This window comes from Aurantibacter crassamenti (genome assembly GCF_016811105.1).
Classification (GTDB): Bacteria; Bacteroidota; Bacteroidia; order Flavobacteriales; family Flavobacteriaceae; genus Aurantibacter_A; species Aurantibacter_A crassamenti.
This window is the reverse complement of the sequence record NZ_JAFBGM010000002.1, coordinates 1-57,671: the sequence shown is the minus strand read 5'-3', so window position 1 is coordinate 57,671 and position 57,671 is coordinate 1. Positions and strand designations below refer to the sequence as shown.

61 protein-coding genes (1 of these 61 running past the window's edge) are annotated in these 57,671 nt (G+C 33.6%); 27 read left to right on the top strand and 34 right to left on the bottom strand.

Features of this window, described 5'->3' with window-relative positions; genetic code table 11:
- The 7 genes from JQC67_RS12825 to JQC67_RS12795 all read right to left on the bottom strand — a co-directional run.
- A protein-coding gene (locus JQC67_RS12825) for a glycosyltransferase (RefSeq protein WP_203253324.1) crosses the window boundary here: on the bottom strand, positions 1-724 show its 5' portion. Its footprint begins 380 nt before the window's first position; 724 of the gene's 1,104 nt are visible here — the first part of the coding sequence; it begins with the start codon at positions 722-724; the stop codon falls past the left edge of the window.
- Positions 724-1,314 carry a lysophospholipid acyltransferase family protein gene (locus JQC67_RS12820; RefSeq protein ID WP_203253323.1) on the bottom strand — a complete coding sequence of 197 codons (591 nt, stop codon included), beginning with the start codon at positions 1,312-1,314 and terminating at the stop codon, positions 724-726. The genes JQC67_RS12825 and JQC67_RS12820 overlap by 1 nt, the downstream gene beginning before the upstream one ends.
- A gap of 23 nt (positions 1,315-1,337) precedes the next feature.
- On the bottom strand, positions 1,338-1,883 hold the full coding sequence (locus JQC67_RS12815) for a carotenoid biosynthesis protein (RefSeq protein ID WP_203253322.1): 546 nt from the start codon (positions 1,881-1,883) through the stop codon (positions 1,338-1,340).
- 111 nt (positions 1,884-1,994) lie between these two features.
- Positions 1,995-3,455 carry a 1-hydroxycarotenoid 3,4-desaturase CrtD gene (crtD, locus tag JQC67_RS12810; RefSeq protein ID WP_203253321.1) on the bottom strand — a complete coding sequence of 487 codons (1,461 nt, stop codon included), beginning with the start codon at positions 3,453-3,455 and terminating at the stop codon, positions 1,995-1,997.
- Positions 3,452-4,150 carry a lycopene cyclase domain-containing protein gene (locus JQC67_RS12805; RefSeq protein ID WP_203253320.1) on the bottom strand — a complete coding sequence of 233 codons (699 nt, stop codon included), beginning with the start codon at positions 4,148-4,150 and terminating at the stop codon, positions 3,452-3,454. Before JQC67_RS12805 ends, crtD begins: the two co-directional genes overlap by 4 nt.
- Positions 4,151-4,171: 21 nt before the next feature.
- On the bottom strand, positions 4,172-5,008 hold the full coding sequence (locus JQC67_RS12800) for a phytoene/squalene synthase family protein (RefSeq protein ID WP_203253319.1): 837 nt from the start codon (positions 5,006-5,008) through the stop codon (positions 4,172-4,174).
- Positions 5,009-6,475, bottom strand: a complete 1,467-nt coding sequence (locus tag JQC67_RS12795; protein WP_203253318.1) for a phytoene desaturase family protein — start codon at positions 6,473-6,475, stop codon at positions 5,009-5,011.
- 496 nt (positions 6,476-6,971) lie between these two features.
- Here JQC67_RS12795 and JQC67_RS12790 point away from each other — a divergent pair, with 496 nt between their 5' ends.
- The 5 genes from JQC67_RS12790 (at position 6,972) to JQC67_RS12770 (ending at position 10,327) form a co-directional block, all read left to right on the top strand.
- The gene (locus JQC67_RS12790; RefSeq protein WP_203253317.1) at positions 6,972-7,379 is read left to right on the top strand and encodes a nuclear transport factor 2 family protein; all 408 of its coding nucleotides are present in this window, start codon (positions 6,972-6,974) and stop codon (positions 7,377-7,379) included.
- A 14-nt stretch (positions 7,380-7,393) separates the two neighbouring features.
- Complete coding sequence (locus JQC67_RS12785) at positions 7,394-7,963, top strand: nuclear transport factor 2-like protein (protein ID WP_203253316.1); 570 nt, start codon at positions 7,394-7,396, stop codon at positions 7,961-7,963.
- A gap of 91 nt (positions 7,964-8,054) precedes the next feature.
- Positions 8,055-9,038, top strand: coding sequence for an aldo/keto reductase (locus tag JQC67_RS12780; RefSeq protein WP_203253315.1), 984 nt, complete (start codon positions 8,055-8,057; stop codon positions 9,036-9,038).
- A gap of 78 nt (positions 9,039-9,116) precedes the next feature.
- Positions 9,117-9,686 (top strand): Crp/Fnr family transcriptional regulator, encoded by a 570-nt coding sequence (locus JQC67_RS12775; RefSeq protein ID WP_203253314.1) that lies wholly within the window; start codon positions 9,117-9,119, stop codon positions 9,684-9,686.
- Positions 9,687-9,757: 71 nt separating this feature from the next.
- A complete protein-coding gene (locus tag JQC67_RS12770) occupies positions 9,758-10,327 on the top strand; it encodes a hypothetical protein (RefSeq protein WP_203253313.1) in 570 nt (189 codons plus the stop codon).
- Here JQC67_RS12770 and JQC67_RS12765 read toward each other — a convergent pair.
- Together JQC67_RS12765 and JQC67_RS12760 are read right to left on the bottom strand one after the other, a co-directional pair.
- Positions 10,324-11,022, bottom strand: coding sequence for a LytR/AlgR family response regulator transcription factor (locus JQC67_RS12765; RefSeq protein ID WP_203253312.1), 699 nt, complete (start codon positions 11,020-11,022; stop codon positions 10,324-10,326). The genes JQC67_RS12770 and JQC67_RS12765 overlap by 4 nt on opposite strands.
- Positions 11,023-11,027: 5 nt before the next feature.
- Positions 11,028-12,707 carry a histidine kinase gene (locus tag JQC67_RS12760; RefSeq protein ID WP_203253311.1) on the bottom strand — a complete coding sequence of 560 codons (1,680 nt, stop codon included), beginning with the start codon at positions 12,705-12,707 and terminating at the stop codon, positions 11,028-11,030.
- Between the two features lie 141 nt (positions 12,708-12,848).
- On the opposite strand from JQC67_RS12760, the gene JQC67_RS12755 reads away from it, so the two are divergent.
- From JQC67_RS12755 to JQC67_RS12710, 10 genes are all read left to right on the top strand, one after another.
- Entirely contained in the window at positions 12,849-15,758 is a 2,910-nt protein-coding gene (locus tag JQC67_RS12755; RefSeq protein WP_203253310.1) for a serine hydrolase, read from the top strand.
- A gap of 9 nt (positions 15,759-15,767) precedes the next feature.
- Positions 15,768-16,478 carry an alpha/beta hydrolase gene (locus tag JQC67_RS12750; protein WP_203253309.1) on the top strand — a complete coding sequence of 237 codons (711 nt, stop codon included), beginning with the start codon at positions 15,768-15,770 and terminating at the stop codon, positions 16,476-16,478.
- A gap of 402 nt (positions 16,479-16,880) precedes the next feature.
- On the top strand, positions 16,881-18,323 hold the full coding sequence (locus tag JQC67_RS12745; protein ID WP_203253308.1) for a sialate O-acetylesterase: 1,443 nt from the start codon (positions 16,881-16,883) through the stop codon (positions 18,321-18,323).
- A 177-nt stretch (positions 18,324-18,500) separates the two neighbouring features.
- Positions 18,501-19,040: an RNA polymerase sigma factor gene (locus JQC67_RS12740; protein ID WP_238934745.1), complete on the top strand. Its 540-nt coding sequence runs from the start codon at positions 18,501-18,503 to the stop codon at positions 19,038-19,040.
- Positions 19,040-19,582, top strand: a complete 543-nt coding sequence (locus JQC67_RS12735) for a hypothetical protein (RefSeq protein ID WP_203253307.1) — start codon at positions 19,040-19,042, stop codon at positions 19,580-19,582. The genes JQC67_RS12740 and JQC67_RS12735 overlap by 1 nt, the downstream gene beginning before the upstream one ends.
- On the top strand, positions 19,566-20,657 hold the full coding sequence (locus JQC67_RS12730) for a DUF4097 family beta strand repeat-containing protein (RefSeq protein WP_203253306.1): 1,092 nt from the start codon (positions 19,566-19,568) through the stop codon (positions 20,655-20,657). Before JQC67_RS12735 ends, JQC67_RS12730 begins: the two co-directional genes overlap by 17 nt.
- Before the next feature lie 122 nt (positions 20,658-20,779).
- Entirely contained in the window at positions 20,780-21,451 is a 672-nt protein-coding gene (locus JQC67_RS12725; RefSeq protein WP_203253305.1) for a hypothetical protein, read from the top strand.
- A gap of 140 nt (positions 21,452-21,591) precedes the next feature.
- Entirely contained in the window at positions 21,592-22,263 is a 672-nt protein-coding gene (locus JQC67_RS12720) for a hypothetical protein (RefSeq protein ID WP_203253304.1), read from the top strand.
- Positions 22,263-22,418, top strand: coding sequence for a hypothetical protein (locus JQC67_RS12715; protein WP_203253303.1), 156 nt, complete (start codon positions 22,263-22,265; stop codon positions 22,416-22,418). Before JQC67_RS12720 ends, JQC67_RS12715 begins: the two co-directional genes overlap by 1 nt.
- Before the next feature lie 34 nt (positions 22,419-22,452).
- A complete protein-coding gene (locus JQC67_RS12710; RefSeq protein WP_203253302.1) occupies positions 22,453-23,175 on the top strand; it encodes a head GIN domain-containing protein in 723 nt (240 codons plus the stop codon).
- Positions 23,176-23,202: 27 nt separating this feature from the next.
- Here the strand turns inward: JQC67_RS12710 and JQC67_RS12705 are convergent, their stop codons facing one another.
- The 10 genes from JQC67_RS12705 to hisG all read right to left on the bottom strand — a co-directional run bounded on the left by JQC67_RS12705 (position 23,203) and on the right by hisG (position 32,859).
- Complete coding sequence (locus tag JQC67_RS12705; RefSeq protein ID WP_203253301.1) at positions 23,203-25,140, bottom strand: heparinase II/III domain-containing protein; 1,938 nt, start codon at positions 25,138-25,140, stop codon at positions 23,203-23,205.
- Positions 25,141-25,245: 105 nt separating this feature from the next.
- On the bottom strand, positions 25,246-25,845 hold the full coding sequence (hisIE, locus tag JQC67_RS12700; protein WP_203253300.1) for a bifunctional phosphoribosyl-AMP cyclohydrolase/phosphoribosyl-ATP diphosphatase HisIE: 600 nt from the start codon (positions 25,843-25,845) through the stop codon (positions 25,246-25,248).
- Between the two features lie 16 nt (positions 25,846-25,861).
- A complete protein-coding gene (hisF, locus tag JQC67_RS12695) occupies positions 25,862-26,617 on the bottom strand; it encodes an imidazole glycerol phosphate synthase subunit HisF (RefSeq protein WP_203253299.1) in 756 nt (251 codons plus the stop codon).
- Positions 26,618-26,621: 4 nt separating this feature from the next.
- Positions 26,622-27,137 (bottom strand): DinB family protein, encoded by a 516-nt coding sequence (locus JQC67_RS12690; protein WP_203253298.1) that lies wholly within the window; start codon positions 27,135-27,137, stop codon positions 26,622-26,624.
- Positions 27,134-27,868, bottom strand: coding sequence for a 1-(5-phosphoribosyl)-5-[(5-phosphoribosylamino)methylideneamino]imidazole-4-carboxamide isomerase (gene hisA / locus JQC67_RS12685; protein ID WP_203253297.1), 735 nt, complete (start codon positions 27,866-27,868; stop codon positions 27,134-27,136). The genes JQC67_RS12690 and hisA overlap by 4 nt, the downstream gene beginning before the upstream one ends.
- A 10-nt stretch (positions 27,869-27,878) precedes the next feature.
- A complete protein-coding gene (gene hisH, locus JQC67_RS12680) occupies positions 27,879-28,460 on the bottom strand; it encodes an imidazole glycerol phosphate synthase subunit HisH (RefSeq protein ID WP_203253296.1) in 582 nt (193 codons plus the stop codon).
- A gap of 1 nt (position 28,461) precedes the next feature.
- Positions 28,462-29,625 carry a bifunctional histidinol-phosphatase/imidazoleglycerol-phosphate dehydratase HisB gene (gene hisB, locus JQC67_RS12675; protein WP_203253295.1) on the bottom strand — a complete coding sequence of 388 codons (1,164 nt, stop codon included), beginning with the start codon at positions 29,623-29,625 and terminating at the stop codon, positions 28,462-28,464.
- Positions 29,612-30,667 (bottom strand): histidinol-phosphate transaminase, encoded by a 1,056-nt coding sequence (hisC, locus tag JQC67_RS12670; RefSeq protein ID WP_203253294.1) that lies wholly within the window; start codon positions 30,665-30,667, stop codon positions 29,612-29,614. Before hisC ends, hisB begins: the two co-directional genes overlap by 14 nt.
- Positions 30,664-31,950, bottom strand: a complete 1,287-nt coding sequence (gene hisD, locus JQC67_RS12665) for a histidinol dehydrogenase (protein WP_203253293.1) — start codon at positions 31,948-31,950, stop codon at positions 30,664-30,666. Before hisD ends, hisC begins: the two co-directional genes overlap by 4 nt.
- A gap of 51 nt (positions 31,951-32,001) precedes the next feature.
- Positions 32,002-32,859, bottom strand: a complete 858-nt coding sequence (gene hisG / locus JQC67_RS12660; RefSeq protein ID WP_203253292.1) for an ATP phosphoribosyltransferase — start codon at positions 32,857-32,859, stop codon at positions 32,002-32,004.
- Positions 32,860-32,970: 111 nt separating this feature from the next.
- Between hisG and JQC67_RS12655 the strand changes: the two genes are divergently transcribed.
- Entirely contained in the window at positions 32,971-33,123 is a 153-nt protein-coding gene (locus tag JQC67_RS12655; RefSeq protein WP_203253291.1) for a hypothetical protein, read from the top strand.
- Here JQC67_RS12655 and JQC67_RS12650 read toward each other — a convergent pair.
- The 10 genes from JQC67_RS12650 to JQC67_RS12605 form a co-directional block, all read right to left on the bottom strand.
- Positions 33,109-33,924, bottom strand: coding sequence for a prohibitin family protein (locus JQC67_RS12650; RefSeq protein ID WP_203253290.1), 816 nt, complete (start codon positions 33,922-33,924; stop codon positions 33,109-33,111). The two genes, JQC67_RS12655 and JQC67_RS12650, sit on opposite strands and share 15 nt — an antisense overlap.
- Positions 33,925-33,935: 11 nt before the next feature.
- On the bottom strand, positions 33,936-35,954 hold the full coding sequence (locus tag JQC67_RS12645) for a VWA domain-containing protein (protein ID WP_203253289.1): 2,019 nt from the start codon (positions 35,952-35,954) through the stop codon (positions 33,936-33,938).
- 68 nt (positions 35,955-36,022) lie between these two features.
- The gene (gene fabG, locus JQC67_RS12640) at positions 36,023-36,769 is read right to left on the bottom strand and encodes a 3-oxoacyl-[acyl-carrier-protein] reductase (protein WP_203253288.1); all 747 of its coding nucleotides are present in this window, start codon (positions 36,767-36,769) and stop codon (positions 36,023-36,025) included.
- A gap of 127 nt (positions 36,770-36,896) precedes the next feature.
- The gene (gene sucD / locus JQC67_RS12635; RefSeq protein WP_203253287.1) at positions 36,897-37,769 is read right to left on the bottom strand and encodes a succinate--CoA ligase subunit alpha; all 873 of its coding nucleotides are present in this window, start codon (positions 37,767-37,769) and stop codon (positions 36,897-36,899) included.
- Positions 37,770-37,839: 70 nt separating this feature from the next.
- Positions 37,840-38,775, bottom strand: coding sequence for a UDP-3-O-(3-hydroxymyristoyl)glucosamine N-acyltransferase (locus JQC67_RS12630; protein ID WP_203253286.1), 936 nt, complete (start codon positions 38,773-38,775; stop codon positions 37,840-37,842).
- Positions 38,776-38,810: 35 nt separating this feature from the next.
- Positions 38,811-39,377, bottom strand: coding sequence for an elongation factor P (gene efp / locus JQC67_RS12625; protein ID WP_203253285.1), 567 nt, complete (start codon positions 39,375-39,377; stop codon positions 38,811-38,813).
- Positions 39,378-39,383: 6 nt separating this feature from the next.
- A complete protein-coding gene (gene lpxA, locus JQC67_RS12620; protein ID WP_203253284.1) occupies positions 39,384-40,169 on the bottom strand; it encodes an acyl-ACP--UDP-N-acetylglucosamine O-acyltransferase in 786 nt (261 codons plus the stop codon).
- 7 nt (positions 40,170-40,176) lie between these two features.
- A complete protein-coding gene (locus JQC67_RS12615; RefSeq protein ID WP_203253283.1) occupies positions 40,177-41,577 on the bottom strand; it encodes a bifunctional UDP-3-O-[3-hydroxymyristoyl] N-acetylglucosamine deacetylase/3-hydroxyacyl-ACP dehydratase in 1,401 nt (466 codons plus the stop codon).
- 2 nt (positions 41,578-41,579) lie between these two features.
- Positions 41,580-42,596 carry a UDP-3-O-(3-hydroxymyristoyl)glucosamine N-acyltransferase gene (lpxD, locus tag JQC67_RS12610; protein WP_203253282.1) on the bottom strand — a complete coding sequence of 339 codons (1,017 nt, stop codon included), beginning with the start codon at positions 42,594-42,596 and terminating at the stop codon, positions 41,580-41,582.
- A 141-nt stretch (positions 42,597-42,737) separates the two neighbouring features.
- Positions 42,738-43,997, bottom strand: a complete 1,260-nt coding sequence (locus tag JQC67_RS12605; protein ID WP_203253281.1) for an HD domain-containing protein — start codon at positions 43,995-43,997, stop codon at positions 42,738-42,740.
- Positions 43,998-44,033: 36 nt separating this feature from the next.
- On the opposite strand from JQC67_RS12605, the gene porX reads away from it, so the two are divergent.
- The gene (gene porX, locus JQC67_RS12600) at positions 44,034-45,578 is read left to right on the top strand and encodes a T9SS response regulator signal transducer PorX (protein ID WP_203253280.1); all 1,545 of its coding nucleotides are present in this window, start codon (positions 44,034-44,036) and stop codon (positions 45,576-45,578) included.
- 272 nt (positions 45,579-45,850) lie between these two features.
- Here porX and JQC67_RS19235 read toward each other — a convergent pair whose 3' ends face one another.
- A complete protein-coding gene (locus JQC67_RS19235; RefSeq protein WP_394369470.1) occupies positions 45,851-46,141 on the bottom strand; it encodes a CPBP family glutamic-type intramembrane protease in 291 nt (96 codons plus the stop codon).
- Positions 46,142-47,093: 952 nt separating this feature from the next.
- Here JQC67_RS19235 and tsaE point away from each other — a divergent pair.
- The 5 genes from tsaE (at position 47,094) to JQC67_RS12570 (ending at position 50,273) form a co-directional block, all read left to right on the top strand.
- Entirely contained in the window at positions 47,094-47,504 is a 411-nt protein-coding gene (gene tsaE, locus JQC67_RS12590) for a tRNA (adenosine(37)-N6)-threonylcarbamoyltransferase complex ATPase subunit type 1 TsaE (protein WP_203253278.1), read from the top strand.
- 245 nt (positions 47,505-47,749) lie between these two features.
- Complete coding sequence (locus JQC67_RS12585) at positions 47,750-47,896, top strand: hypothetical protein (protein WP_203253277.1); 147 nt, start codon at positions 47,750-47,752, stop codon at positions 47,894-47,896.
- A 112-nt stretch (positions 47,897-48,008) separates the two neighbouring features.
- Complete coding sequence (locus JQC67_RS12580) at positions 48,009-48,629, top strand: hypothetical protein (protein ID WP_203253276.1); 621 nt, start codon at positions 48,009-48,011, stop codon at positions 48,627-48,629.
- 65 nt (positions 48,630-48,694) lie between these two features.
- Positions 48,695-49,894, top strand: coding sequence for an alanine dehydrogenase (locus tag JQC67_RS12575; protein WP_203253275.1), 1,200 nt, complete (start codon positions 48,695-48,697; stop codon positions 49,892-49,894).
- A gap of 1 nt (position 49,895) precedes the next feature.
- The gene (locus JQC67_RS12570; RefSeq protein WP_203253274.1) at positions 49,896-50,273 is read left to right on the top strand and encodes a DUF4258 domain-containing protein; all 378 of its coding nucleotides are present in this window, start codon (positions 49,896-49,898) and stop codon (positions 50,271-50,273) included.
- A gap of 29 nt (positions 50,274-50,302) precedes the next feature.
- Here JQC67_RS12570 and JQC67_RS12565 read toward each other — a convergent pair whose 3' ends face one another.
- Positions 50,303-51,469, bottom strand: coding sequence for a proline dehydrogenase family protein (locus JQC67_RS12565; protein WP_203253273.1), 1,167 nt, complete (start codon positions 51,467-51,469; stop codon positions 50,303-50,305).
- A 125-nt stretch (positions 51,470-51,594) separates the two neighbouring features.
- On the opposite strand from JQC67_RS12565, the gene aroB reads away from it, so the two are divergent.
- Together aroB and JQC67_RS12555 are read left to right on the top strand one after the other, a co-directional pair.
- Positions 51,595-52,659 (top strand): 3-dehydroquinate synthase, encoded by a 1,065-nt coding sequence (gene aroB / locus JQC67_RS12560; RefSeq protein ID WP_203253272.1) that lies wholly within the window; start codon positions 51,595-51,597, stop codon positions 52,657-52,659.
- 166 nt (positions 52,660-52,825) lie between these two features.
- On the top strand, positions 52,826-53,161 hold the full coding sequence (locus JQC67_RS12555; protein WP_203253271.1) for a hypothetical protein: 336 nt from the start codon (positions 52,826-52,828) through the stop codon (positions 53,159-53,161).
- Positions 53,162-53,165: 4 nt separating this feature from the next.
- Here the strand turns inward: JQC67_RS12555 and JQC67_RS12550 are convergent, their stop codons facing one another.
- The 3 genes from JQC67_RS12550 to JQC67_RS12540 form a co-directional block, all read right to left on the bottom strand.
- Positions 53,166-53,681 carry a DinB family protein gene (locus tag JQC67_RS12550; RefSeq protein ID WP_203253270.1) on the bottom strand — a complete coding sequence of 172 codons (516 nt, stop codon included), beginning with the start codon at positions 53,679-53,681 and terminating at the stop codon, positions 53,166-53,168.
- Positions 53,682-53,693: 12 nt separating this feature from the next.
- On the bottom strand, positions 53,694-54,173 hold the full coding sequence (locus JQC67_RS12545) for an Lrp/AsnC family transcriptional regulator (protein ID WP_203253269.1): 480 nt from the start codon (positions 54,171-54,173) through the stop codon (positions 53,694-53,696).
- Between the two features lie 100 nt (positions 54,174-54,273).
- Entirely contained in the window at positions 54,274-55,398 is a 1,125-nt protein-coding gene (locus tag JQC67_RS12540; RefSeq protein WP_238934743.1) for a M14 family metallopeptidase, read from the bottom strand.
- A gap of 142 nt (positions 55,399-55,540) precedes the next feature.
- Here JQC67_RS12540 and JQC67_RS12535 point away from each other — a divergent pair, with 142 nt between their 5' ends.
- The 3 genes from JQC67_RS12535 to JQC67_RS12525 all read left to right on the top strand — a co-directional run bounded on the left by JQC67_RS12535 (position 55,541) and on the right by JQC67_RS12525 (position 57,433).
- Positions 55,541-55,918, top strand: coding sequence for a DNA topoisomerase IV (locus JQC67_RS12535; RefSeq protein ID WP_203253268.1), 378 nt, complete (start codon positions 55,541-55,543; stop codon positions 55,916-55,918).
- A 3-nt stretch (positions 55,919-55,921) separates the two neighbouring features.
- Positions 55,922-56,740, top strand: coding sequence for a TerC family protein (locus JQC67_RS12530; protein ID WP_203253267.1), 819 nt, complete (start codon positions 55,922-55,924; stop codon positions 56,738-56,740).
- 72 nt (positions 56,741-56,812) lie between these two features.
- Complete coding sequence (locus JQC67_RS12525) at positions 56,813-57,433, top strand: hypothetical protein (RefSeq protein WP_203253266.1); 621 nt, start codon at positions 56,813-56,815, stop codon at positions 57,431-57,433.
- Positions 57,434-57,671: the final 238 nt, after the last annotated feature.

The following is a 57,671-nucleotide window of genomic DNA, read 5'->3' as shown; positions in this document are numbered from 1 at the left end:
CCGCCAAATTATTCTTTTTAAACCATCTCATAATTGCAATGTCTTCTACCTGATGCGACTTACATTTTTCATGTGGCCATATTGCCTTATACGTAACGGAATTAAACATCATGAATTGTCCATTCGCAGCCGAAAAGGCTTCCATTTTAGACTTTCGAATTAACGAAAGTGGTAATAGACTCAATAAAATCCAGTTCATTAACGGAACTGATATTTTTTCTCCAAAAGATAGCATTACTTGCTTTGGAAATATAGATAACAAGTGCAATTCGTGTTTTTGAAAATGGCTAATGCTACGTTCTAAAAGATCACTTTTTACGCTAACGTCTGCATCTAAATAAAGTAAAATATCACCCGTAGCGACTTGTGATAGCTGGTGACAAGCATAATTCTTTCCTAACCAACCTTTTGGAAGTTGCTGTCCATGTATTAGTTTAATAGAAGGGTTACGTGTTGCCCATTGTTTTACTATACTTACTGTATTATCTTCTGAATGGTCATTGCAAACGATGATTTCAAGAACGCCATAATTTAGTGTTGACAATTGCTCTAATAAGGTGCCAATGTTTTCTTCCTCATTACGTGCGGGTATTAAAATGGAAATACTTGGGGTCGATGCTATTGAAACTACTTTTGGCAAATAAGAAAACGATATATAATTAACAATCGCTACTAGCAATCTAACACCAAGTAAACCAATCAGAAAATAGCAGAAATAAATCATTAGGCTCCTTGTTTTGTAAAACACGCTTTTGCAAAACGATTAAATGCTATTTCTACAGCTTCAGCATCGGTTTCAGCAGTGATGTGCTGTGTTTCATAATAGGCATAAATAACTGGTCTAATATTGGTACCATACTTTATCAGGTTGATATTAAAAACCAATTGAAACTCCCTTTTTTTGTTTTCTAAAATATTAGAAAGCAATCCTTTTTCAAACGTAAACTCTCGCGTATATAAACTTTGAATTTTTCCTTGTGGAAAAAACAGAAAGAGATTTTCTGGATCCTCTAATACTTCAACAGCATATTCGAGACTCTCTAAACTAGAACGCTTGCCTTTACTTATAGAACATGCTCCGATTTTAGTTAGCCAAATGTTTTTACGTAGTTCTTTCTCAAGCATCATAAAATGAAGTCTTCGCTTAAAAACTTTAAGGTTTAGTAAAATTTGAATAAAACCATCGTAAAATGAGAAATGATTACTGATTATGAGAATAGGAAGTCCTTTTTCTTCATAGTGTCCAGAATACTTAATTCCTCCAAAAAATATTGAAATTAAAACCTTCGTGTAAAAAGAAGAAAATTTCACCATGAATTTAGTATGCCTGGCTCGTATCATTTCTTAATATAAACTGTGAATACTATAATAATAAAAAATCCGAGTTGGCTATAAAACAACCAGCGTGCAGGTTTGTTTTGTGTATTTACTTTAAACTTCTGAATAGCCCAATTGAATAGTAAAGCTAAAAGAAACCATACGATATAATTATTTATTGGCGGCGTGTTTTTTGAAAACAACCACATATCCATTAAGGGAGCTGCTTTTTCAAGAACCACATCATAAAGTAACATCAACGTGGCCGCGCCTATGGTTATTAAAATATTTTTGGATGTGTATTTAGAAATAATACTATTAGAAGCATACACTAAGAAAACCCAATTGAGACCAATGACAATAGGTACATCGGCAATTTTAGCACCAAGGCCTTCACCATATTCATAAACTCCAAATATCTTACCAGTTGCTACTCCAACTATTTCAGTTAGAATACTTAAAACAAATATGCCAGTTAAAACGGCAACTGTAGTTGTATTCCATTCTTTATGATGTGAAAAGATTGCGATAGCAACTAAAACTAAAGTATATGGGGTAATAAGCATAAATAAATGGTGCGTGTGCGGGGAGAAATATAATGCCAAACCTACACAGTAAAAAACTATGAATGTTATTGGCAGACCCTCGTTCACTATATATTTAAATATCTGACTCATTTATACCGCAGGTATTTCTTTTGCAACAATTTTAGCACTCGCTAAACAGAGTGGTATTCCACCACCGGGGTGAACACTTCCACCAACAAAATACAAGTTTTGAACACTTTTAAGAAAATTTGGATGTCTTAAAAATGCTGTAAACATAGCGTTAGAAGAATTACCATATAGCGCTCCACCTTTACTAAACGTCTGTTGTTCAATAGTTATTGGCGAAGCAATTTTCTCATGCTCTATATAGTCTTCAATTGTTGTATTAAGTGATTTGTTGATTTTATTTATAATATGCTGTTTCGTTGTGCGAATTAACTCGTCCCAATCTGCCGTACAATTTGAAGGTGCATTTACCATCACAAACCAGTTTTCACAATTTTTTGGGGCATCACTTTGTACCATTTTTGAACTGACAAAAATATAAACAGTAGGGTCTGAATCTATCGTTTTTTCTTGAAATAAATTGGTAAACTCTTTTTTATAGTCTGCACTAAAAAGAATGTTATGTAAATCTAATTCTGGAAACTCCTTGTTTATCCCCCAATAAAATACCAATGCCGAGGAAGAAGGTTCTAAACTATCTATTCGCTTTTTTTGAGGGTGATCCATCAAATTGTTCACCACATAATTGATATCTGAATCTGATACGATTCGATCAAAAGTCATTGCTGTATCACCAACAGTTATTCCAACAGCTTTTTTATTTTTTATATCGATGGATGTTACTAATGCATTGAAATTAAATTGTACCCCATGTTTTATTGCAAGTTCATAAATGTGCTGTACAATTGAATACATGCCGTTATCTGGAAAATAGGCACCCAGATTATTTTCGAGATGTGCGATGACGTTTAATGTTGCTGGTGCTTTATATGGATTAGAACCATTGTAGGTTGCATATCTATCAAATAATTGAACAAGCAACGGACTTTTAAAACTACTACTATTATCACCATGCATGGTTTTGTAAAAGCGAATTTTGTGTACTTGAAGTAGCGATTTCAAAACCGATAATTTCAATAAGTTCTTGGCCTTATGCAAAGAATTAAAAAGAAAGATATCTGCTGTGATTTTATAAATCAATGAAGCTTTCTTAAAATATTTAGATATATTTGAAGGATCTTCACCTAGTTTTTCAACACACTCATCAGTGAATTTTTGTTGATCAGACCATGCTACAAGTTGTTCACCACTATTGTAAAAGTACTTGCACAACACCTCAAGTTTTTTGTAAGCAAAAGTTGCAGGTACTGTCTCACCTGCTGCACTGTATAATTCTTCTACTAATTCGGGTAATGTAAATAAAGACGGACCAGTATCAAACCGATACCCTCCCATTTTAATTTCGTCAATTTTTCCACCGGGAGAAGCATTTTTTTCAAAAACAGTTACATCATGTCCTTTTGAAGCTAAACGGCAAGCGACAGCCATACCCCCAATTCCAGAACCGATTACTGCAATTTTCATCCGTTTTTATTTTTTTTAGATCTCATTTCTAAAACATGAGTAAGCGCTAATGGTGATAATAGCAACGAAAAATTATAAAACATATCTTCTATGGGAATTGAAAAAATACGAATTCCTAAAATCGCTTGTGGGTTGTAATCAAAAACAGCTTGTTCAATTCCTGTACCTGTTAAGATACCGTTTACAATAAAAAAAGGAATCAATAATATCGGATAAATTGCTAAATAATATTGTACTACTTCTTTAGCAAAATAATAACTTAATAGAAGTACTACTGGTAAAAAAAGAAAATTAATGAAGGTATAATTAAGGTCTCTATTTAATAATGAAATTAATAGCGAACCGAATACCATCAAATATGTTACAATTTTAGTCCATTGCGCATTTAATTTAAATTTTGGGAAATGAAATTGTACTGCGTAAAATGAGAACGCACAAGCATACGGAATGGCAATAAAAAAAAGATATTCTTCTAATGGAAGTTTATTTATATAAATACCTGAATTATACATGGGGTTAAAAAACCAATACCCTAAATCGGTGAAGATGATATCCCAGGCAACAAAAACTACCATTGTTATAAAAATTGCCGGAAGTAAATATTTCCAACGCGTATAAAGTCTAAGGTTTTTTTCAAAACTCATTGCTAGAGGCCCAGCGAGTGAAACAAGTAGTATGATTAAATAAAGCGACATAGTATGAGATTTTCGTATGCGCTATGCCAGTGCAAATTTTTTGGTTGTGTAAATAGAAATTAAAGCCCACACTTTTATTCTATTTGGTATGCGTATTCGTTCATTCAATAATTTCTCAACTGGTGTACATTTTATCTTTGTCGTCAATTTACTATAATACAAATAGGCAGCGTACACTCCGTTTCTTGAATTATCAGGCAGTAATTTTATTCCCTCTAATGCTAGTCTAAAATCTTCGTCAATATCTTTAATAATCTTTTTCTTAACGTCTTCATTTAGTTCGTTGTCTCTTAATATCGGAAAATAAACTCGGTGCAATTGATTGATGTCGTTATTAATATCACGCAAGAAATTTACCTTCTGAAAAGCAGAACCTAAACGCATGGCAGCAGGTTTTAAAGCTTCATAACGTTCATCATCACCATTTACAAAAACCTTAAGACACATTAGACCCACAACATCTGCTGATCCATAGATATAATCTTTAATTTCTTGGTCATTGAATTCTTTTTTTGATAGGTCACTTCGCATACTTTTTAAGAACGCTTGAATTAGCTCATCATCAATATTGTATTTACGAACAGTTAATTGGAATGAATTAAGTATGGGATTAAGACTAATACCTCTATTAATTGCTCGGTAGTAATCTTCTTCAAAATCTGAAAACAAAGTAGCCTTATCGTAATCGTGAAAAGTATCAACAATTTCATCTGCAAAACGAACAAAACCATAAATGCTATAGATGCTTTCTTGGATTGATTTGTCAAACAATTTTATTCCTGCAGAAAATGATGTACTATAATTTTGCGTAACAATTTTACTACACTTAAATGATACCTTATCAAATAACTCCTTCATCTACTTATTTTTAAATTTCTTAAGTGTAAGATCTGCCGCAATCTTCCCTGATATAATAGTAGTAGGCACTCCGGGTCCGGGTACAGTAAGCTGTCCGGTATACACTAAGTTTCGTACTATTTTATTTTCCATTTTCGGTTTTAAAAACGCAGTTTGCATTAACGTATTCGCTAATCCGTAGGCGTTACCTTTATAAGCGTTATAATCTGTAACAAAGTCACTTACACCAAACGATTTTTTGAAAAGTATAGTATCAATCAAACTTTGATCGGTGATTTTTTCAATGCGTTTGATTATCTGATTAAAATATTTTTCACGAATTGAATTAGAATCTTCTAACCCCGGAGCCAATGGAATTAAAAAAATACCAGCTTCTTTTCCGTCGGGAGCCATTGTATTATCAGTGATACTAGGAAAACTAGTGTAGAACAAAGGGTCTTTAGGCCAAGAGGGGTCACCGTAAATAGTGTCAATATGTTTATCGAAATCGGTATCAAAAAATAAAGTATGGTGATTTAGGTTTTTCAACTTTTTATTGAATCCAACAAAAAACAATAACGCAGATGGCGCAAATGTTTTTTTCTCCCAATACTTTTCGTTGTAATTTTTATAGGGTGCATCTAATAATGTTTCTGTATGATGATAATCAGCCCCAGAAACAATTGCGTCAAATGCCAAGAACTCCTTATTAACAATTAACCCCGTTGCTTTATTTTTATCAACCTCTATTTTTTGTACGGATGCATTTGTTTTTATTTGCACTCCTAATTCAATCGCCAATTTACCAATACCCTCAATAACTTTGTAGAATCCGCCTTTTGGATGCCAAGTTCCCAAAATCATATCAGCGTAATTCATAAAGCAATAGAATGTGGGAATGTTTTGTGGTTTAGCCCCTAAAAAAATAACCGGAAATTCTAGTATCTTAATTAAGCGTTCACTGGTAACATTCTTGCGTATGGTTTTACTAATTGAAGTAACGAATTGATTTAATCGACTGGCCGTTGCAAAAGTTACGAGTTCTAATGGAGATTTTCCCGGACGATAAATAACTTCATCCATAGCAGCATTATAATTAAACTCTGCCATTGAAAGAAACTTTTTTAAAAACTTGCTACTACCCGGTTCTTCTTTTTCGAAAGCCTTATAAAGCATTTCAAGGTTTACAGATATATCTATAGCATCGTCTTTTTCAAAATAGACTTTGTACCCTGGGTCTAGCCTTGAAAGTTCGTAGTAATCAGATCTCTTGCGATTAAAATCTGTGAAGAAGCGGTCAAAAACATCGGGCATCCAATAAAATGTGGGACCCATGTCAAAACAAAATCCGTCTTTTTTAAATTGGCTAGCTCTACCACCAATGGCTTCATTTTTTTCGAATATTGTGACATCATTACCTGCTTGTGCTAAATAACAAGCAGCTGATAAACTCGAAAATCCTGAACCGATAATAGCAATTTTTTTCATGCAATTTTACGATGATGCAATATAAATATAATCACTACTTAAAAGGATTACTACAGTTTATTCTCTGGGGATAGAGGTATTGGTCTGAAGTGCTGGTTAAGCATTAAAACTATATAAAAAGCTATATGATTCTTACTTCTTGTTACAATGTATTTTGACAACTTAATGTCTTTTGCAAAAGTAATAATCTTTTTCAAACTCGCCTATTTAAAAAAAATGCTAAGAATACTATTTTACCAATCATGCTTATGCGAATTTAGTAGTCGTTATTTGTATAAAAACTTTATGATTATTTGAATTTATTACTACAATTCTGGTACAAGGTTTATTTCTGAAATAACAGCACTAATTGTGATGAAATAAATGATACAGCTATAATTAATTTTACGTAACTGCTATTCGATAGGTTTGTGTATTTTTAGAACGCTAAAACCAAAAATCAAACAAGAGCGATATATTCAATTTTGCTTAAAACCTAAAAACTAAATAAAACATCATGGACAACAACCAAAACATTCAAGTTATTGAGAATCTGTATAAGGGTTTTGAAACAGGAGATATACCAGCAGTTCTCGGGTTAATGCATTCGAATATTGAATGGAACGAAGCAGAAAGTAATTCGCTTGCAGATGGTAATCCGTATGTTGGGCCTGATGCTATTTTAAATGGAGTTTTTGCGCGTCTTGGTGCTAACCATGAGTACTTTAATTTAAAGGATATTGAAATCCACAATATGAGTGAGAATAAAGTTTTGGCGACACTTCGTTATGATGCTAAAGTAAATGCAACAGGTAAAGCCTATAATGCGCAAGCAGCACATTTATGGATGTTAAATAGCGAAGGAAAAATTACTGGGTTTCAGCAATTTGTAGATACAAAGAAATTGGCAGACGCTGAGCAGTAATTACATATTGACCTATGAAAAATATTGTATTCATTTTTTTGTTAATGTATCTCTTTACGGGATGCGAAAACAAAAAAATCACCCATCAAGAAACCGTCACTTCATATTATAAAGCTTTTGATTCGGGAGATTATAATAAAATAAAAGCACTTATAGATGATAGCCTTACCGTTGTTGGGGGTGATTTTATAATGCCTTTTACACCCGATAGTTTTTATGAACAGTTTAAATGGGATTCCATTTTTAAACCATCCTATGAAATACTTGAATTAGAAGAAAAAAATAATCAGATTATTGCCACAGTTGCATCTCGTTCATTGCGTTATGCTTTTTTAAAAAACAATCCCCTTACCTGTCGTTTCGCAATCTCTTTTACTTCTGGTAAAATCTCAAAAATTGAAGACTTTGAGTATATCGATGCTAATTGGAATGTTTGGCAAAAAGAACGAGATTCTTTAGTGCAATGGACAAAAATTAATCACCCTGAACTTGATGGTTTTATAAACGATTTATCAATGAAAGGTGCATTAAATTATATGCAGGCCATTGAACTTTATGAAAAGAATAAACATGCAGAAAATTAACTACATAATAAATAAAATAGTAAAGCTAGTCCTTATACACGCTTAATAAAAAGGATGTATTTTTTAGTACTAAAATCGTATAATAGTTAAAATGAAAAAACGAAACTTAGGTAAAAATGGATTTGAAGTAAGTGAAGTTGGCTTGGGTTGTTGGCAAATTGGTGGCAATTGGGGTGATGGAATAGAGAAAACAAAAGCTTTTGAAATTCTTACTGAAGCTGTTTCTAATGGGGTGACTTTTTTTGATACTGCTGATGTATATGGTGATGGTAAAAGTGAAATGCTTATTGGAGAATTTTTTAAAAGTTCGAATGCAAACATTAAAATTGCGACTAAATTTGGCCGTAGCTCCAATGTTTTTCCTGATAATTATAACGAACAAGCCTTACGCGATAGTGTAGAATCTTCAAGAAAACGCTTAAACGTAGATTGTATTGACCTCTTGCAATTACACTGTATTCCAACTGAAGAATTAAAAAAAGGTGAAATTTTTAATTGGTTACGTAATTTAAAAAATGAAGGGAAAATAGTTCATTTTGGTGCAAGCGTAGAAAGTGTGGAACAAGGCTTACTATGTCTTGAACAAGAAGGATTACAGTCACTACAAGTAATATATAATATTTTTAGACAAAAATTAACCAAAGAATTGTTGCCTCAAGCCTATGCAAAAGGTGTCGGAATAATTGTGCGTTTACCCCTAGCCAGTGGTTTGCTTTCCGGTAAGTTTACACGCAAAACAACGTTTTCTGAAAATGATCACCGGAATTTTAATAGCGATGGTCAAGCCTTTAATGTTGGTGAAACCTTTGCGGGACTTCCGTTTGATACTGGTGTTCAATTGTCAGATGAATTGAAAGAGTTATGTCCAGCAGATATGAATTTGGTTGAATTGTCACTTCGCTGGATTTTAGATCATAAAGAGGTATCCAGTATTATACCGGGTGCCAGCTCCCCTACCCATGTTTATGCAAATGCAGCAACTAGTAATTTAACTGCATTGCCTGAAAAACTAATGCGAGATTTGGAAGAATTTTATACAAATAAAGTTCATAAGCATATTAGAGGCGTTTATTGAATTCTAGAAATGTTAAAACGCATTCCTTATATTTTGTAGAAATTATAATTGTCACTTTTGTGTTAATAGAGTTGAATAATGCACGATAAAATAAAGCCTATAATTGATTCAGTTACGCCTATGTCAAGTAGGGCTATTGAAAAAGTTCAAGATTTAGTTCAATTTCTTACGCTTGAAAAAGGGGATTTCATCACTGAAGTTGGTCAAAGAGATAATTTCGAATATTTTGTACTTGATGGTATTTGCAAAAGTTTCCTTTTTAATCCGGAAGGTGAAGAAATTACCTTGTCATTTTTTATGTCAAATTCAATAATATCTCCTTTTACGACACGAAATAAAGATGGACAATCCATTCTAAATATTAAATTCTTAACCAAAATGGAAGTGGCAACCCTACATGCTGAAAAATTTGAACAATTGATGATTGATGACCATGAAATTAGACATTTCGGTAATACAGTTTTACGAAATGAATTGATGGCAAAGGTTGATAAAGAAATTGGTCTAGCATCCCTTCCTGCGAAAAGTAGATTACAAATTCTAAGAACAAAATATCCAAATATTGAGAATTGTATTGCTCACGCCGATATTGCTTCTTACCTCGGAATTACTACTATTTCATTAAGTAGATTACGAACACAATCGTAATGCTTATCATTTGTTAATGGATTTCTGTTTTGGGATAAAGACCTTTGTCTTTTAACCAAATACGAATTACAATGAAGTTATTACACCAGGTATTATCTAGAACAGCTACAGTTAAAAACATATGGTTTTTGTTCTTATCAAGTCATCTCATTTTAGTATTGATGATGACCTATACTTTTCCAAAAATAAACAAGGAAATTGGCACAAAAGCCTTTGATTTACAAACTTTTGGTTATTCATTTTCAGACGCTACCTTAATGGTTAATGCCATGAATGACAAAACTATAAACCTCTATCTATTTCCACAATTATCCGTGCTAGATGTACTGTACCCCTTTTTGTTGGCCTTGTTCTTAAGTAGTCTTTTATTTCGTTTGTTCCGCCTTACCAAAACAAATCATAATAGAATTAATTCAATCCTGTTAATTCTTCCCTTTTTTGCAATGCTATTTGACTATTTAGAAAATATTTGCATCATATTAATGATTACAAAAAGCTTTGAGTTTTCAAATTATTTTGTTGCAGTATCAAGTACATTTACAATTATAAAAAGTGTATTAACCACCTTTACATGGCTATGTATTTTGTTTTATGTTTTTAAGTGGGTTTTGTTAAAGAAAAGAATTGTTGTTGGTAGTTAAAGCCATCTTTCTTTAAGGATTTTGTATTTTGTTCTCCCGATGGGAATTAGCTCCCCATTTTTTAGCTCAGCCCAATATTTACTACCAGATTTTACGATGATTTCTTTTACTTCAGATATTTTTACTAGGTAAGACTTATGGATACGTATGAATGTACGCGACAGCAACTGCTCTAGTTTTTCAAGTGATTTGTCATGAAGTTCTTTTGTTCCATTTTTAAGAAAGAGTTCTGTGTAGGTGCCAGCTCCTTTGATATAGAGTAATTCTTCAATAGGTACTAGTTGTACCCTACCTCTTTTTTTGATGGCCAAAAGTTTGAGCTCATGACCTTCTGAAGTTTCCTTAGTTGTTGCTCGGTTAAAAGCCTGTTCCAATCGTTCTTGATTAAAGGGCTTTGGCACAAAATCTAAAACGCCATATTCAAAAGCAGTAATTGCTTGGTCTTTATTGGCAGAGATTATTATGGTATGAAACGATTTAGAAACCGATGTGGTCAGTAAGTCAAAACCGTTTTCACCATTAAGATTTAAATCTAGAAGTACAAAATCGAGGACATTATTTTCAATATAATGCAACGCCTCTTGAAATGAGCTGCTTAGTGTAATTGACTGTAAAGCGCTACCAAAAATAGTACGTGTCATACGTTCTATCCTTTTGGCTATTCTAGCTTCATCTTCAACAATTAATATGTTCATTTTACTTAAGAATATATTTTAATGACATTTTTCCAACCGTTTCTTGTTGGCTCGGAACTAAAATCCCATTTAGTTTGATAACTTTCTGTAAGTCGTGCCTTTATGTACTTCAATCCAGTGCCTTCTTCAATTCTATTTGTTGTATCCTTCACAGTAGTAGCAATCGTTAAAAACGTATAATAATTATAATCACTTTTCGACTCAAATAGCAGTTTAAACTTGATGCTATTATCTGCTAACGGAAGGCTGTGCGTAATTCCGTTTTCCAACAGGGTATGTAAAACTGCGGGTGGTATTTTTTGTTCAAAGTCTATCCCCTCCTCTATCCATGAATAATTTATTTCTTTACGGTATTTCATAATCTCAAGATGAGTTCGACAAAGTTCAATTTCCTGTGAAATAGGCACCAAGGTTTTATTTTCCATCTGATTGATTAAATCAAATTCCTTTGCTAGAGCTTCAATAAATAAAACGCCTTTTTTTGGTGCTTCTTCTATCCAATCTATTAATGAGGTTAAGGTGTTCATGAGAAAATGCGGCTGAATATTCTTTTTCAATAATTCCAAACGTAGGCGTGAAGATTGAACGAGTGAATTTTCATATGCCAATCGTTGTTCTTTTATATTGATGGAAAGCAGATACAACATCCCCAAAAGAATAAGACCTAGACCTACATAAAGACTAATGCTAAAACTAGTTGCAAAATAAACTCCAAGAGACAAAAGCAAGGTTAACAGTACAAGACGTGCACCTTTAATTTTTTTATAACCACCATAGAGTACTATTCCAAAGGAAAAAAACCACATACTCACCACCATGTTGAACGCTTTAAAATCAAAAGCATGGTGGTTAAGAAAGAAAATAGATAACAGTATTACTCCATATATAAAAAGTGCTATTTTTTGCCTAGGATATGGAAACTGCATAGAAAAATAGAACGGTATCAAAAATGAAATTCCCAATAAAAAAGTGCTGATAATTTGTAATCTAATTACGTGTAAACTGTAATGCATAGGTATATATCCTTTGCTATAAACCGTTAATGTTAGCGCAAACACAAGAAAGCAACATATACTAAAAACAAGAGTTGAATATGCTTTTTTGTTGCTAAGGAATAGAAAAAAGAAGTAAAGAGAGGTAATTAAAAATGCACCTGCAAAAATGTGCATATATGCGTTTTTAACTGAACCTCTGGTCAGTAAATCATCATAATAGTCAATCTCTAAATCATCAATTCTTGTATGGTCCGGAAAATAGTGAAGACTCGCTCGTAGTGCTAAAACATGATTACCGGAATTTGAAAGATGATTAGGAATGCTAAACGTAGTCCAAAGTTCTCCTTCAGAAGGCATTTCACCTTCTTGTCCCGGATTTCCGTTTTTTCCAATCATTATACCATCCCAAAAAATCTCGTATTCGCCATAGGCTTCCAATTGTATACCATATTGGCGTAGTGATTCTGGCGCTTTTAGAATATCAATAGAGTAACGATACCACAGTATTTGATTGTCTTGTATTTTAGGTGCTTTTCGTATCCAATGAGCATCGTTCAAAGCTTTGGCCGACCAGTCTGCCTGATCACCAATTTTGTATTTCACGGAATGAATCTTAAAAACAGGGTCTTGAGCATATACAGGCTCAAGCATCAGCATCAAAAGAAAGAAAAGTAAAAATCTTAAGTTCATTAACAATGATTTATCTATACAAGCTAAGGAATATTAATGGCTTTTTAGTGCAGTTTATTATGGTATAGAGCAGTTGGCAAGGTTTTGATGGCATGCAAGCAAGAAAAAAACATATTTTGTAAGATATATAAGTAAGCGCACATGAAAAACAAAACGGGACTACTACTCTTAATTCTTCTCATACAAACAAGCACTAGCCTTGCCCAACAAAACAATAGTCCAGCACCAGAGGCTACAGTTGCAGAAATAAATGAAACAATTAGTGGGTCTGAGGCTCCATTTTGGAAAATCGCATACCTTAAGGAACCTTTTATCGATACTGCTCCAAAAGATAGAAAAGACGGTATTCCTTTAGGCAAATTAGGAGTGGATGGAGGTAATAAAGCAATGGTTCTTAAACTAGCCCAAGAAATTGCCGATAGTTTACATGGTAATTTTGATAGTTTTCTAATTGCCCACAAGGGCAAGCTTCTTTTTGAATCTTATTATTTACGTGGTCGTGTTAATCTGCCACATCCGCAAGCATCGGCTACCAAGGCCTATACAAGTCTGGCGCTAGGTCGTGCTATTCAGCTAGGTTATTTGACTATGGCTGATTTAGATAAACCTTTGGTTAGTTTTTTCAAAGGTTTAGACACAAAAAAGTTTGTTGCCGGTGTTGAGACAATAACGTTGCATAAGGCACTTACGATGCGTGGAGGGCTTAGCATAAGTGAAAAACAAAAAGAAGCATTCAAGAAAAACCCCTCTAAGTTAAAAGGCCAAGGACAAATTCAAGCCCTTCTAGAACATAGTGCGCCCATTACGCCGGAGTCTCAGCATTTTTTATATGGCAATTACAATCCTGCCTTGGTGATGCAAGTACTTAATACCGTTGTACCTGGCAAAGTGGAAGATTTTATTAAAAATGAAGTATTGAATAAATTAGGTATAGTGCACAGTGGTTGGGGTACGGAAGACCTTAGCGGACTACCCTATGCGGGGAGTAGATCAAGCATAACTTCGCGTGATATGGTTAAGTTGGGCATCTTAACAGCTAATAAAGGCAAATGGAATGGTGAACAGTTGATTCCCGAAGCATTTATTGCCAAAGCAATCAGCAGGATTCTCACTACTGGTGATGATGATGTCTTTGGAGGAGGAAAAGATGTCTCTAATCAGGGGTACGGTTATTTCTGGTGGAATGCAGATTTACAACATGGCAATAAAAGTTATTACAGCACCTCTGCACAAGGCGGTGGTGGTCAATTTATTGTTCTAATTGAAGAACTTGATTTGATGGTTGTGGTTACTGCTCATAATCAAGATAACAAAACCCTGCAAATAATCGCAGAGCGAGTTCTACCTGCTTTTATTCAGAATTCAAACCCAACTATGGGTGAAAATACTGTTGGTCAAGAAGAAATTCCTTTCCTTCAAGGACCTTATCTTGGTCAAAAACCCCCAGGTTTAACATCTGAACTTTTCGCTCCAGGTATTGTTTCAGTTAATGGAAGGTACGAAGGTGCTGTTTCCTTTTCTCCAGATTTAAAAGAAATCTATTTTGGAGCTAATAATGAAAACGAAGAAACAGCTATCTATTTTTCAAAACTTGAAGACAATAAATGGACTCCCATTAAAAGAGCAAACTTTACCAAAGGAAGGAAAAAAGAAGAGTTACACCCATTCGTAAGCCCTAATGGCAAAAGGATTTATTTTACCGCTGTGGATTCTATTTTTAAGGATGAAAAAATTTGGTACGTAAACCGTTTTGAAGATTCTTGGAGCGATGCGCTTCTACTCGATTCTCCTGTAAATGACGATTTGGTATTTTTCCCAAAACAAGCTAAAAATGGAGACTTGTATTATTTCAACTTATCAGCAAGAAAACCATATTATGCGCCCAACAAAAACTGTGAATTTCCCGTGATACAAGAACTAGACCTCGAATTTGGTCATCATGTATGCATTTCGCCATCTCAAGATTATGTATTAGTAACTGCTCGAAACAAAGAAGATGAAAGTAGAAAAGACAATGATGTTTATGTCTGTTTCAAGAATCAAGACGGTACATGGGGCAAGCCCATTAACTTGGGAAAAGCAGTAAATTCTGATTTTAGCGAAAAAAACCCCACCATCACTCCAGATGGTAAATATCTATTCTTTGGAAGAGCTGAGAGAAAAGGAAAAGTTGGTCTCGCCAATATTTATTGGGTCAGCACAGAGGTCATTGATAAGGTAAGGCCAATTGCTCTTCAAGAAAATGATTCATTAGAATTTCCATTGCTTACTGGGCCCTATATGGGACAAAAGCCACCTGGTAAAATGGCCGAACCTTTCGCACCCGGAATTGTTACTACAGAGCATCGCGAACTGAGTGGATTCTTTTCGCCAGATTTAAAAGAGTTTTACTTTAATAGGAATGGCGGTAGCTATGAAAAGCACGCATTGGTTGTTTTTAAAAATACAGATAATCGATGGAAAGAATCATATGTGATGCCCAGAACAGGCAGACCAGTGTTTGCTCCTGATGGTAAAACCATACATTTGGGAAAGAAATATATGGAACGCACTGAAACGGGCTGGTCAGAAGTAAAAAGCCTCGGTTCTTATTTCGAGGACTTTCGTATTATGCGGCTTACATCATCCACAAAAGGAACCTATGTTTTTGATGAGGTAGGCTCTGACGATGGAGATGGTGTTATTCGTTATTCTCGCTTCATTAATGGGAAGCACGAGACACCAATACCGTTTCCCAAAGAGATTAACAATGGCAAATTTAATGCCCACCCCTTCATTGCCCCTGATGAGTCTTATATTATATGGGATGGCGAAAGGGAGAACGGTTTCGGTGATTCTGACCTCTATATTAGCTTCCGACAGAAAGATGATTCATGGGGCGAGGCTATTAATTTAGGAGATAAGATAAATACAGAAGCTTGGGAGTCTACCGCGTTCGTAACACCTGATGGAAAATATCTTTTCTTCAACAGAAATGTAGGCTCACCCGACTACGAGAATGTAGATATCTTCTGGGTAGATGCACAGTTTATTGAAAACCTGAGACCATAAAAAGAGAGTATGAAATCAAGCACAATAATAATGCTGACAATCTTTCTAATTGTGAATACTGTCTTTGCTCAAGAAGATTCGGCAAAGAATGGTACAAAAACAGAACAAAGATTGTCTTTAGAACTTCCTAGTATACAGGTAATCCCTATAAAGGACACGCAGACTGACAGGCAATATGAACTTTATGTTAAGCTACCAGAGGGGTATTCAGAAAACAATGCCATTCAACACCCTGTGATTTACTTTACTGATGCGATGTGGCATGTGGAATTATTATCTGGTTCAACAGAATACATGTTAGAAGATGTTATTCTAGTTGGAATTTCATGGCAAAAAGATTTGATGGATACGAAACCTTATAAAAGCAGATTTAGGGATTACTCGATAAAAAAATCAAACAGCGCTGAAAAACAAGCCAAGTATCAATTTGGAGAAGCGAGAAATCATCTAAATTTTATTCGTAATGATGTGATTCAATATGTAGAAAGCAATTATCGAACAGATCCTGATAACCGTACATATTTTGGGTATTCACTTGGTGGTTTATTTGGCTCATATATAGTATTGACTCAACCAAATTCATTTAAAAATTACATTCTTGGAAGCCCATCACTTCGGACCAATATCCCATATCTTTCAAAGCTTTCTGATTCACTATCAAAGTCGAACAGTCTGAATGTTAACATTTTTATTTCAATGGTACCCTTGAAAATGAGTTGAGCGAACTCGTTAAAGAATTTGTAACTCTTCTGAAAAATAGAAACGATAAGAGTCTATCCATAGCGCATATTGTAATCGAAGGTAGTCATCAAACCGCATTTCCGATGACTGGCGTACGTAGTATAAAATGGTTGTCAGACGTATTGTCGCCTAAGAATTTGTAGGGCCTAATATGGGGCAAAAACCACTGGGCTCAACACCTGAAGTATTTGCTCCTAGTATAAATAATACCATATAATCAAACCTTTAGTTTTTATAGAATTAACAAAAATTATGTTTTTGATTAATGGTCTATATATTAAAGAAGTAATGTCTTACTAAAAGGGATTGTGTATTTTTATAAGGTCTTTGGCCTAATCGCTTCAGGATAGATTTAATAATATCAATCGAGAAATAAATACCATGATGAGAAGAATTACTATAGTTGCCTTTTTAGCTGTTTTTAACCTGTTAACACTACAATCAATTAATGCAGCTATTAAATTGCCTGCTATTGTGTCTTCAAATATGGTTTTACAGCGCAATACTACAATTGAATTATGGGGCTGGGCTGAACCTAAAGAAAAAGTTACCATTAATGCTTCATGGTTAAATGAGCCGATTATTATTCATGCTGACAAAGGTGGAAATTGGCGCGTTGAAGTGAAAACGACAAATAGTAAAGCGGCGCAAACAATAACTATAAATGAAATTACATTAGAAAATGTGCTGTTCGGAGAGGTCTGGTTATGTTCAGGTCAATCGAATATGCAACAGCCTATAAAGGGTTATAATGGGCAACCCACATTTGGTACCAATTTAGCAACAGCAAATTCTAATAATTCAAATTTAAGACTCTTTTCTGTTGATAGAGTTGGTTCAAAGACTCCGTTAGATGATATTGAAAAATTTACTGGCTGGCAGCAAGCATCGCCTAAAAGTGTTTTAGATTTTAGTGCAATAGCCTATTTCTTTGGCCAGCAACTTCAAGAAATATTAGATTGCCCCGTAGGCATGATTCACACTTCATGGGGAGGTAGTTCTGTGCAGGCTTGGCTCAGTAAAGAGGCAATTAGTGAACATCAAAATATTAATCTAAATGATGTAGATATTACAAAGAATACAAATCATATTCCGACTGCATTGTATAACGCAATGATTAGCCCATTGGTTTCTTATAAAATTAAAGGTGCATTATGGTATCAAGGAGAGTCTAACCGGAAAGAACCTGAAGTTTACAAAAAGCTTTTTCCAGCTATGGTAAAAGATTGGCGAGCAAAATGGGGTATTGGTGATTTTCCATTTTATTATGCGCAAATAGCTCCTTATTTATACGGTGATAATGATGTATTTCAAACGGTTGATAATAGTTCATTTATACGTGAAACACAATTGCAATGTTTAGATTTAATTCCGAATTCAGGTATTGCAATTACTATGGATATTGGTGATGATCTTTGTATTCATCCGCCTAAAAAAAAGGAAGTAGCTGATAGATTATTGTTTAATGCACTTCATCAAACATATGGCTATGAGACAATTGATTATGCGGCTCCTATTTTTGAATCACTAGAAGTAAAGGAAAATGGAATAGTTCTAAAGTTTGAAAATGCTGAAACAGGCTTGTACGCGTATGATGATTTGGCAGGATTTGAAATTGCAGGAGATGATAAAGTCTTTTATCCGGCCAAAGCCGAAATAGTAGAACGAAAAAACGTTTTTGTTATCAGTGATAAAGTAAAAAACCCTGTAGCTGTTAGATACGCCTGGCGCAATTGGGTTGTTGGTACTTTATTTGATACTAATCTTTTACCTGCATCATCTTTCAGAACTGATACATGGGATGATGCTACTCAAGCAGATTGATAAAATCAGCTTACTTTAGTATAACAAAGCTATACGAGTAACCAACGCAACATTTCATCGTATTTCATTACTCTAGGTCAAATTCACATTTTTTTCATCTTCATGCAACTATCTTAAGTTTGCATTGTCTTTATAGTGTATTTAAGTAATTGAGTAGGCTAAAACCAGCCCAAAGCATTGAAAACCGATATCCGTTATACGCATCAAGCACTTGTTGAAAAATGCAAGTCTGGCCGAAGTAGCTCACAATATGAGTTATATGAGCTATATGTTGATGCTATGTACAATATTGGTTTGCGAATGTTAGGGAATAAAGAAGACGCGGAAGATATTGTTCAAGAAAGTTTTGTATCCGCATTTAAAAATCTGAGCAGTTTTAACTACGAAAGCACTTTTGGTGCATGGCTCAAGCGTATTGTCATCAACAAAAGTATCAATTACTTAAAAGCAAAACGTATCGCGGTTGTACCAATGGAGGAACATGAATTTCATTTAAAAGATGAAGCTCCACAAGAGTCCGAAGCCGTAGACTTGAAAAAAGTCAAAGTAGGAATTAGTAAGCTGCCTTCTGGATATAAACAGATTATCAACCTGTATTTGATAGAAGGTTATGATCATATTGAAATTGGTGAAGTTTTAGGTATAACTACTTCTACTTCTAAATCACAATATCATCGTGCCAAAAAGAAATTATTGGAAATAATAAACGAATTGTAATGGACAATTTTGAAAAACATATACGAGAGAATGCATCAGCGTTTGATGATCAAAAAGCAGATCGCTCAAAAATGTGGGCGAAAATCTCTCAAGAACTTGATGTTGACCAACCAAAAGTGATTCCACTTTGGCGATCAGCTAAGTTGCGTGTTGCCGCTACCCTATTGTTATTGGTAGGCCTTACTGTTTTTATCGGCCTCCAAGTTTTGAATTCAAACGCCGCAATAGAAGAACAATATGCATCTAAAGAATTATTAGATATTGATGTGCATTATAAAGGATTGGTATCGTATCAAGTACAATTGGTACAAGATAATCCAAACTTATCTGATGAAGATAAGGCTGAGTTTCTATCCTTTATGGATGAACTTGATACCGAATATGAACAATTGAAATTGGAAATGCATAAGAATTTAGATAATGAATTGGTCTTAGAAGCCATTGTATCTAATTACAAACAACGCATTGAACTTATTGAAAAGCTATTGAAGCAGATAAACGATTCTAAAATACAAGAAGAAGATTATGGATACACTTTGTAAAAAACTACTGTGGCTGACCTTTGTGTTGGTTTTAGGGCAGTCAGTTGCTACGGCCCAAGATAAAGTATCTAAACAGATATCAAAATCGTATGCAATTTCGCATGCTGGTGAACTAGAACTAGAAAATAGATACGGAGATATTCATGTCTACGGATGGGATAAAGAAGAAGTTTCTGTTGCTATAGATATTACGGTACACTATAGAAAAAGAGATAATGCAAAAGAATTGCTTGATAGAATTCGCCCAGTTATTCAGCATAATGGTGATTTTCTTTCAATTATGTATGAAGTTGCTGAAAAGAATAGCGGATTCTTTGCAAAGCTTTTTGAAGATGCAATTCCATTTGATTTTAATCGCAGTAATATTAAAGTAGATTATACCATTTATATGCCTGTAAAAGCGGAATTAAAAGTGACCAATGCATTTGGTGATGTTTTAATTGATGATTGGAAAGGAAAATTAAATGCCAACATAGAACACGGTGATTTGTTTCTAAGTAATAATTTGAACAAAGCAGATGTAACTATGAAGTACGGAAAATTACGAGCCAATAATATCAACTATGGCAACATTGATATTAAAAATGGTGGTCTCAATTTGACAGATTCAAAAAACTTGAGAATTAATAGCAGCGGTACTGATATTGAATTAAAAACTGTTGGTTCACTAGAAATTTATTCAAATAAAGATGATTTGAAAATAGAAGAAGTGGGTACCATTTACGGTAGTTTAAAATTTACAACAGCACAGTTAGACCGACTAGGTGAAAACGCAGATCTCTCTCTAAAAATTGCAGACTTTAGGGTTGCTAAAATTAGTAATCCAAAAGCAGATATTGTTTTAGAACAAGAATCGTCAGAAATAAGTTTAAATATTTCAAACTTTTCGCACCAATTTGAGGCTACTCTAGAAGAAGGCTTGGTGCGCATGCCTAAATCATTTGAGAATATAAAATCTAAGATGTTAGATAAAGGTAAAAAGCTACGTGAAATTAAAGCGCACTATGGTGATGGTACACAAGGTAATATTTCAATTACCGGCAGTAAAGGTCTGGTTTTATTAAAAGAATTGTAAACCTGTTGTAACAAAATACCATCATTACAGTCTTAAGAAAAGAACTATTTATTTTGTTTTAAGACAACGTTTTAATCATTTCTGTTGTCATTAATAATGAATCAACCAAATTATCCTTCAAAATGAACTTTCAAAAATTAATATCACTCATTTTATTTTTACTAATTGGTCTTCAAAGTTTTGCGCAAGATGACGAAGATTATGTTGAGTTTAATGATCGCAAAAATGTGGTTCACGGGGTTTATGTTGGCATAAACATGCATTACGGAGAAATAAAAGGAAAAGATACCTATATGACAGGATTAAAAGTCGCATATGTAGCAAATCAACAGTTTGAAGTCGGTCTTTCTACAATGGGTTTTTACTCGGAACAAAATCTGAAAGGTAATTTATCTTCAAAAAATGAAGACTTAATAGGTGGTTATTTAGGCCTTCATCTTGAACCAATATTTTTCAGTAAACATCGGGTAAATCTATCTTTTCCTGTAATGATAGGCGGTGGCGCTATTGGTTATGTTGATGGCGATATTTTTGAAAACGATGATTTTGATTATGATAATGAAGACATCGAAACTTCAGATATTGTTTTTGTTGTAGAACCTGGAGTCAATATATTATTTAATGTTTCAAGGTATTTGCAATTAGAGGCAGGCGTTCGTTACAGAATTTCAAGTGAGATTGACTTAGCTCCAAATTCAGTTTCGAGAATTAGTGGCTTTTCTGCAGGAATTGGACTTAAAGTAGGTGTTTTTAATTTAGGACGAAACCGCTACAAAAAGAAAGTTTCTAACTAACCTATGGTTTTTAATCTAGCCATTCGTTTCGCTAAAAAATTAAAAATTACACAATTTTTTAAAAAAACATTCATCAAAGGTGCAACCTTTTAAGAAGTTGCTTGTCTTTATAGTATCAATCAAAAATCAAAAAATCCATAATGAAAATTCAAAAGTCATATTTACTTTTTTTAGCATTATTTATAGGTGTATTATGTAATGCGCAAGACGATTCTGATGCAGAAGAGTTTGTAGAGTTCAACGATCGCAATAACGTTGTGCATGGAGTTTACCTCGGACTTACAACACATTTTGGAGAAATTGAGAAGGAAGATTCATATTTCGTAGGATTAAAAATTGCTTACGTAGCGAATCAACAATTTGAAATAGGTTTTGCAGCTAATGTATTTTACTCTGAGCAAAATTTTATTACTCAAGGTACTGTAGACAATGATTTAATTGGCGCCTATGGCGGACTGCATTTAGAGCCAATATTTTTTAGTAAGAAGAAGGTGAACTTATCGTTTCCTTTACTTTTAGGCGTGGGTGGTATTGGATATGTTACAGAAGATCACGAATATTTTGAAGACGATTTTATTGATAATGAATATGAAGATGTCGATGTAATTTTTGTTCTTGAACCAGGTATAAATGCCCTTTTTAATGTGTCTCGTTATCTTCAATTAGAAGCTGGTATAAAATATAGATTCTCAAATTCTATCAAACTAGCCACAAGTCCTATTGACAGGTTAAATGGATACTCAGTTGGGTTAGGTATTAAAGTGGGTGTTTTCAACATGGGAAGAAATCGATATAAAAAAAATATTAAGTAATGGAAAATACTTTATCGTCAGGTCAATTTCACGAAATTATTAAAACAAAACATGTATTCACAGAAGATAATCAAGTCTTTTTAAAACAAGAAATAGAAGATAATACTGCTGTGGAATGGTTTCCAACAAATTTCTATTGGAAGCCAAATAGGTAATAGTAAATCATCAATCTTAATAAAAACAAACATCATGAAAAAAGTAACACTATTTTTCGGGTTCATTTTAGCGCTCTTATTTTTAAATTCTTGCGATCACGAAAGTATACGTGCTTCAGGAGAAGTAACCTCTTTGGAATATTCAATTCCTGATTATTCTAGAGTTAAAGTATCGAATGCCTTTAATACCTATGTAACTTTTTCTGAAACAGAAGAAAGTGTTCGAATAGAGGCTAATGATAATATTCACAATCGAATTATTGTAAAACGAGACGGCAATAGTTTGATAATACGTATGAAGAAGTTAACTCATGTTCGAGGTAATGCTACTTTAAATGCATATATCACCACCAAGAATGTAGATGAATTTGATATGGAAGGTGCATCACGACTTACTTTAGAGAATATGTGGAATGTTGAAAATGGTAAAATTGAACTTTCAGGTGCATCTGATTTTTTAGGAGAAGTTGATGCGAATCGATTAATAATAGATTTGAATGGCGCATCAACTGCAAATATATATGGCCATGTTGGTTCACTTCATGCAGATTTATCAGGCAGTAGTGATCTTAGAGATTATGATCTTGAAGTTGAACGTTTAAATATAGATATGTCTGGTGCAAGTGACGCCTATCTTTCTATAAGTGAAACAATTGATATTGATGCCTCTGGTGCTAGTGAATTAAATTTTAAAGGTGCTGCAGCTATTACGCACAAAAAATTATCTGGTGCTTCTGAAATTAATAATAGAAATTGATGTGATTAAAATTAGTAGACTTCCCTATTACTTGACAGGATGCACACCAATTTTCAATTCTTGAACAGTTTCCGTACTCAGCACTTTAAATCGTATTCGATAGATTTGTTCCCCCCAAATCGGATACAATCTTGAAGCCGTTTCAATAGTAATTGTTTCAATAGTTGGTTTCAAAATTTTAGGATCGTATTGTAATGTCAAACCTTCTTTTCGTTGACCTAAATATAAAAGACCGGGTTTTGTAATTTTAGGTTTTAGTGCTGCAATAAAATTGAGTTGTGTGTTTCCTAAATTCTCTGAAAGTGAATATGAATCAGCAATTTCAAATTTATCATTACGATATAGCGTATAACTTCGTTGCCACTTGTCTACCTTGGCCTCTTTGGGGTATGCTCCAGAAATATCAACCGAATAATATACGTTGTCAGATTCTGTTTTATAGGTAACGTTTTTCGATTTAAATTCTAATCCATCTTTTTGATCGACACCATTAATTGTTGGTAGGTTATGAAAACCTGATTGCATTGTCCAGATTGAATATCGATCCTTACTAAATGTTTTTGCGGTATAGGTATCTACGCCAACATCAATTAGTGCTGGCTCGCCATTGTAATATAAAATAAAACTACCAACGTCATTGTGATTATGGCTTTCGCGATTATGCCCACCTTTTGCCGCAAAATAAAAACCGTTGTTGTTGCCTTTAAAATCACGAGCGCCCATTACTTCTGTATCTTTTAAATAGAAATCTTTTATCAGAGGTTCTGTGGCGATGGCATTTTTAATTTCATTTACGTTGAACAAATTGTCTAGTGCTAGTTCTATTTTTCCTTTAAAAGGAGTTGCACCAAAATCTTGCTTGTTCGCTAAAAAAGCACCGAAGCCACTCATTAGCGTATCATTCATTCGCTTACCGTAACGATAAATTGTACCTGGTCTAGATTTTAATTTGGCGGAAGCATCCGCAAAATTCACAAAATATTCATCATTGATATAGGCCTTATAAATATAAGAGCCAATATTTTTTACTAACTCTTCATTATAAATATCAATTTTTCCATTGCTACCATTATAGAGAAGTTCTAGGTAATCAAATAACTTTCCCCCAGCATGACTCCAATAAGAAGGTCCTTCTTCACAACCACCATCATCTTTATAATAATTTAGAAACTCGTCAACAGAAAGCATACTCTTTTGAACATTTACGCCTCGTGTTATAGAATCTTTTTCCATAAGCATTATGCAGTTTAGTGCATTGTAATTGCACCAAGGATTCCAATTGTTTACCGATTCATTGGTATAGCCCATCCACCCAAAATCACTTCGAGTATAATACGGCTTTAACACCTTTTCATAAATTTCTAATCGCAATCTTTTTAAAATTAAGGGGTTGACTTCGTTAATTTCATCTTCTAGAAAATGATGTGTCCATGCTAAATTTGCAGCAACTTTACCTACCCCTAAATCAATGGTAGGTTCTAATACATCAGGTATTCCTGCACCCACACGTTGTAGGCCTAAATGCGCAGAATTGCCCCAATAGGTCTGTTCGCTATAATAGAATATTCCGTTAATAATATTCTTTAAAAATCGGCCTTTGCCCTCCATAAGTTCTGCAAGCACTAATGTTTCAAATGCCTTTAGGTTTTCACGATAGGGTTTCTCCATAATGGTACGGCTACCACTTTTTGTATATTCTAAATAGTGAGAAACGGGAATATATTTCCAATCATACTCTAAATAATCTTCACCTTCTTTTATATAGGCTTCTCTAAGGTTTTGCGGAATCTTTTGCCATTTTTCTCTTTCTTTATAATCAGGATACGGCACCCAAGACTGATCTTTTACAATATGCTTTTGAATGGTGTCATAAGAATAATTTCTACTTAAAAGATTACGATATTCTTGTGCAGATGTATTTTGAATACTGATAAAAAGAATGAAAAAAAATAGTAGCGCTCTCATTTAGGTTTTTGGTTTGGTCAATTTCTATACATTATTCAAAGCGTTATTAAGTTCATAATTTCTACAACTACAAACAAATATTAAACTCAAATAAATAGGTGATTTCTATTTCTGCCTTTTTTGTAGTTCAGCTTCAATATCTTTTAAGGTAAAGCCTTTTGCTTGAAGTAGCATTAAGTAATGAAATAACAAATCTGCGCTTTCATATAAAAAGAGATCATCATTAGAATCCATTGCTTCAATAACAGTTTCTACAGCTTCTTCGCCTACTTTTTGCGCTATTTTATTAATACCTTTTTCAAATAATGAAGCAACATAAGATGTACTACCATCAGAACTAGTTCTACGTTGTTCAATTACATTTTCTAAGTGTGAAAAGAATCCGAAGTTTGATGAGTTTTCTTCATTCCAACAGGTATCTGAACCTGTATGACAAGTAGGACCAACGGGGTTAACAGAAATTAAAAGCGTATCATTATCACAGTCATTTTTTATAGTAACTAGATTTAGGAAATTACCACTCTCCTCCCCTTTTGTCCATAGGCGTTTTTTGGATCTACTATAAAATGTAACCTTTTTTGTTTCTTGTGTTTTTTCAAACGCTTCTGCATTCATATAACCCAACATCAAAACATTCTTTGTTGTGGCATCTTGTATAATTGCTGGTATGAGTCCGTCTGTATTTTTAGTAAAATCTATTTCCATTTTTTTGGTACCTAATTTATAATCGCACAGGAATTCCATTCTCCTGTAAATTCTCTTTCAAATCTTTGATTGCTATTTCTTTAAAATGAAAAACACTTGCTGCTAAAGCTGCATCTGATTTTCCATTGATGAATGTATCCTTAAAATGCTGTACGTTTCCTGCGCCTCCTGAAGCTATAATAGGAATATTTAGTTCTACAGATAATCTAGCCAAAGCTTCATTTGCGAAACCGTCTTTGGTGCCATCATGATCCATTGAGGTGAATAATATTTCACCAGCTCCGCGTTCTTCTACTTCTTTTGCCCATTCAAATAAATCTAATTCTGTTGGCACTTTACCGCCTACCAAGTGAACAATCCACTTGCCATCAATTTGTTTGGCATCTATTGCAACTACAATGCATTGCGAACCAAATTTAGCAGACAAGTCATTTATCAATTGTGGATTTTTAACAGCTGATGAATTCACTGAAACTTTATCGGCACCGTTTTGTAACAAAATGTCAACATCTTCTACTGAAGAAATACCGCCACCAACTGTAAACGGAATATTTACTTTTTCTGCCACACGATAAACTAAATCAGCTAAGGTTTTTCGTTTCTGTTCGGTTGCTGAAATATCAAGAAACACTAGCTCATCGGCGCCTTCTCTACTATAAATTTCAGCTAACTCAACGGGATCACCTGCATCACGTAAGTCAACAAAATTGACACCTTTTACGGTACGGCCATCTTTGATATCTAAACAAGGAATTATTCTTTTTGCAAGCACTATTTTATGTATTGATTATATTTAAATCTGTTCCTTCGTAAAAGCCTAAATCTTTATTCTTAAGTTGTTTTACCCAAAAGGCGATTTGTCCTGTATGATATGAGTAATGTTCTACCGCATGTATAATTACGCCAACTCCGGAAAATGAAAACCCTTGAACAGCTCTTACTTTAAGAAGTTGTTCAATTTTAGCATCAAAAATAACTCGCTTGGCAATGTCCAAAGTATCTTCAAGTTTGTTCAGCAACTCCTCTTTTGTCATACTGTTACTTGCAGAAAATTCTAAATCACGTATTCGAATATCTTCTGTTTCACCAAGCGATGATGTTATATATTGCGAAATGTTTCCACATAAATGTAAAATCAAGTTAGCAATACTATTTAAAGATTCATTGGGTTTTTGCCATACTTCGTCTTCTGAAACTTCTTTAAGACTTTTCTGAATCATACGAGTACTCTCGTCTAATCGGTATAACGAATTGTTTACCAATTCTTGAACTATTCTTTCTTCCATACTCATAATGACAAAATATAGTTCTCTAATTGTTTTAAGCTGATTCTATTTTCATAAATCGCCTTACCAATAATTGTTCCTTCACAACCTATCTCGGCAAGTCTTGGTAATTCATCAAAGGTTGAAATACCACCAGATGCAATAAGTTTTATTTTTTTTGAACCTTCAACTGACTGAATAATTTTTTTATATAAATCAAAAGATGGACCTTCTAACATTCCGTCTTTACTAATATCGGTACAAATAATATATTCAATTCCTTTTTCTTGGTACGATTGTATAAACGGAATTAATTCTTCTTTTGATTCTTCTTGCCAACCGGATACAGCTACTTTTTCATCCATGGCATCAGCACCTAAAATAATTTTATCAGCTCCGTATTTTTCTATCCACGATGTAAATGTTTCTTGGTCTTTTACGGCAATACTACCTCCGGTTATTTGACTAGCACCTGATTCAAAAGCAATTCTCAAATCGTCATCAGTTTTTAAACCACCACCAAAATCAATTTTCAATGCTGTCTTTGATGCTATTTGCTCTAGAACTTTATGGTTAACAATATGCTTCGATTTAGCACCATCTAAATCAACCAAATGTAAATATTGAATACCAGCAGCTTCAAACTCTTTAGCTACCTCTAACGGATTCTCATTATATATTTTCTTCGTGTTATAATCGCCCTTTGAAAGTCGCACACATTGACCATCTATAATATCTATTGCGGGTATAATTCTCATTTATATTCGATTAGATTTCTAAAAAATTTCGCAATATTTTTTCGCCCACAGTACTGCTTTTCTCTGGGTGAAATTGTGTGCCGTAAAAATTATCTTTTTGCAAAGCCGCACTATATGTTAATTCATAATCAGTTTCAGCAATAGTTTCATCACAAAGTGGCGCATAAAAACTGTGCACTAAATAAATATGTGCTTTATTAGATACACCCTTAAATAAGCCTGAATTCAAGTTGTTGATTTGATTCCATCCTATTTGCGGCACTTTTACTTTGTTCGAAAATTTGACCACATCCACATCAAAAATACCTAAACCTTTAGTGTCACCTTCTTCTGTAGAATTACACATTAACTGCATACCTAAACAAATACCCAAAACAGGTTGTTTTAAATCAGCAATACTATCGTGCAAACCACTTTCTAACAATTTAGACATGGCACTACTGGCCTCACCTACTCCAGGAAATATCACCTTGTCAGCGGTTTTAATTTCATTTATGTCATTGCTTAAAACAGCCTCATACCCTAAGCGTTGTATTGCAAATTTGATACTTTGAATGTTGCCTGCACCGTAATTGATTATAACTATCTTCATTTTAAAGAACTCCCTTTGTACTTGGTAAAACCATTTTTTCTACATCTCTTTTTACTGCCATTTTAATGGCTTTGGCAAATGCTTTAAAAATTGCCTCTATTTTATGATGCTCATTGGTGCCTTCAGCCTTCACATTAAGATTCGCCTTTGCACCATCTGTAAATGATTTAAAAAAATGATAAAACATTTCAGTTGGCATATCACCCACTTTTTCGCGTTTAAAATCAGCATCCCACACGAGCCAATTTCTACCACCAAAATCGATGGCAACCTGAGCGAGACAATCATCCATAGGTAAACAAAAACCATAGCGTTCTATGCCAAGTTTATTGCCCAGAGCTGTATTAAATACTTCGCCCAGCGCAATTGCCGTATCTTCAATAGTATGGTGTTCATCAACTTCAAGATCACCATCTACTTTAATCTCTATGTCCATTTGACCGTGTCTAGCCAATTGATCTAACATGTGATCAAAGAAAGCGAGACCAGTGTCGATTTTACTTTTACCAGTTCCATCAAGATTCAATTTGATTAGAATATCAGTTTCATTGGTTTTTCGATGCGTTTCTGCGCTTCGATCATTCAACTTTAAAAACTCATATATTTTTTCCCAATCATTACTTTCAATAGCTATGTGTTGATTAAGGTCATCGCGCTTTACTGTAATTTCTCCGGTACCTAGATTTGTTTCATCATTGATGTAAATTCCTTTAGCGCCTAGGTTTTTAGCCAGTTCCATATCTGTTAATCGATCACCAATCACAAACGAATTTGCTAAATCATAATCTTCTGAAAAATATTCAGTTAATAAACCAGTACCGGGTTTTCTAGTATTTGCATTCTCATGCGGAAAAGTTCTATCTAAAAATACTTTATCAAAAACTACTCCTTCATTTTCAAATGACTTCATAATAAAATTATGAACTGGCCAAAATGTATCTTCCGGAAAAACATCAGTACCAAGTCCATCTTGATTGGTAATCATTACCAATTCGTAATCTAGCTCTTTTGCTATTTTTCCTAAAAATGTAAATGCCTTAGGATAAAAGATCATTTTTTCAAATGCATCAATTTGCTCATCAACGGTTTCCTTAATCATGGTACCATCACGGTCAATAAATAATACCCTTTTACCGCTATTTAATTGCTCATTAGATTTGCTCATCACCAATATTATTTAAGGCTTTTACAAGTTTTATATTTTCTTCAATGCTACCAATTGTAAATCGTAACGTATTTTCACATAAAGGTTGATTGTTTCTATTTCTTACCACTACCCCTCTTTTAAGTAATTGACTATATCGCTTGTCAGCATCATCAACTTTTACCAATAAAAAGTTGGCATCAGAAGGATACACTTTAGTAATGAATGGAATATTTGGAAGCATTTTTATAAGAATCTTTTTCTGATTCAATATTTCATTTATTTCAGAACTGATACGATATTCGTCTGAAACCCTCTTTAATGCATGTGTTTGTGTTAATTCATTGACATTATAGGGCGGCTTAATTTTATTTAATACTGCAATAATTTCTTCGGATGCAATACAAATTCCCAATCGAATACCAGCCATACCAAATGCTTTTGATAAGGTTTGTGTTATAACCAAATTAGGATATTCTTTTAGTTTAGTTACCCAACTTTCATTTGATGAAAAATCAATATAAGCCTCATCGATAACCAGCAAACCATTAAATTTTTGCAGCAATTCTAAAATTGAATTTTCGCTAAAACTATTACCTGTTGGATTATTTGGTGAACAGATAAAAATCATTTTTGTCTGCGCATCAACTTTTGATAAAATCGCTTCAACATTGGGTTGAAAATCTTCTGTTAATAATACTTCACGATTTTCAATGGTATTAATTCCTGATAAAACTTTATACATTCCATAAGTCGGTGGTAAGGTAATTACATTATCAATTTTAGGTTCGCAAAAAGCTCTAAATAATAAATCTAATACTTCATCACTACCATTACCCAAAAGTATATTAGCCGCTTTTATATTTTTCTGTTTTGCAAGAATAAATTTTAAATTCCGTTGTTGCGGATCCGGATACCGATTCACTCCATTGTCATACGGATTTTCATTGGCATCTAAAAAAACCATAGCAGAGCCATCAGAAACGTATTCATCTCGTGCTGAAGAATACGGACTTAAGTCTTTCACATTCTCGCGAATTATATTTTCTAATTTGAAATTCATTCTTTTAAACTGTTGAGACGTAATGTCACTGCATTTTTATGTGCCTGTAAGCCTTCTGCCTCGGCCATTAATTCAATAGCATTTCCGATATTTTTAATTCCTTCTTTACTTATTTTTTGAAAGGTCATACTTTTCGTAAAACTATCAAGGTTTACACCACTGTATTGTTTTGCGTAACCATTAGTAGGCAACGTATGATTGGTGCCTGATGCATAATCACCTGCACTTTCTGGTGTGTAGTTACCAATAAATACAGAACCAGCATTCAAAATATTATCAATGTATAATTTCTCATTTTTCACACAAATAATATAATGCTCAGGACCATATGCATTTATAAAATCGATAGCAGTTTGATCATTGTCAATGTATATCAATTTACTATTTGCAATTGCTTTCTCAGCAATTTCTTTTCTAGGTAAATCTTTTAGCTGGCTTTCAATTTCTGTTTCTACAGCATCAATCATCGCTTCTGATCTTGAAACTAAAATCACTTGACTATCAACACCATGTTCTGCTTGACTCAATAAATCGGAAGCGACAAATGCGGCATTTGCTGAATCATCTGCCACAACTAACAATTCACTTGGGCCCGCTGGCATATCTATAGCAACTCCATGTTTAGTTGCAATTTGTTTGGCAACAGTAACATATTGATTTCCTGGCCCAAATATTTTATATACTTGCGGAATACTTTCTGTACCGAAGGTCATTGCAGCAATCGCCTGTATACCACCAACTTTATAAATTTTTGAAACACCGCATAAACTAGCTGTGTAAAGTATTACCGGATTTATTTTTCCTTCTTTATTTGGAGGTGAACACAATACTACATCTCTGCAACCTGCAATTGATGCTGGTACTGCTAACATTAAAATGGTTGAAAATAAGGGTGCTGTTCCACCGGGAATATATAACCCTACTTTTTGTATGGGTCTTTTTACCTGCCAACAACGAACTCCTTTTGTATTTTCAACTTCTACCTTTTCTGTTTTTTGCGCCTTATGAAAAGTGAAAATATTGGTTTTAGCCAATTGAATTGCATCTTTCAAATCTTCAGGCACTAAAGCAATTGCTTCTGCTATTTCACTCTCCGATATTTCAAAATTTGATATAACAGCACCATCAAACTGTTCAGTAAATTTTCTAAGCGCATTATCACCCTTTTCTTGTACTTCTGAGAATACTGCATTAACAGTTCCTTCAATATCTGATACCGTTTGTGTAGGACGTCTTAAAACATCTTTCCAATCCTTTATTTCAGGTTTATATATTTTTTTCATAAACTTTGTATCAATTAGGCTCTCACTAATTTGAAATAACAATACGGTGCCTTACACCACCATTTTCTCAATTGGGCAAACTAATATTCCTTCTGCTCCTGCAACTCGTAATTCATCAATAACTTCCCAAAAGGTATCACTATTAATAACGGTGTGAACCGAACTCCATCCTTCTTCTGCTAAAGGTAAAACAGTTGGACTTCTCATACCCGGTAATAATTTAAGAATTTCATCTAATTTATCATTTGGGGCATTCATCAAAACATATTTTGATTGACGTGCCTTCAAAACCGACTTAATTCTAAATTGCATCTTTGTTAAGATGGCTTTTCGTTCTTCTGATATTTTGGGCGATACTGCAAGTACTGCTTCACTTTTAAGCATTACTTCAACTTCTTTCAAATTGTTCTTAAACAATGTACTTCCACTTGACACAATGTCGCAAATGGCATCTGCAAGCCCAATATTAGGAGCAATTTCTACAGAACCGTTTATAATGTGCAAATCTGCCTTAACGCCTTTTGACTCTAAATAGTTACGAACAGTATTCGGGTAACTAGTAGCAATACGTTTTCCTTCAAAATCTTGTACTGCATTATACTTTACAGATTTTGGTACAGCAAGCGAAACTTTACATTTTGAAAAACCTAGTTTCTCAACAAATTCAATATCGTCACCTTTTTCAATCAGTACATTTTCTCCGATAATTGCAATATCAACTACTCCATCTCTTAAATACTGAGGAATATCACCGTTTCTTAGATAGAAAACTTCTAATGGAAAATTTCTTGATGAAGCTTTCAACTGATCTTTTCCATTATCAATTGAGATACCACAGTCTTTTAATATTTGTAAAGAATCTTCATTGAGCCGTCCTGATTTTTGAATGGCAATTCTAATTTTGGTCATTTTATTGTTTTTAGGTTTGAGAAAGGCAAATTGGTTTAAAAACAAAACCCGCTTGATTTCTCAAACGGGTTATAAATTATCTTGTAATACTACAATACATTTTTACCTCGCTTGAGCGCAGAAATAAAAATGATGATGTGTATTGTTGTTTCTCATTACAATGTAAATGTAAAAGGTTTTTTAGATTCTACAAAAGAAAAGTTCAAATTTGAACATTTTTCAGATATAGAGGCGCTAATCGCAACAATTTTAGTTGTTTCCTAGTATCAAAGGAAGCCCTGAATCACCTCCGCCAACTACAATAACCTTAGTGTTTGGCGATTCTGCTAATTTAATAGTCGCATCTATACCTTTGTCTTGCAAAATTTTATCAGTTAATGAGGCACTTAGAATTTTGTTTGCATCCGCTTTACCTTGTGCTTCAATAGTTACTTTTTCAGCTTCTTTTTTAGCGGTAACAAGCCTAAACTCATATTCTAACGACTCTTGTTCTTGTTTTAGTTTGCGTTCAATTGCATCCTTAATTGTTGGTGGTAATGTTACATCACGCACCAAAATTTCGTTCAATTGAATATATTCTCCCTCAACAATTTTTTGAGTTTCATCAAAAATTTCTTGTTGTATTGCATCCCTTTTACTAGAATACAATTGCTCTGGCGTATATCTACCTACTACACTTCTTGCGGCAGAACGAATAGTTGGTAAAAGTACTCGCTGAATATATTGAGCACCTTTTTCTTGGTGAAGTTTTCCTAAAAACTCTCTTTTTGGTTCAAACCAAGCTGAGGCTTCTAATTTAATATCTAAACCATTGCTAGATAGTACATTCATTTTTTCTAAAACTTCTTGTTGTCTTACTTCATAAATGAATACTTTGTTCCATGGTGCAACCACATGAAAACCTTCTCCTAGCGGTGGTTCATCCGTAACTACTCCACCCCCAAATGTCTTATAAAGTACTCCGGCTTCACCTGAATTTATGGTGACAGCAGATTTAGAAATTAAAATAATAAGCAGTACTGCCCCGAAAATAACTGGTAGTGCAATTTTTGGTAATTTATCCATTGAAATAGTGTTTATGTTAGTCCGTTATACTTTCTAATGAGCCATTCTAAAGTCAGTGCAAAAGCAATGAAACCCAATAATATTCGGAAATCTATCAAAGATACAATTTTTTTAATGCTTTTCTGTACTGGTAAATATCGCTCATCACCCGTCAATACTTTGATAAGCTCGTCTATTTGATCTGAATAAAAGAGTTTACCTTCACTATTTTCTGCCAATTGTTTGAGCTTGATAGCATTGGCTGAAACAAACTGTTGTTCTACATCATAATCAAGTATTCTAAATGAACCTGATTTAGATAAATTTTCATTTTTTACCGATACTGTGAATTGATATTCTCCTGAAGACTGATTGCTTAAATCGGCTTCATAGAACCCATTATTTAAGAGCATAGGAATATCTGTAGTTATATCAGTATCACTATTTTTTAAATGTAAAACTAAACTTGCATTTGAATCAAACTCAAAAGTTTCATCAAAGTAACTTGCATGAATTCGTGCTTCAGTACTTCCTTCATAGACAGATTTAAAATCTAGAGTTAATCGCTCTTTAGATTTATTATCAGATAAATAAATCATAAGCTTGCCTATCAATTCATCAAAATCACGAAAACTTTGATTATTTCGATAATCTTGAATTCTCCATTTCCAAATATTTTCCCCTAATAACAAAGCATTTTTTGTTTCTCCGTCTGTTAATACTGCCAATAAAGGTGATGCCATTGAAACTCCTTTAATTTGCATTTTTAATAAGGTTTCATGCTCGCCATTAATACCAATTGGACCCACATCGGAATCTAATGGTGGAAAATCATCAAATGAAATTTGAGAAATATCAAATTTCGAAAAACCTTCATTTTTTACAGGAATAATCTCTTGTATTGGGTAATTGTCTTCAATGCGAAATTGTTTCTGTATTCCATTAACAAATCTTAAATCGGTATTTGGTCCAAGAATAGAAAAGATGTTGGCTTTCTTTGTATTGATGTATTCATATATTGATTTAAAAGTTGCTGTTGGCTGATACAAAATAAAAATGTCATAGGCATCTAAATTCTTTTCGGAAGGCTTTATAATTGCAACAGATCTTTGCTCGTTCCGCTCTATTGATTTTTTTAAAACGCCAATATCAGGGTGCAACATATCTGAAACAATAGCGATATTTGTCTTTTCGTCAATAACTTCAACAGTCAAACTTTTTTTATTATTCGTGATGTTTCGTTCTCCATCAATAGTTGAAACAGCTACTTCTAAATATTTAACACCAACCGAACCAGCATCTAATAATGTGTTAATTACTCTAGTATTGTCAGTACTCGAAAGTCTAAGATTCTCACTAAAGACCTTTTTTCCATCCAAAGAAATAGTAACTGTTTTAAGAATAGTGCTACCCCCTTCATAGGTTATAAATAATTCTATTGGATATTTATTCTTTAAAAAGGCATATTTATTGGCATTGACTTGATCAACACGAATATCTTCATAAAGTGTTGTGTCACCAATCACTATAGGATATACTGTTAGATTAGAATTTAATGAAGCGTTGACATAATCAGTACCAAAAGTTTGATTACCATCAGAGAGTAATACAACCACATCATTTTTCGAGTAAATCTCTTGTAATGTATTTAGTGCATTTGCAATGTTAGTTGTTTTTTCAGTGAAGGATAAGGTGTCAGTAGTCGAAATTTTAGAACCGAAATTGTAAGCGTTCAATTTGAATTTTGAAGTAATTTCATCAGATTCATTTAACTTGTTAACTGAATTTTGAAGTTGTTCTCTATACTTTGAAATTGATGATGAATTATCTGAAAGTACTAACAAATTGGCTTTTGTTATTGTGTACTCGTCTTTGCTAAACTTCGGATTAATCAGTAGCAGAAATGCACAAAACCAAGTTACAAACCTAAGCAGGGAAAGAATTATAGGAAGTTTACCAGCTTTTTTAGATTTATAAAAATACTGAAACAGTACCAACCCTAATGACACAATTGCCGCCAGGATTATTATGAGTACTGTTTGGATATCCATTAAATTTTTTGATTAAAGTTAAGTGCATTGATCCTAGAAATAGAATGTTCAAAACACTAAACTCTTATTTAAGTAAGCATACCACCGTCAACATTTAAAACTTGACCCGTAACATATGCAGAAAGATCTGATGCTAAAAATAGACAAGCATTTGCAATATCTTCAGGTGAACCGCCTCTTTTCAACGGAATAGCATCACGCCAACCTTGTACTGTTTTCTCATCTAACTTACCTGTCATTTCAGTTTCAATAAAACCAGGAGCTATGGCATTGCAACGAATATTTCTAGATCCTAATTCTAAAGCTATTGATTTGGTAAAACCAATCATACCAGCCTTTGATGCGGCATAGTTTGCTTGACCAGCATTGCCTTTTACACCAACAACGCTACTCATATTTATGATTGAACCAGCTCGTTGCTTCAAAAATGTACGCTGAACTGCTTTTGTCATGTTAAATACTGACTTCAAGTTGATTTCGATTACTGAATCAAAATCATCTTCAGCCATACGCATTAAAAGATTATCTTTTGTAATACCTGCATTATTGATTAAGACATCAATTCCTCCAAAATCTTCTAAAACTTTAGCAACAAGAGCTTCGGATTCAGAAAAGCTTGCAGCATTACTTTTATATGCTTTAGCCTTTACGCCTTTTGCAGTAAGTTCTTTTTCTAGTTCTAAAGCAGGTGCTTCACTTGAACTATATGTAAATGCTACATTTGCACCATGTGCAGCAAATACTTCAGCGATTCCTCTTCCAATACCGCGACTTGCACCGGTAACAATTACATTCTTTCCTTCTAAAAGTTTCATTTTAACTCTTTTTAATGTCAATATTCAAGCAGTACTTCAAATATAAGTTATGTTCTTCGATAGATAAAAGAAAAAAAGCCATCTGAAAGAAAATTCCGATGGCCTCTATTTTATAGCATTGAGAATATTATCCCATTACTTCTTTTACTTTCTTGCCAATTTCAGCAGGTGAATCCACCACATGAATACCGCAATCACGCATTATTTGTTTTTTGGCTTGTGCTGTGTCATCACTGCCACCAACAATAGCACCAGCGTGCCCCATAGTTCTACCTGCAGGTGCTGTTTCGCCAGCAATGAAACCAATAATTGGTTTTTTACTTCCACTTGCTTTGTACCAATTAGCAGCATCAGCTTCTAATTGACCGCCAATTTCACCAATCATAACAACACATTCTGTTTCAGGGTCATTGATCAATAACTCAACAGCTTCTTTAGTAGTTGTTCCGATTATTGGATCACCACCAATACCAATTGCAGTTGTAATTCCTAATCCTTGACGTACTACTTGATCAGCAGCTTCATAGGTTAATGTTCCTGACTTAGAAACTATACCTACAGTTCCTTTTTTGAAAACAAAACCTGGCATAATACCAACCTTGGCTTCACCCGGAGTAATTACACCCGGACAGTTAGGACCAACTAATCTACAATCACGGCTAGAAATATAATTTGCAGCCTTAACCATATCTGCCACAGGAATACCTTCTGTAATAGTAATAATAACTTTTATACCCGCATCAGCTGCTTCCATAATAGCGTCAGCTGCAAATGCTGGTGGCACAAAAATAATACTGGTATCAGCACCAACTTCTTTTACTGCATCAACAACAGTATTAAAAACAGGTCTGCCCAAATGCTCTTGACCTCCTTTACCCGGAGTTACACCACCAACAACGTTGGTACCATATTCAATCATTTGTTCGGCGTGAAAAGTACCTTCACTACCGGTAAAACCTTGTACAATTATTTTTGAATCTTTATTTACTAGAACACTCATAGGGTCTGTGGTTTATTTTTTTTCGCTGCACAAAAATATAGCTTTGATTTGAATTGCAAAGCCTACTTAATCATTGTTGTTTTAATTTTTCTAAAATTGATGGAATTTTCTTCACATCAGCCATCTGTTTTAATTTTTTACGAGCCTCTTCAACAGGACTACCGAAATAGGTTTTACCACCTGCTAATGATTTTGAAATACCGGTTTGTGCTAATACAATAGCACCTTTACCTATTCTAATTGCGCTAGTCACCCCTACTTGGCCCCATAGGGTTACTTCATCTTCAATGACTACACAGCCTGCTATTCCGCATTGTGCAGCAATCAAACATTTTTTACCAATTATTGTGTCATGCCCAACTTGAACTTGATTATCTAACTTGGTGCCTTCGCCGATTATAGTACTACCTGTTACTCCTTTATCTATGGTGCAGCCTGCTCCTATTTCTACATTATTTTGAATAACAATGGTTCCGCCAGATTTTAATTTATCAAAACCTTCTGGCCTATTCTTAAAATAAAAAGCATCTGAACCTAATACAGATCCTGAATGAATCGTAACATTATCACCAATACTACAACCATCATATATTGCAACATTGGCGTGAATTAAACAATTCGCTCCGATTTCTACATTATTTCCTAAATAAACATTAGGCTGAATCACCGTACCCTCACCTATTTTGGCTGAAGCGGCAATTGAATTTACTGATTTTTCAAACGGCTTAAAAAACTGTGTCAATTTGTTGAAATCGCTAAAAGGATCTTCTGAAATTAAAAGTGCTTTTCCTTCAGGACAATCAACTTTTTTATTGATCAATACCGTTGTAGCCTTACATGTCAAGGCTTTGTCGTAGTATTTTGGATGGTCAACAAAAACAATATCCCCGCTTTCAACTACATGAATTTCGTTCATGCCAAGAACTGCAAAATCATCAGAACCAACATATTCAACCCCAAGAATCTCTGCAATTTGCTTGAGTGTATAAGTGGTTGGAAATTTCATTTGCTACTTTTTATTTCAATGGGTAGAATGAGTACTTATTCTTTTACTCTTTCCATGTAAGAACTATTTGAAGTATCGATTTTTATCTTATCACCTTCATTGATAAATAAGGGTACATTTACTTCCGCACCTGACTCAACCGTAGCTGGCTTGGTTGCATTTGTGGCTGTGTTTCCTTTTACTCCAGGTTCTGTATAAGTAACCGTAAGTACAACACTTGCTGGCATATCAACAGAAAGTGGCATACTATCTTCCGTATTAAAAAGAATGGTAACTACTTCGCCTTCTTTTAATAAATCTGGAGAATCTAAAGTATCTTTTTGGAGTTCAATTTGATTGTAATCATCGGTATTCATGAAATGATACGTCTGATCAACCGCGTACAAAAACTGGTACGATCTTGTTTCTACACGAACATCTTCAATTTTATGACCAGCAGAAAAAGTGTTGTCAAGAACTTTACCTGATGATACACTTCTTAATTTTGTACGCACAAAGGCTGGACCTTTGCCTGGTTTAACGTGAAGGAATTCAATAATTTTATAAATATCGTTGTTGTAACGAATACAAAGTCCTTTTCTAATATCTGATGTAGATGCCATGTTTTATTAATTTGTGCTAAAATAGCCTTTCATAATTCCGCGTTGCGAATTCTTAATGAATTGTAATATCTCGTCTCGCTCAGGAGTCGCCTCCATCTCAGCTTCTATTATTTGAGCTGCTTGTGAATTATTAAAATTCTTTTGATATAATATGCGATAAATATTTTGAATCTCTCTAATCTTCTCTGATGGAATACCTCTTCTTCGTAGCCCTATTGAATTGATACCAACATATGATAAAGGTTCACGAGCCGCCTTAACATATGGTGGGACATCTTTACGTACCAAAGAACCACCCGTAACAAAAGCATGATTTCCGATAGAAACAAATTGATGCACAGCTACAAGACCTGCTAAAATTACATTATCACCAATTGTTACGTGGCCTGCTAAGGTTGAATTATTAGAGAAAATACAATTGTTACCAATAACACAGTCATGAGCAACATGGCAATACGCCATTATTAAACAATTTTTACCAATAACGGTTTTATGTCTATCAGAAGTGCCTTTATGTATTGTAGCACATTCTCGAATTGTTGTGCCATTACCAATAGTTACAGTAGTTTCTTCACCATCATATTTTAAATCTTGTGGTGGTGCAGAAATTACCGCTCCCGGAAAAATATTACAGTTCTTTCCGATTCTAGCGCCTTCCATAATGGTGACATTTGAACCGATCCATGTACCATCACCTATTGTAACATTATTATGAATTGTAGTAAATGGTTCTACAACTACATTTTTTGCTATTTTGGCTCCGGGATGAATATAAGCTAGGGGTTGATTCATTCTGGTTTTATTTGACTTTAACTATTTGGGCCATAATCTCCGCTTCCGAAGCTAGTTTTCCGTTTGTATATGCTTTTGCATGCATTTGGCAGAGGCCTCTACGAATAGGCGACATCAAATCTAGTTTGAATATAAGTGTGTCACCAGGCACAACTTGTTGCTTATACCGAACCTTATCAATCTTAAGTAAATATGTTAGGTAATTTTCAGGGTCAGGTACGGTATTTAAAACTAATATACCTCCTGTTTGCGCCATCGCTTCAAGCTGTAAAACGCCTGGCATTACTGGTGCACCTGGAAAATGGCCTACAAAAAAAGGTTCATTCATAGTAACATTTTTCAATCCTACTACGTGTGTATCTGAAAGCTCTAAAATTTGATCGACCAACAAAAATGGCGGTCTATGTGGTAATGTATCCATAATCTGAACAACATCCATTAATGGTGGTTTGTTCAAATCATATGTTGGTACATTATTACGTTTTTCTTGCTTTATTATTTTAGATAATTTCTGAGCAAATTGCGTATTTACAAAATGACCCGGTTTATTAGCAATCACCTTACCACGAAAACGGGTTCCGGCTAAGGCTAAATCACCTATAACATCTAAAAGTTTATGTCTTGCAGCTTCATTTGGTTGGTGAAGTGTTAGATTATCAAGAATACCATTTGGCTTTACAGATAACTTTTTCTTATCAAAAGCTTTTTCAAGCTTTTTCATTGTAGTCTCTGAAATCTCTTTATCTACATAAACAATTGCATTATTTAAATCTCCGCCTTTAATAAGACCGTTTTCTAATAATGCTTCTAATTCATGAAGAAAACTAAATGTACGAGCATCAGCAATTTCAGACTTAAAATCAGAAATTGTCTCCAACGTTGCATTTTGCGTTCCTAAAACCTTGGTGCCAAAATCTACCATTGTGGTCACTTGGTATTCGTCAGAAGGAATTACCGTTATTTCGCTACCAGTAGAATCGTCTCTAAAAGTAATTACATCTTTAACAATGTATTCTTCAAAGTCAGCATCTTGATCTTTGGCACCTACAATATCTAAAGCTTCAACAAAATACTTTGATGAGCCATCCATAATTGGAGGTTCAGATGAATCTAATTCAATTAGAACATTGTCAATTTCCATACCGACTAAAGCCGCCAATACATGTTCAGACGTCTGAATTTTTACACCATTTTTCTCTAGATTGGTACCGCGTTGTGTATTAACAACATAATTAGCATCCGCCTCTATAATAGGAGAACCTTCTAGGTCAACCCTTTTAAACCTATACCCATGATTTACAGGAGCAGGCATAAATTTCATAGTGACATTTTCTCCGGTATGTAGACCAACACCTTTTAAGATTATCTCTTTTGATATTGTTCTTTGCTTTCTTGTGGTATTACTCACAATTATTTCTTTTTTTCGAGTTTATCAATTCGTTTTACAATTTTTGGTAGGTTTTTAAAATGTACATATGACTTACTGTATTCACCATAATTAAATGCTGGTGAACCCTGTATCATCTCATTATCTTTTACATTTCTACCAATGCCAGCTTGCGCTTGTATTCTTACATTATCGCCAATTGTTATGTGACCAACTATACCCACTTGACCACCAATCATACAGTGTTTGCCAATTTTAGTAGAGCCAGCTATGCCTGTCTGTGCTGCGATAACGGTATATTCTCCTATTTCTACGTTATGTGCTATTTGTATCTGATTGTCAAGCTTAACACCTTTACGTAGTATTGTTGATCCCATTGTAGCTCGGTCAATAGTAGTACCTGCACCGATATCAACATTATCTTCTAAAATAACATTACCCGTTTGTGGAATTTTTGTGTAGCCGCCTTTTCCATCTGGTGCAAAGCCAAAACCATCAGCCCCTATTATAGCACCACTATTAATTACACAATCATTACCAATTATTGAGTCTTGATGTATTTTACCTCCGGCAAATACAATTACGTTATTACCAATTGTTACATCATCACCAATATATACATTCGGATGTATTTTTACATTATCACCTAAAGTCACATTCTCACCTATGTATGAAAACGCTCCTATGTAAAGGTCTTTGCCATGAACTAGACTTTCAGTTTTATGTACATAAGTATCAATGCCCACTTTAGATACTTTTACTTCACTATAGTACTGTAATAATTTTGAGAAAGAATGATAAGCATCATCAACTTTAATTAACGTAGTAGTCAATTCTTGTTCTGGAACAAAGTCTTTGTTTACAAGGGTTATTGATGCTTTGGTGGAGTATATAAACGACGTGTATTTAGGGTTAGCCAAAAAAGTCAGAGAGCCTATTTCACCGTCTTCGATTTTTGCTAATTTATGAACGGCGATTTCTGGATTCCCATCAACCTCACCTTCTAAAATGCCTGCAATTTGACCTGCCGTAAATTCCAATATGAGTTCAGTTATATTGATCGTTGTGAAACAAAAGTAATAAGAAACTATCTTAATTGTATGTTATAAATTGTTTTCGTCTCTTTTTATGTTAAATCAACATTGTAAGATTCATCTTGCAGCAATTTATAATAACCTGACTTAGTTTGTTTTAAGCTGGCTCTTTGGATAGCAAAAATAATATTTAACAACTGCTTTTGATAGCGCTTCTAAATTCATCTTATCTAATGTGTCTGTAACATCTATTATGTCTCCTTGTTTTTTAGAAATATTAATTCTTTGCTCATCTAAGTCATAAGCACGATTGCTAATTTGACCTTCAAAAACAAAATAAGCAGCTTCTTCTTTGCTAAGGTTGTTTGCTTTAGCAAAACCATTTAATATTTTATCAATTTCATCAATTGGTTTTGGATGATCTGAAATAGTCACTTTAGGCAACTTTCTATCAATTATTATTGCGCAAAGTTCAGACAACACAAAATCTGAATGATTGCGCCAATATTTTAAAGCTGAAATAATATCAACATCATCAAGCAATGCAAATGATTCTAAAACTTCTGTATTAAACTCGGCCTTACCAATTGAATTTTTTAGAAAGAAACGTAAGGGCTCACTGCATTGTAATTCCAATCCAGATTTTGTCAGTTCTTTTGCACGTGTAAAAATTCGAATTAATAATTGCTCTGCAGCTAATGATGTTTTATGTAGATAGACTTGCCAATACATAAATCGGCGAGCCATTAAAAATTTTTCAACTGAATAAATTCCCTTTTCTTCAACTACCAATTTATCATCAACCACATTTAACATGGTGATTAATCGCTCTGCGTTAATATTACCCTCGGCTACACCTGTATAGAAACTATCACGTTTTAAATAATCTAACCTATCAATATCTAACTGACTAGAAACAAGTTGATTCAAAAACGTTTTTGGGTGCTCTTTTTTGAAAATTTGAATAGCGGTAGTTAAACTTCCGTTAAACCGTTTATTGAGTTTCTCCATAAATAACAACGAAATATGCTCATGATTTACACCCTCAACTATACTATGTTCCATGGTATGTGAAAACGGTCCGTGGCCAATATCATGAAGCAATATGGCACATAATAAACCAGTTTCTTCATCTTCTGTTATTTCAATCTGCTTAAAACGAAGGGCTTGTATGGTAGTTTGCATTAAATACATACAACCTAAAGCATGATGAAAACGCGTGTGGTGTGCCCCAGGAAATACCAAATATGAAAGGCCCATTTGCGAAATTCTTCGCAAACGTTGAAAATACGGGTCATCGATTAGGTCATAAATGAGATCATTGGGTATTCGAATAAATCCGTAAATTGGATCATTGAAAACTTGCCCGCCAGAACGTGCGGATTTGAACTTATTGTATTTCGCCAAAATATGATTGCTTTTTACAGCAAATATACTTACTAAATGAACAAGATTACTATACTTTGGGTTGACGATGAAATTGACTTGCTAAAGCCTCATATCCTTTTTTTAAAAGGAAAAAACTATGATTGCATTACCTGCCCTAGCGGACAAGAAGCTTTAGAAATTCTTGCTGATAATAAAGTGGATATTGTTTTTCTTGATGAAAATATGCCCGGCATTTCAGGCTTAGAAACTTTGAGTGAAATAAAATTGATGGATTCTTCTATTCCGGTAGTAATGATTACGAAAAACGAGGAAGAGTCTATTATGGAAGATGCAATAGGTTCTAAGATTGCAGACTATCTGATTAAGCCTGTAAACCCAAATCAAATATTATTATCCTTAAAAAAGAACCTGGATCATTCGCGATTGGTTTCTGAAAAAACTACATCAAACTATCAACAAGAGTTTCGAAAAATTGCCATGGACCTTTCTATGGTAAATAATTTTGAAGAATGGGCTCAACTTTATAAAAAGCTTATTTATTGGGAGTTGCAATTAGAAGAAATTGAAGATAGCGGGATGTTTGAAATATTGGAATCGCAAAAAGTGGAAGCCAATGCACAATTCGGAAAGTTTGTAGACAAACACTATGCTGATTGGTTTGACGGTCATGATGGCCCTGTTATGTCTCATACGTTATTTAAGAATTGGATAGCTCCTGAACTAAAAAAAACACCTACGCTATTAATTGTTGTAGACAATTTAAGATATGACCAATGGTTTGCTTTTGAAGAAACCGTAACTAACTTTTATAAAAAAATTAAAGAAACCTCGTATTACAGTATTTTGCCGACGGCAACTCAATATGCGAGAAATGCAATTTTCTCTGGTCTAACGCCACTTGGCATGGAAAAAAGACATCCGGAGTGGTGGAAAAATGATACGGATGAAGGCGGTAAAAATCTGTTTGAAGATAAATTTTTGGGTGCACAAATTGAGCGCCTTGGTTTAGACATTAAATGGGAATACCACAAAATAAGTAGCTTAAAACAAGGGAAACATTTATCGCAAAATTTCAAGTCTCAAAAAGACAATGACCTAACTGCTATTGTCTATAATTTTGTGGATATGCTTTCGCATTCAAAAACTGAAATGGAAGTTATAAAAGAACTAGCTTCTAATGATAAAGCATATCGTTCATTGACTCAAAGTTGGTTTAAAAATTCACCATTGCTTGAAATTATTCAACAAGCACAGCAAATGGGCATGAAATTAATTATTACCACAGATCACGGTACTATTAATGTAAAACATCCTTCAAAAGTAATTGGAGACAAAGAAACGAGTCTTAATTTACGTTATAAAACAGGGCGTAGCTTAACCTTTGACGATAAAGATGTTCTTGCTGCAAGAGACCCAAAATCAATTCACTTACCGAGTATAAATATGAGTAGTTCTTATATTTTTGCTAAAAATGATTTGTTTTTCGCTTATCCTAATAATTACAATCACTATGTAAGTTATTATCGTAATACCTATCAACATGGTGGTGTTTCTTTAGAAGAAATGATTATTCCTTTTGTAGTTTTAGATCCTAAATAAATATCCATATCTAAGTCTTTAATATTTATTTAAAAAAAGGATTATTCCATGAATTTGGAATAATTACGGATATGCAATAATTTAACTTCTATTCACAAAAGAATTCAAAAAAAATTATTTTTTTCTGGACAAAAACAGAATCAACAATAACGCGAATAATAGCACCAAATATAATCCATTTTCCTTCCAGTCAAAGAAGTTGTCGAAATTAAGATTTAAGAATGTGCCTAATATTGCTACTACTATGAGTATTGTGACTACAGTGTCTTTTTTCATTTGTTGAGTATAATTCCTATCAGGTTGTGATTAAAATGTAATAACCAAGTCACAAAAAATGCCAGATACATTGACCAATTGATTTTACAATAAAAATATAAAGTATTTAAAACTACACCCCCAATAAATGCAAAAAATACATAATAAAGACTATAAAAATGAATTGCTGCGAACACTAATGAAGAAATAATTATCGTTGCATACTTGTTTAAAAATTTACAAATTATTTCATTTAAAAACATATTAAAAATCAGTGTTTCAATAATGGGACCATAAACTAGTGCCATTGTATATTTTTCTTGACTTGATTTGAATAATTGTTCATCTTCAAAACCTGTATTCAAATCGAATTGAGAGACTAAAAATTCAAATAACATACTGTTTGAAAAAAGTAAAATTTGAGCTACAATAAAATAAAATAATAAGAGCCATCTTTTATCTTCAACAGTATTCAATCGACTTATTATGTTCATTTTAGTTTAAATAAAAAAGATTTTTGCTTATTTATATCATATGCAATTTCTTCCAACACTGGTGCAATTAAAATTGCGCTTCATAAGCGCAATGAATCTAAATCATGAAAGGATTTGGTAAACGTACTAGCTCCAAGTATTTTAGATATATATTCTGCAATCGTATAACCGTATATAATCAATACTAAAAAAAAGAACAGGTGAATACTTATTCAAAGAATATTTAGAAGTATTCAAAATTGATACTATTTTTTAAGAATTTTAACAAAATAATATACCAAACCAGCAGTGATTAATGGAATTATAAGCGAATATATTAAGTCAAAATAAAATCCTTTATTGTAAATACAACCCATCACAAAACATACTAAGAAAATTGTAATAAAATAAGTTACAAATTGCAGTTTAAATTTCATTATAGAATACTTTGTAAAGAAATTAAAATTATAAAACTGGTTTCACCAATTAAATCTAAAATACTTAAAGTTAAGAAATCCTATGATTTAATAGTATACTTAATTTTACGGATAGCTTTTAGAACAATACTAAAAGATTATTTTAAAGCTAAAGCATATCTATATGGCTTACTACTTGTGTGAAAAAAATCTTGGTGCTTATTAAGCACAATGCAATTAATTTTCTGTATTTAATTTGTAAATAGAATAGCTAAATTTGTTCAATATTCGAGAAAATATATCATTGCTAGCTAATAGCATTATATTGATAATTTTTTTCTTTCTATGTTTAATTATTAATGATTTAATCAATGCAGCTATTATATTCTTTAGATCAAATCGATAGCGTTGCCAAAGGCATTATTCAAAATTCAGCATTTAAAACTCTTTGTTTTTATGCAGAAATGGGTGCCGGTAAAACAACATTAATAAAGTCACTTGTTAAAGAATTGGGCGGTGGCACTGTAGCGAACAGCCCTACTTTCGGAATTGTAAATGAATACCACAAAGAAGATGGTGAATTGTTAGGTTACCATTTTGATTTTTACCGATTAAAAGATGAAACAGAGGCTTTAGATTTAGGTTTTGAAGATTACCTAAGTCAAGATGTATGGATTTTTATTGAATGGCCAGAAAAAATAAATTCTTATTTACCAGATGAATCCACAAATATTACTATTGATATCATTGATGATGTAACTCGAAATATAGAATTACAGTAATATTTTGCAATTAAGAATGTGTCTGATTTAAGGGCATTTACTTATGATTTACTGTTTTTTCTGATGTACACGTCTATTTCTACACCTTAAAATTGATTATTCTTTGTCTTCAGCTGTATTTTAACAGGAAAACCGCTTTTTTGTAGTCCTTTTTTTTCTACTTTTGAAATAAGTGAGAACCCTAAATTAATCTTGAACTCTTATCTACTTTTTTGTATCCACGAGTTCTATTAAACGTATTGAAAATGAATGCAAAAAAAATTATTTTTGGCATGTTAGCGTGTCTAACATTAGTTGCTGTTTCGTGTGAACCAAATACTTCTGCACAAGACGATGAAGTTTATGAAGTTGGAATTCGTAAGGATAAGGTGAAGCCAAAACCTGGAAATTAACCTTACGAGCAGTATTAAACTTCTCTAGAATATCTTAAAAAGCAATGTTTCATTGCTTTTTTTTATACTTTTTTTCTGACTAAATCGTTAGAAATTCACAAGATGAACGGAGATGTCGAATAATTCAGATAAAATTAGTGCTAGTAAGAAAATTCTTATAGAATCAATTTTTGTATTCTTTATTGCAATAACACCTTTTTTGTATAAAGTATATGATTATTTACCCAAAGAGCCAGATGCCACAATTTCTATATTTGGTTTGAATATTGGTAGTAATGGTTTTGCCGATGTGTCTACCTATATATGGTTTCTCTCAGGTAAAATTATTCCGTTAATTTTACTCTTAATTTGGTTTTTTTCTTCAAAAAGTTGGTGGTATCATATTCTAATAATACCCATTGCCATGTATGCCTTTCAGTTATTTGAGGCTGTATTTTCAGAAGATAATTACGTTGATACACAGAATATTTTTTGGTTATTACCGGTATGTGCTTTAGTTATTCCGTTTGTGTATTATATACGTTTGCGTTTAATTGATAAATATGTCAATGGTATTGATTTAGACGCTATGGAAGCAGAACTGAAAATGCTGAAAGAGAAAAAAAGTTACAAACCTACTACGGATGAGGAATTAGAGAAATTAAAAAATAATACATTGTTCGAAATAATTAATAGAAAATTAAGCACACGTAGAATTGAAGCATGGTTTCAACAGTTTCAGAACAATTTATAAAACATACTCTCATTAATTATTGTAAATTTGTTAATGACCATTCTTAGGTACTGAAAACAGTTTATATGAACCAGCCCAGCTCACCTTTTAGCAAGCAGCAATTGCTTCCTCAAGAAGAAATGCTTGAAGTATTAAAACAGAAAGGTGAATTATTCATTGGTATTCCCAAAGAAAATCATAATAAAGAACGACGTGTTTGTCTCACGCCTGATGCTGTAAATGCGATTACTTGTAATGGACATCGTGTTTTAGTTGAAAAAGGTGCTGGCGAAGGCGCAAATTTTTCGAATAAAGATTATACCGAAGCTGGTGCAGAAGTCACCAATGATACCAAGAAAGTTTTTTCTTGTCCGTTAATTTTAAAAGTAGAGCCGCCTTCAATTGCTGAAATTGCATTAATGAATCCGCAGGCTGTGGTTATTTCAGCTTTGCAGATAAAAACGCAATGCAAAGAATATTTTGAAGAATTAGCTAAAAAGAGAGTTACGGCTATTGCGTTTGAATACATTAGAGATGAAGACGGAAAATTTCCTGCCGTGCGTTCACTAAGTGAAATAGCTGGAATTTCTTCTGTACTTATTGCTGCTGAGTTAATGGCTACTACCAATGATGGCAACGGATTGATGTTTGGTAATATTAGTGGTGTACCACCTGTAGAGGTCGTTATAATTGGTGCAGGTACTGTAGGTGAATTTGCTTCACGATCCGCAATTGGTCTTGGTGCTAATGTTAAGGTTTTTGATAATTCAATAACAAAGTTGCGGAATATTCAAACCAATTTAAAACAGACTGTATACACATCTACGCTTCAACCAAAAAATTTAATGAAGGCCTTAAAACGTTGTGATGTTGCTATCGGAGCCATCAGAGGTCATGACCGTTCACCAGTGGTTGTATCAAGCACAATGGTTGAAAACATGAAAAAGGGAGCGGTTATTATTGATGTTAGTATTGATATGGGCGGTTGCTTTGAAACTAGTGAAGTAACATCTCATAATAAACCGACGATTGAAAAATTTGGTGTGGTTCATTATGCAGTGCCCAACATACCTTCTAGATACCCTAAAACAGCTTCAATTTCTATTAGTAACATTTTCACACCGTATTTACTCAAGCTGGGAGAAGAAGGTGGATTGGAAAATTCAATTCGTTTTGATAAGGGACTTAGAAACGGACTTTATATGTATCACGGTATTTTAACTAGTAAAGCTGTTGGTGATTGGTACGACCTTAAATACAGTGACATCAATTTTTTGATTTTTTAAAATGGCATTCATAAAACGTTTGGGGTTTTACCTCTTCGGATTATCAATAGGATTGATTTTCCTTTCTATATTCTTACGGAAAAAGGCTGATGAAACTGGAGTTGAGTTTTGTTATTTTCCCAATTGCAGAGCATTAAAAGACATGCGGTCTAAATCGGTAAATTACTCTGATGAATTATCGGCTATGATTCAAAATAACGAAATAGATACTCTTCAAATAAAACAGTTTTTTAGAGAAGGTGAGATTAATTTCGGAAAGAGCGAAACCAAAACAAAACCTTGCAAAAGATATCTTATTGAAAATTCAATAGACGGGGTTCAAAAAACACTGACCGTAAAAAATTGCACTGAAAAAATAATTATTGAATCTATTCAATAATTAAGAAATACTTGCTCACCCCTATTTTTTTAAATTTTTCTACGTTTCCGTTCTTTTTTGAGCAAATCAAGTTCTCTTGATGTTTGCCCAGCCACCGAGGTATTTTCTTCAGCACGACGAATTAAATACGGCATTACATCACGTACTGGCCCAAATGGAAGGTATTTAGAGACATTGTAACCAGCATTTGAAAGATTGAAAGAAATGTGGTCACTCATACCATAAAGCTGACCAAAACCTACCCGTGCATCTTCCTTGGCAATGCCATGCGTTTGCATCAACTGCATTAGTTGATAACAACTTTCTTCATTATGAGTACCTGCAAAAATTGATATATAATCTAAGTTCTTAATGCTGTAGCTAATGGCAGTATTATAATTATGGTCTGTTGTTTTTTTATCCTTACAAATCGGACTTGCATACCCCTTTCTTTCAGCACGTTCTCTTTCTTTTTCCATATACGCGCCACGTACCACCTTCACTCCTATTTTAAAATTATGTTCTTTTGCTCGTACATGTAAATCTTTAAGATAATCTAAACGATCCCACCGGTACATTTGTAAGGTGTTGTATACAATGGCTCTTTCTTTATTATATTTCTTCATCATACGTTCTATCAAAGTATCGGCTGCATCTTGAATCCAGCTTTCTTCAGCATCAACTAACAGACAAACATTTAGATCATAGGCCTTCTTGCATGTTTTCTCTAAACGATTAATGACACGTTTCCATTCAGCTTCCTCATCATTGGTAAGTTTTTCATTGGCATTTACCTTTTTAAATAATGAAGTTCTTCCGTAAGCACTAGGTTTAAAAACAGCGAAGGGTATTGCCTCTTTTTCCTTCACAAAATCAATAATATTTAGAATGGTGTGCAAGGCATTGTCTAAAGGGTCTTCAATTTCTTTTCCTTCCACAGAATAATCTAATACAGAATGTACGCCTTTAGACCACAATTTATCAACTATGGGCAAACAATCTTCTTCGGTAACACCTCCACAAAAATGATCAAAAACCGTAGCTCGTATTAATCCCTCAACGGGCAAATGTGCTTTTATAGCAAAGTTGGTAACTAAAGTGCCCATTTTTACAAGGGGTTCATTAGCTATCATCTTAAACAAAAAATAAGCACGCTCTAGTTCAGAATCCGATTTTAGGGCGAAAGCTGTTGCGGTATTCTCAAAAATTTGCTCCATTTTTAAAATATTATTGACACCTTAAAGATAAAGACAGAAAATATATTTTTTTGCTAATAAATTACCTTTATTTTGCACTTTATATCGAGAGAAACATCCTCAGAAACAATCAAAATTAAATATTGATGGAGTCTATTGTTACCGAATCTTCTGCAGTGCATTTTAATGAAGAAGCCTTTAATCAACTAAGAAAACATATTTCATCAAATTCGTATTCCAAAATATTTGTTTTAGTTGATGAGAATACTGAGAAACATTGTTTACCAATATTTAACACAGAAATACGTAATGAATTCGATTATATAGTTCTACGTATTGTTTCAGGTGAAATTCACAAAAACATAGAAACATGTTTACAGGTATGGAATGACCTTAGCAATTTAGATGCTGATCGTAAAAGTTTACTTATCAATTTAGGTGGTGGGGTTTTAACTGATTTGGGCGGCTTTGTTGCTTCTACTTTTAAGAGAGGTATCAATTTCATCAATATACCTACAACATTATTAGCAATGGTTGATGCCTCTGTAGGTGGTAAAACCGGAGTAGACCTTGGTGTTTTAAAAAATCAAATAGGTGTAATTATTCAGCCAGAAATGGTTTTAGTAGACCCACGATTTTTGAAAACATTAGAAGAATGTCAATTACAAAGCGGTTTTGCTGAAATGTTAAAACATGGATTGATACGAAGTGCATCCTATTGGGAAGAATTGAAGAATGTTTCAGATTTTAATGATATCGGAAAACTTATACACGATTCTGTTCAAATTAAGAATGATGTTGTTTTACAGGATCCAACGGAGCAAAACTTACGCAAAATTCTAAATTTCGGCCACACTTTAGGCCATGCAATAGAATCGCATTTTCTTGAAGATGATACTAAAAAAACACTGTTACATGGTGAGGCAATTGCCATAGGTATGATTTTAGAGGCCTATTTGTCTACATCTCAAACCGGATTATCAAAAGCGGCTTTAGATGACATTTCTGAAGCTTTTATGTCTCGTTATGAGAAAGTTAGCTTTTCAAAAGAAGATATTGAGGTTATTCTGTCTCTATTGAAATTTGATAAAAAGAATTCACACGGAAACATCAATTTTGTACTACTTGAAAGTATTGGTAAAGCCACTATTGATATTAAAATTAATGCAGATTTGTTTCATGAAGCTTTCGCTTACTACAAACTTCTTTAACTTCATATACTAAATATTGCCATTGACAACTCTTTGCTCAGACCAAAGCTAAAAAAGTATAGTTTAGTTTTAAGTTAGAGATTAAGGCAGTATTATTGACTTTGTCTCTTTTATCCCAAATAATACCAATCCACTGATTTAAAAGTCAGTACAAAACAAACCTACTATGTTACGTAAACTTATTGATTACAAAAAATTAGACCACGAATTAGCAGCATTGCTTATTGAAACGTACCCAGATGGGTATGGTGACGATGACATTATCTCATTTCAAAACGCAAATGGTGAGTATGTAGAAGCCGTTGAACTTCAAACTAGTGAAACTTTGTACCTAGTAAAAATCAGTAAAAGTCTTGCGAATTTCATTTCAACTTTTGATGATACTATTGAAAGAGAGCTTGAAGCTAGTTCTTCACGTGTTTTAGAAGAGGTTGAATCTTCGGATATGGATTATGATTCAAACACTGAAACTGAATCTGAAGAAGAAACTGAATTAGATTAATACATTACAGGTATCGTTCTCTAAGTATATTTCTATGGTGTTTTTGATGCCCTGAAATAATAAAGCCCATTGCAGCTACACTCATTTCAGCATTGCTCGCTACACCTTTTATTTCTAATGTAGGCCTGTCTAAACTAGTGAATAAGGCAATAGTTGACTTACGCACTGCTTTATATTCTTCAATCAAACTTTCTTTTGAACGACGGTTTGCTAAAGAATTTGGCACATAGTCATCTTGTTCAAAACCTGGTAATGGTGTTTTATCGCCTCTAGAAAAACGTAAGGCCCGATATTGAAATATTCTTTCAGTATCTATTACATGAAGAAGTACTTCAGCAACGGTCCATTTCCCCCGATCATACGCATAACCTAATTTTTCATCAGGAATACTTTCTATGAATTTTGGAAAATTTTGAAACTGTCGCTGATGCACATCTATAAGCTCATCATCGCCCAAAGTGTCAATATAAGTCTGATAAAAAGTATGGTAGTCACCTACAACTAGTTCAGACTTTCTCATAATTAAACTTTGTTACAATTCATTGAAGATTGTATGCATCAGACGTTTTTTGTCATTGATACTTTCTTCTAAAGAAATCATAGTTTCGGTTCTACTAATACCATCAATATCATCTATTTTAAAAATGATATTTTTTGCATGATTTGTATCTTTTGCTCTAATCTTACAAAAGATATTAAACTTACCAGTAGTTATATGAGCCACAGTAACATTTGGTATTTGCTCTAAACGCTCTAAAACAAATTTAGTTTGGTGTGTTTTTTCAAGAAAAATTCCAACATAAGCAATAAATGCATATCCTAGTTGAATATAATCTAGGGTCAATGAAGAGCCCTTAATTATATTTGCTTCTTCCATTTTCTTAACACGTACATGCACTGTACCCGCCGAGATTAAAAGTTTTTTTGCAATGTCTGTGAATGGAGTTCTCGTGTTATCTATTAACATATCGAGAATTTGGTGATCTATTTCGTCCAATTTTACTTTGGCCATAATCGAATTATTTTTTGCAAAAATAGTAAAATATGGAATAAAATTTAATTAATTCGTCATTTTTATGCGCATAGTGCAACAAAACGAGTTTTTCGCAATATTATCTTAAATAATTGTTAAGTAAAGAATAAATTTGTTCTTGGCTTTTCAAATTCAAAAAATCTTGCTCATTACAACAATCATAAGTCTGATGTCCGAAGAAAGTTGATAGCTCACCTACCTGTTCTATTGTAGGAATAAACTCTATTTTACGTGCGTTCAGTACTTCTTTAAATAAAATTCCAACCGAAGTATTTTTCTCAAATTCTGAATTTATTAAGTGGCTGTTTTTTATGAGGATATCAAAAAATTGCTTGCCATTTTCAGGTATTTCAAAGTAATCTTCAAAATCGAATTTAGAAATAGAAGCATCACTTATAGTTGAAATCGCAGTAACTAATGAAAGAAAAATTAATCTGCGCACCTCTTCCCTATCGTAATCATTAGGATAATGGCCTGCTTCAAACAAAACTGTTGGGCAATCTAGACTTTGAAATGTATCACCAACGCAATTCAAGTTAAAACCGTCATCATAACGCCCAACCCCATTAGGTATAAATTTCTGCAGCATTTCATTCATGGCCACAATCAACTGCATGGCCGTTTGTCTCGTATTCGTAAGTTTTCTAGTCGCATCAACTGAGGGTGATAAAAAAGAAACTGTAGCCGGTATGTTAGTCGCACCAACACTGAAAATAGTACGTTGACCGTGTAAATTGAAAGCGAAATGTGGCTTGAATTCTTTAAATATATTATGCAATACAATGCTCTCTGGCTGCGTTAAATCTTGCGCATCACGATTCAAATCTACCGCATTTGCATTAATTCGTGTGTATGCTTGTGCCCCATCAGGGCTAAGTATCGGAATAATTTTAATAGTACACTTCTCAAGTAGCTGCTGAACAACTTCAGCTCCTGTAGCAAAATAATTTAGCAAATCTAAAACTGCTCGTGTCGTGGTAGATTCATTGCCATGCATTTGAGACCACATAAAAATACGATTGGCGCCCGTACCTATTTCTACACTTTTAATAGCTCTGTTCTGAACTGATTTTCCAATAGTTTCTACCTTAAAAGGTGCTTTCAATTGTGATAGAAAATCTAGTATAGAATCATTAATTACATAACGCCCCGTTACCGATTTAACTTTAAATGCTTCGTACTCCGCTTTGTTTAGCATGCTCATTTTAATAATATCTACAAAGGTACAGAGATAAACTTTTATCATAAACTTATGCCCCTAATTTATGGAATTGCACTTTATAAATTCTTAATTAAGTTTCAATCTGAAGCTAAACAATAGCTGCAATTTTCATTATTTTTACACTATGATTCGATACACACTCAGCATACTGGTTTTATTGGTTTTTACATCATGTTATCAACCCGAAAGAAATTGCAAGGATTACAAAAACGGAAAGTTCACTTTTGATTACATGATTGATAGTGTTGCGCTAACAGGTGTTTTTACGCGACATGATGATTTAAGTATTGAATATTATGAAGGAAAAATAGATAGTTCTACTGTTCGGTGGATTAATGATTGCGAATACATTGTTAAGAAAATAAATCCTAAAAACATGGCAGAAGAAAAGCCGGTACATATTAAAATATTGACTACCACCGATAATTCTTATACATTTGAGTTTAGCATTGTTGGTAACAACAAAACTAAATCTAAAGGAACCGCCATTAAAACCAACTAACCAATGTTTGAGATTTTTGCCAACCCTGACGCGTGGATTGCCCTAGTAACATTAACTTTTTTAGAAATAGTTCTGGGTATTGATAATATTATATTTATTTCAATAGCTGCAGGTAAGTTACCTGAAAATCATCGAAAGAAGGCAACCAATATTGGACTTGTTTTAGCCATGGCCATGCGTATTGTACTCTTATTTGGTATCACATGGTTAACTGCGGCAAGTAAGCCATTTTGGGTTTTTGACAGCGGTTGGATCTCAGGTGGCATCAGTATTCAAGCACTGATTTTGTTTGCAGGTGGGCTTTTTCTACTCTATAAGAGTACCAAAGAAATTCATGAAAAAGTTGAAGATCGCGGCCATGATGAGCGTGAGGTAACCAAATCTAGAAGTAATACATTGAACAAGGCTATTATTCAAATAATGGTCATCAACATAGTATTTTCTTTTGATTCAATACTTACTGCTATTGGTATGACCAATGGTATAACCGAAGACCCGAATGATGCTTTGGTTTTAATGATTGTTGCTGTGGTTATTTCAGTAATCATTATGATGTTGTTTGCCAACCCTGTTGGTGAATTTGTAAACAAACACCCTTCAATACAAATATTGGGCTTATCTTTTCTTATTTTAATAGGTTTTATGCTCATTGCAGAAGCGTCACACATTGGGCACTTAGTTGTATTTAACCAAGAAGTAGGCACTATACCTAAAGGCTACTTGTATTTTGCTATTGCGTTCTCATTAATGGTAGAATTTTTTGATCTTCGGATGAGCAAAAATAGAAAGGCAAAATCTGGTGAAGTTTCTTCTGAAGAATAGTATTCACCTACTAATGATAAAAGAGGAATAAACGTAATAGTACGTTTAGCCTATTGTTGCCATTAATTTGAAATGAACCTAACGAAAGAGATTAAAAATCGGAAAAACAGTTTTGAACCTAGAGTCAAAGTTTCAAACAATCGAATTGAAATTGACCCAATAGGAGTTGAAATTCAATTTTCTGATGAATTTATTGTTGTAGATAAAACCAAGTTTCAGGAATTGATTGCTGATTATCAGTTTCCAGAGAATACGGAATTAAGCAAAAAAGACGGAGAAGGGTTTGAAAAAGCTATTTTTGAACCAATTTTCACACTATCGGACAAAGAAAACAAACGACCGATTATAGCCTGTTATTTATACAATGTTTACGTTTTGAAAGGAAGTTCAAATCTCAACATTCGGAGTATAACGAAATATGAATTAATGTGGGCGGAATATCTTGTTGAGTCGAGAAACAATCGGAGAGTAAACGTTAAAAGAGTAGTTACTAATGGTATCAACGGCTCGATTTCGGAAAATTATTGGTTTATTCATAGAAGTAAAAGTAATAATTCAGAACTATTATCCCGTTTACGAATTTTGAACTTGGAATTTGGAGACTACGTTTTGACATTTTACATAGTTGATGATGAACAAAATACTTTAAGCGAAACTGAATTAGAAAACTTTATAAACGGAATAAAAAACTAATGGCAACAACGGCTATAATTCATTGCGGCGGAATTTCCTAAACGGAAATTCTTATCTTGCAATGATGGCTTGGTTATCTCGGAATGTCCTAACGGACGATTCCGCAACGAAACCATAGGTACTGTGTCAAAAAACAAGTTTTTTCTTTAAAATTTAGGAAACAAGTTGAGTAATCAAATTGTTATCCTGCGCAGCAAGGGCTTTATGCTTTTGCTGCTTTTTTGTTTCAAAATTTGCA

Coding starts and splice junctions, on each gene's coding strand:
- JQC67_RS12585 (WP_203253277.1), top strand. CDS start 47,750: ATGAATGCAAAAAAAATTATTTTTGGCATGTTAGCGTGTCTAACATTA.
- JQC67_RS12775 (WP_203253314.1), top strand. CDS start 9,117: ATGCACGATAAAATAAAGCCTATAATTGATTCAGTTACGCCTATGTCA.
- JQC67_RS12530 (WP_203253267.1), top strand. CDS start 55,922: ATGTTTGAGATTTTTGCCAACCCTGACGCGTGGATTGCCCTAGTAACA.
- JQC67_RS12570 (WP_203253274.1), top strand. CDS start 49,896: ATGGCATTCATAAAACGTTTGGGGTTTTACCTCTTCGGATTATCAATA.
- JQC67_RS12720 (WP_203253304.1), top strand. CDS start 21,592: ATGAAAATTCAAAAGTCATATTTACTTTTTTTAGCATTATTTATAGGT.
- JQC67_RS12765 (WP_203253312.1), bottom strand. CDS start 11,022: ATGAACATATTAATTGTTGAAGATGAAGCTAGAATAGCCAAAAGGATA.
- JQC67_RS19235 (WP_394369470.1), bottom strand. CDS start 46,141: ATGGCACTAGTTTATGGTCCCATTATTGAAACACTGATTTTTAATATG.
- JQC67_RS12745 (WP_203253308.1), top strand. CDS start 16,881: ATGATGAGAAGAATTACTATAGTTGCCTTTTTAGCTGTTTTTAACCTG.
- JQC67_RS12780 (WP_203253315.1), top strand. CDS start 8,055: ATGAAAAAACGAAACTTAGGTAAAAATGGATTTGAAGTAAGTGAAGTT.
- JQC67_RS12690 (WP_203253298.1), bottom strand. CDS start 27,137: ATGAGTATGGAAGAAAGAATAGTTCAAGAATTGGTAAACAATTCGTTA.
- JQC67_RS12540 (WP_238934743.1), bottom strand. CDS start 55,398: ATGAGCATGCTAAACAAAGCGGAGTACGAAGCATTTAAAGTTAAATCG.
- JQC67_RS12725 (WP_203253305.1), top strand. CDS start 20,780: ATGAACTTTCAAAAATTAATATCACTCATTTTATTTTTACTAATTGGT.
- hisD (WP_203253293.1), bottom strand. CDS start 31,950: ATGAAAAAAATATATAAACCTGAAATAAAGGATTGGAAAGATGTTTTA.
- JQC67_RS12645 (WP_203253289.1), bottom strand. CDS start 35,954: ATGGATATCCAAACAGTACTCATAATAATCCTGGCGGCAATTGTGTCA.
- hisB (WP_203253295.1), bottom strand. CDS start 29,625: ATGAGCAAATCTAATGAGCAATTAAATAGCGGTAAAAGGGTATTATTT.
- crtD (WP_203253321.1), bottom strand. CDS start 3,455: ATGAAAATTGCAGTAATCGGTTCTGGAATTGGGGGTATGGCTGTCGCT.
- JQC67_RS12705 (WP_203253301.1), bottom strand. CDS start 25,140: ATGAGAGCGCTACTATTTTTTTTCATTCTTTTTATCAGTATTCAAAAT.
- JQC67_RS12760 (WP_203253311.1), bottom strand. CDS start 12,707: ATGAACTTAAGATTTTTACTTTTCTTTCTTTTGATGCTGATGCTTGAG.
- JQC67_RS12525 (WP_203253266.1), top strand. CDS start 56,813: ATGAACCTAACGAAAGAGATTAAAAATCGGAAAAACAGTTTTGAACCT.
- JQC67_RS12795 (WP_203253318.1), bottom strand. CDS start 6,475: ATGAAAAAAATTGCTATTATCGGTTCAGGATTTTCGAGTTTATCAGCT.
- JQC67_RS12575 (WP_203253275.1), top strand. CDS start 48,695: ATGAACCAGCCCAGCTCACCTTTTAGCAAGCAGCAATTGCTTCCTCAA.
- hisC (WP_203253294.1), bottom strand. CDS start 30,667: ATGAATTTCAAATTAGAAAATATAATTCGCGAGAATGTGAAAGACTTA.
- JQC67_RS12550 (WP_203253270.1), bottom strand. CDS start 53,681: ATGAGAAAGTCTGAACTAGTTGTAGGTGACTACCATACTTTTTATCAG.
- JQC67_RS12755 (WP_203253310.1), top strand. CDS start 12,849: ATGAAAAACAAAACGGGACTACTACTCTTAATTCTTCTCATACAAACA.
- JQC67_RS12735 (WP_203253307.1), top strand. CDS start 19,040: ATGGACAATTTTGAAAAACATATACGAGAGAATGCATCAGCGTTTGAT.
- porX (WP_203253280.1), top strand. CDS start 44,034: ATGAACAAGATTACTATACTTTGGGTTGACGATGAAATTGACTTGCTA.
- sucD (WP_203253287.1), bottom strand. CDS start 37,769: ATGAGTGTTCTAGTAAATAAAGATTCAAAAATAATTGTACAAGGTTTT.
- JQC67_RS12545 (WP_203253269.1), bottom strand. CDS start 54,173: ATGGCCAAAGTAAAATTGGACGAAATAGATCACCAAATTCTCGATATG.
- JQC67_RS12730 (WP_203253306.1), top strand. CDS start 19,566: ATGGATACACTTTGTAAAAAACTACTGTGGCTGACCTTTGTGTTGGTT.
- JQC67_RS12650 (WP_203253290.1), bottom strand. CDS start 33,924: ATGGATAAATTACCAAAAATTGCACTACCAGTTATTTTCGGGGCAGTA.
- JQC67_RS12770 (WP_203253313.1), top strand. CDS start 9,758: ATGAAGTTATTACACCAGGTATTATCTAGAACAGCTACAGTTAAAAAC.
- JQC67_RS12800 (WP_203253319.1), bottom strand. CDS start 5,008: ATGAAGGAGTTATTTGATAAGGTATCATTTAAGTGTAGTAAAATTGTT.
- JQC67_RS12785 (WP_203253316.1), top strand. CDS start 7,394: ATGAAAAATATTGTATTCATTTTTTTGTTAATGTATCTCTTTACGGGA.
- JQC67_RS12815 (WP_203253322.1), bottom strand. CDS start 1,883: ATGCTTATTACCCCATATACTTTAGTTTTAGTTGCTATCGCAATCTTT.
- hisA (WP_203253297.1), bottom strand. CDS start 27,868: ATGAGAATTATACCCGCAATAGATATTATAGATGGTCAATGTGTGCGA.
- JQC67_RS12555 (WP_203253271.1), top strand. CDS start 52,826: ATGTTACGTAAACTTATTGATTACAAAAAATTAGACCACGAATTAGCA.
- lpxA (WP_203253284.1), bottom strand. CDS start 40,169: ATGAATCAACCCCTAGCTTATATTCATCCCGGAGCCAAAATAGCAAAA.
- hisIE (WP_203253300.1), bottom strand. CDS start 25,845: ATGGAAATAGATTTTACTAAAAATACAGACGGACTCATACCAGCAATT.
- JQC67_RS12805 (WP_203253320.1), bottom strand. CDS start 4,150: ATGTCGCTTTATTTAATCATACTACTTGTTTCACTCGCTGGGCCTCTA.
- JQC67_RS12565 (WP_203253273.1), bottom strand. CDS start 51,469: ATGGAGCAAATTTTTGAGAATACCGCAACAGCTTTCGCCCTAAAATCG.
- aroB (WP_203253272.1), top strand. CDS start 51,595: ATGGAGTCTATTGTTACCGAATCTTCTGCAGTGCATTTTAATGAAGAA.
- tsaE (WP_203253278.1), top strand. CDS start 47,094: ATGCAGCTATTATATTCTTTAGATCAAATCGATAGCGTTGCCAAAGGC.
- hisH (WP_203253296.1), bottom strand. CDS start 28,460: ATGAAGATAGTTATAATCAATTACGGTGCAGGCAACATTCAAAGTATC.
- efp (WP_203253285.1), bottom strand. CDS start 39,377: ATGGCATCTACATCAGATATTAGAAAAGGACTTTGTATTCGTTACAAC.
- JQC67_RS12750 (WP_203253309.1), top strand. CDS start 15,768: ATGAAATCAAGCACAATAATAATGCTGACAATCTTTCTAATTGTGAAT.
- JQC67_RS12535 (WP_203253268.1), top strand. CDS start 55,541: ATGATTCGATACACACTCAGCATACTGGTTTTATTGGTTTTTACATCA.
- JQC67_RS12630 (WP_203253286.1), bottom strand. CDS start 38,775: ATGAAATTTCCAACCACTTATACACTCAAGCAAATTGCAGAGATTCTT.
- JQC67_RS12710 (WP_203253302.1), top strand. CDS start 22,453: ATGAAAAAAGTAACACTATTTTTCGGGTTCATTTTAGCGCTCTTATTT.
- JQC67_RS12790 (WP_203253317.1), top strand. CDS start 6,972: ATGGACAACAACCAAAACATTCAAGTTATTGAGAATCTGTATAAGGGT.
- JQC67_RS12715 (WP_203253303.1), top strand. CDS start 22,263: ATGGAAAATACTTTATCGTCAGGTCAATTTCACGAAATTATTAAAACA.
- JQC67_RS12580 (WP_203253276.1), top strand. CDS start 48,009: ATGTCGAATAATTCAGATAAAATTAGTGCTAGTAAGAAAATTCTTATA.
- fabG (WP_203253288.1), bottom strand. CDS start 36,769: ATGAAACTTTTAGAAGGAAAGAATGTAATTGTTACCGGTGCAAGTCGC.
- hisG (WP_203253292.1), bottom strand. CDS start 32,859: ATGACCAAAATTAGAATTGCCATTCAAAAATCAGGACGGCTCAATGAA.
- JQC67_RS12820 (WP_203253323.1), bottom strand. CDS start 1,314: ATGGTGAAATTTTCTTCTTTTTACACGAAGGTTTTAATTTCAATATTT.